At 43.2% G+C, this 57,671-nt stretch carries 51 protein-coding genes and 2 tRNA genes; 25 read left to right on the top strand and 28 right to left on the bottom strand.

The window, feature by feature from the left end:
• Positions 1 to 14: 14 nt before the first annotated feature.
• Positions 15 to 1,076, bottom strand: coding sequence for a hypothetical protein (locus tag HQR03_RS10350; protein WP_173240117.1), 1,062 nt, complete (start codon positions 1,074 to 1,076; stop codon positions 15 to 17).
• The gene (locus HQR03_RS10345) at positions 1,073 to 1,888 is read right to left on the bottom strand and encodes a restriction endonuclease subunit S (protein WP_173240116.1); all 816 of its coding nucleotides are present in this window, start codon (positions 1,886 to 1,888) and stop codon (positions 1,073 to 1,075) included. Before HQR03_RS10345 ends, HQR03_RS10350 begins: the two co-directional genes overlap by 4 nt.
• Positions 1,889 to 1,965: 77 nt before the next feature.
• On the opposite strand from HQR03_RS10345, the gene HQR03_RS10340 reads away from it, so the two are divergent.
• Positions 1,966 to 3,180: an IS256 family transposase gene (locus tag HQR03_RS10340; RefSeq protein ID WP_173240115.1), complete on the top strand. Its 1,215-nt coding sequence runs from the start codon at positions 1,966 to 1,968 to the stop codon at positions 3,178 to 3,180.
• On the opposite strand, the gene HQR03_RS10335 is transcribed toward HQR03_RS10340, so the two are convergent.
• Together HQR03_RS10335 and HQR03_RS10330 are read right to left on the bottom strand one after the other, a co-directional pair.
• Complete coding sequence (locus HQR03_RS10335; protein WP_173240114.1) at positions 3,172 to 3,621, bottom strand: restriction endonuclease subunit S domain-containing protein; 450 nt, start codon at positions 3,619 to 3,621, stop codon at positions 3,172 to 3,174. The two genes, HQR03_RS10340 and HQR03_RS10335, sit on opposite strands and share 9 nt — an antisense overlap.
• Positions 3,611 to 5,146, bottom strand: a complete 1,536-nt coding sequence (locus tag HQR03_RS10330; protein ID WP_173240113.1) for a type I restriction-modification system subunit M — start codon at positions 5,144 to 5,146, stop codon at positions 3,611 to 3,613. The genes HQR03_RS10335 and HQR03_RS10330 overlap by 11 nt, the downstream gene beginning before the upstream one ends.
• A gap of 126 nt (positions 5,147 to 5,272) precedes the next feature.
• Between HQR03_RS10330 and HQR03_RS10325 the strand changes: the two genes are divergently transcribed.
• The 6 genes from HQR03_RS10325 (at position 5,273) to HQR03_RS10300 (ending at position 11,064) form a co-directional block, all read left to right on the top strand.
• Positions 5,273 to 6,403, top strand: a complete 1,131-nt coding sequence (locus HQR03_RS10325; RefSeq protein WP_173240112.1) for a tetratricopeptide repeat protein — start codon at positions 5,273 to 5,275, stop codon at positions 6,401 to 6,403.
• 14 nt (positions 6,404 to 6,417) lie between these two features.
• Positions 6,418 to 7,119, top strand: a complete 702-nt coding sequence (locus tag HQR03_RS10320) for a hypothetical protein (protein ID WP_173240111.1) — start codon at positions 6,418 to 6,420, stop codon at positions 7,117 to 7,119.
• Positions 7,120 to 7,227: 108 nt separating this feature from the next.
• Positions 7,228 to 7,926, top strand: coding sequence for a hypothetical protein (locus HQR03_RS10315; RefSeq protein ID WP_173240110.1), 699 nt, complete (start codon positions 7,228 to 7,230; stop codon positions 7,924 to 7,926).
• A 23-nt stretch (positions 7,927 to 7,949) separates the two neighbouring features.
• Positions 7,950 to 8,618: a hypothetical protein gene (locus HQR03_RS10310; RefSeq protein ID WP_101211352.1), complete on the top strand. Its 669-nt coding sequence runs from the start codon at positions 7,950 to 7,952 to the stop codon at positions 8,616 to 8,618.
• 24 nt (positions 8,619 to 8,642) lie between these two features.
• Positions 8,643 to 9,617 (top strand): WG repeat-containing protein, encoded by a 975-nt coding sequence (locus HQR03_RS10305; protein WP_101211353.1) that lies wholly within the window; start codon positions 8,643 to 8,645, stop codon positions 9,615 to 9,617.
• A gap of 658 nt (positions 9,618 to 10,275) precedes the next feature.
• On the top strand, positions 10,276 to 11,064 hold the full coding sequence (locus tag HQR03_RS10300) for a YdcF family protein (protein ID WP_173240109.1): 789 nt from the start codon (positions 10,276 to 10,278) through the stop codon (positions 11,062 to 11,064).
• A 56-nt stretch (positions 11,065 to 11,120) separates the two neighbouring features.
• Here HQR03_RS10300 and HQR03_RS10295 read toward each other — a convergent pair whose 3' ends face one another.
• The 3 genes from HQR03_RS10295 to HQR03_RS10285 all read right to left on the bottom strand — a co-directional run bounded on the left by HQR03_RS10295 (position 11,121) and on the right by HQR03_RS10285 (position 14,362).
• The gene (locus HQR03_RS10295; RefSeq protein WP_173240108.1) at positions 11,121 to 11,663 is read right to left on the bottom strand and encodes a DUF3124 domain-containing protein; all 543 of its coding nucleotides are present in this window, start codon (positions 11,661 to 11,663) and stop codon (positions 11,121 to 11,123) included.
• A gap of 97 nt (positions 11,664 to 11,760) precedes the next feature.
• The gene (locus HQR03_RS10290; protein WP_025653236.1) at positions 11,761 to 12,462 is read right to left on the bottom strand and encodes a potassium channel family protein; all 702 of its coding nucleotides are present in this window, start codon (positions 12,460 to 12,462) and stop codon (positions 11,761 to 11,763) included.
• Between the two features lie 139 nt (positions 12,463 to 12,601).
• Positions 12,602 to 14,362, bottom strand: a complete 1,761-nt coding sequence (locus HQR03_RS10285; RefSeq protein ID WP_101211355.1) for a TrkH family potassium uptake protein — start codon at positions 14,360 to 14,362, stop codon at positions 12,602 to 12,604.
• 247 nt (positions 14,363 to 14,609) lie between these two features.
• Here HQR03_RS10285 and cls point away from each other — a divergent pair, with 247 nt between their 5' ends.
• A complete protein-coding gene (gene cls, locus HQR03_RS10280) occupies positions 14,610 to 16,061 on the top strand; it encodes a cardiolipin synthase (RefSeq protein WP_173240107.1) in 1,452 nt (483 codons plus the stop codon).
• A gap of 43 nt (positions 16,062 to 16,104) precedes the next feature.
• On the opposite strand, the gene HQR03_RS10275 is transcribed toward cls, so the two are convergent.
• From HQR03_RS10275 to rsmH, 7 genes are all read right to left on the bottom strand, one after another.
• Positions 16,105 to 17,091 carry a putative RNA methyltransferase gene (locus HQR03_RS10275; RefSeq protein ID WP_173240106.1) on the bottom strand — a complete coding sequence of 329 codons (987 nt, stop codon included), beginning with the start codon at positions 17,089 to 17,091 and terminating at the stop codon, positions 16,105 to 16,107.
• A gap of 174 nt (positions 17,092 to 17,265) precedes the next feature.
• Entirely contained in the window at positions 17,266 to 18,384 is a 1,119-nt protein-coding gene (gene mraY, locus HQR03_RS10270) for a phospho-N-acetylmuramoyl-pentapeptide-transferase (RefSeq protein WP_025653232.1), read from the bottom strand.
• A gap of 3 nt (positions 18,385 to 18,387) precedes the next feature.
• Positions 18,388 to 19,839 carry a UDP-N-acetylmuramoyl-tripeptide--D-alanyl-D-alanine ligase gene (locus HQR03_RS10265; RefSeq protein ID WP_173240105.1) on the bottom strand — a complete coding sequence of 484 codons (1,452 nt, stop codon included), beginning with the start codon at positions 19,837 to 19,839 and terminating at the stop codon, positions 18,388 to 18,390.
• Positions 19,840 to 19,945: 106 nt separating this feature from the next.
• The gene (locus HQR03_RS10260) at positions 19,946 to 21,655 is read right to left on the bottom strand and encodes a UDP-N-acetylmuramoyl-L-alanyl-D-glutamate--2,6-diaminopimelate ligase (protein WP_173240104.1); all 1,710 of its coding nucleotides are present in this window, start codon (positions 21,653 to 21,655) and stop codon (positions 19,946 to 19,948) included.
• 70 nt (positions 21,656 to 21,725) lie between these two features.
• Positions 21,726 to 23,816, bottom strand: a complete 2,091-nt coding sequence (locus tag HQR03_RS10255) for a peptidoglycan D,D-transpeptidase FtsI family protein (protein WP_173240103.1) — start codon at positions 23,814 to 23,816, stop codon at positions 21,726 to 21,728.
• The gene (ftsL, locus tag HQR03_RS10250; RefSeq protein ID WP_101211361.1) at positions 23,813 to 24,295 is read right to left on the bottom strand and encodes a cell division protein FtsL; all 483 of its coding nucleotides are present in this window, start codon (positions 24,293 to 24,295) and stop codon (positions 23,813 to 23,815) included. Before ftsL ends, HQR03_RS10255 begins: the two co-directional genes overlap by 4 nt.
• Positions 24,296 to 24,821: 526 nt before the next feature.
• On the bottom strand, positions 24,822 to 25,832 hold the full coding sequence (gene rsmH, locus HQR03_RS10245) for a 16S rRNA (cytosine(1402)-N(4))-methyltransferase RsmH (protein WP_173240123.1): 1,011 nt from the start codon (positions 25,830 to 25,832) through the stop codon (positions 24,822 to 24,824).
• A 416-nt stretch (positions 25,833 to 26,248) separates the two neighbouring features.
• Between rsmH and gltX the strand changes: the two genes are divergently transcribed.
• The 5 genes from gltX (at position 26,249) to HQR03_RS10220 (ending at position 30,170) form a co-directional block, all read left to right on the top strand.
• The gene (gene gltX, locus HQR03_RS10240; RefSeq protein WP_173240102.1) at positions 26,249 to 27,778 is read left to right on the top strand and encodes a glutamate--tRNA ligase; all 1,530 of its coding nucleotides are present in this window, start codon (positions 26,249 to 26,251) and stop codon (positions 27,776 to 27,778) included.
• A 127-nt stretch (positions 27,779 to 27,905) separates the two neighbouring features.
• Positions 27,906 to 28,265 (top strand): hypothetical protein, encoded by a 360-nt coding sequence (locus HQR03_RS10235; protein ID WP_173240101.1) that lies wholly within the window; start codon positions 27,906 to 27,908, stop codon positions 28,263 to 28,265.
• Between the two features lie 122 nt (positions 28,266 to 28,387).
• A tRNA-Ala gene (locus HQR03_RS10230) sits at positions 28,388 to 28,463 on the top strand.
• Positions 28,464 to 28,618: 155 nt separating this feature from the next.
• Positions 28,619 to 28,694 (top strand) — tRNA-Glu (locus tag HQR03_RS10225).
• Positions 28,695 to 29,129: 435 nt separating this feature from the next.
• On the top strand, positions 29,130 to 30,170 hold the full coding sequence (locus HQR03_RS10220; protein WP_173240100.1) for a YrzE family protein: 1,041 nt from the start codon (positions 29,130 to 29,132) through the stop codon (positions 30,168 to 30,170).
• Between the two features lie 243 nt (positions 30,171 to 30,413).
• Here the strand turns inward: HQR03_RS10220 and HQR03_RS10215 are convergent, their stop codons facing one another.
• Both HQR03_RS10215 and HQR03_RS10210 read right to left on the bottom strand, forming a co-directional pair.
• A complete protein-coding gene (locus HQR03_RS10215; RefSeq protein ID WP_173240099.1) occupies positions 30,414 to 31,322 on the bottom strand; it encodes a DMT family transporter in 909 nt (302 codons plus the stop codon).
• A gap of 459 nt (positions 31,323 to 31,781) precedes the next feature.
• Entirely contained in the window at positions 31,782 to 32,081 is a 300-nt protein-coding gene (locus HQR03_RS10210) for a peptide-binding protein (RefSeq protein WP_101210707.1), read from the bottom strand.
• Positions 32,082 to 32,366: 285 nt separating this feature from the next.
• Here HQR03_RS10210 and HQR03_RS10205 point away from each other — a divergent pair, with 285 nt between their 5' ends.
• A complete protein-coding gene (locus tag HQR03_RS10205; protein WP_173240098.1) occupies positions 32,367 to 33,020 on the top strand; it encodes a LysE family transporter in 654 nt (217 codons plus the stop codon).
• A 179-nt stretch (positions 33,021 to 33,199) separates the two neighbouring features.
• Here HQR03_RS10205 and acnA read toward each other — a convergent pair whose 3' ends face one another.
• Both acnA and HQR03_RS10195 read right to left on the bottom strand, forming a co-directional pair.
• Entirely contained in the window at positions 33,200 to 36,049 is a 2,850-nt protein-coding gene (gene acnA, locus HQR03_RS10200; protein WP_173240097.1) for an aconitate hydratase AcnA, read from the bottom strand.
• A 292-nt stretch (positions 36,050 to 36,341) separates the two neighbouring features.
• On the bottom strand, positions 36,342 to 37,394 hold the full coding sequence (locus tag HQR03_RS10195; RefSeq protein ID WP_173240096.1) for a DUF3025 domain-containing protein: 1,053 nt from the start codon (positions 37,392 to 37,394) through the stop codon (positions 36,342 to 36,344).
• Between the two features lie 113 nt (positions 37,395 to 37,507).
• Between HQR03_RS10195 and HQR03_RS10190 the strand changes: the two genes are divergently transcribed.
• Both HQR03_RS10190 and HQR03_RS10185 read left to right on the top strand, forming a co-directional pair.
• Positions 37,508 to 38,224, top strand: coding sequence for a metal-dependent hydrolase (locus HQR03_RS10190; RefSeq protein ID WP_173240095.1), 717 nt, complete (start codon positions 37,508 to 37,510; stop codon positions 38,222 to 38,224).
• A 44-nt stretch (positions 38,225 to 38,268) separates the two neighbouring features.
• Entirely contained in the window at positions 38,269 to 38,823 is a 555-nt protein-coding gene (locus tag HQR03_RS10185; protein WP_173240094.1) for a YchJ family protein, read from the top strand.
• 3 nt (positions 38,824 to 38,826) lie between these two features.
• On the opposite strand, the gene HQR03_RS10180 is transcribed toward HQR03_RS10185, so the two are convergent.
• The 5 genes from HQR03_RS10180 to HQR03_RS10160 form a co-directional block, all read right to left on the bottom strand.
• Positions 38,827 to 39,294: a type II toxin-antitoxin system VapC family toxin gene (locus tag HQR03_RS10180; RefSeq protein WP_025653214.1), complete on the bottom strand. Its 468-nt coding sequence runs from the start codon at positions 39,292 to 39,294 to the stop codon at positions 38,827 to 38,829.
• Positions 39,291 to 40,430, bottom strand: a complete 1,140-nt coding sequence (locus HQR03_RS10175) for an AAA family ATPase (protein ID WP_173240093.1) — start codon at positions 40,428 to 40,430, stop codon at positions 39,291 to 39,293. The genes HQR03_RS10180 and HQR03_RS10175 overlap by 4 nt, the downstream gene beginning before the upstream one ends.
• 75 nt (positions 40,431 to 40,505) lie before the next feature.
• Positions 40,506 to 41,402 (bottom strand): class II glutamine amidotransferase, encoded by an 897-nt coding sequence (locus HQR03_RS10170; RefSeq protein WP_173240092.1) that lies wholly within the window; start codon positions 41,400 to 41,402, stop codon positions 40,506 to 40,508.
• On the bottom strand, positions 41,403 to 41,735 hold the full coding sequence (locus HQR03_RS14215) for a hypothetical protein (RefSeq protein WP_227523180.1): 333 nt from the start codon (positions 41,733 to 41,735) through the stop codon (positions 41,403 to 41,405).
• 47 nt (positions 41,736 to 41,782) lie between these two features.
• On the bottom strand, positions 41,783 to 43,048 hold the full coding sequence (locus tag HQR03_RS10160; protein WP_173240091.1) for a homoserine kinase: 1,266 nt from the start codon (positions 43,046 to 43,048) through the stop codon (positions 41,783 to 41,785).
• Between the two features lie 188 nt (positions 43,049 to 43,236).
• On the opposite strand from HQR03_RS10160, the gene hisF reads away from it, so the two are divergent.
• From hisF to HQR03_RS10115, 9 genes are all read left to right on the top strand, one after another.
• Positions 43,237 to 44,019 carry an imidazole glycerol phosphate synthase subunit HisF gene (gene hisF / locus HQR03_RS10155; protein WP_173240090.1) on the top strand — a complete coding sequence of 261 codons (783 nt, stop codon included), beginning with the start codon at positions 43,237 to 43,239 and terminating at the stop codon, positions 44,017 to 44,019.
• A 200-nt stretch (positions 44,020 to 44,219) separates the two neighbouring features.
• Positions 44,220 to 44,738, top strand: a complete 519-nt coding sequence (gene ribH, locus HQR03_RS10150; protein WP_173240089.1) for a 6,7-dimethyl-8-ribityllumazine synthase — start codon at positions 44,220 to 44,222, stop codon at positions 44,736 to 44,738.
• Between the two features lie 216 nt (positions 44,739 to 44,954).
• Positions 44,955 to 46,052: a transcription antitermination factor NusB gene (gene nusB, locus HQR03_RS10145; RefSeq protein WP_173240088.1), complete on the top strand. Its 1,098-nt coding sequence runs from the start codon at positions 44,955 to 44,957 to the stop codon at positions 46,050 to 46,052.
• Positions 46,053 to 46,054: 2 nt separating this feature from the next.
• Positions 46,055 to 47,098, top strand: coding sequence for a thiamine-phosphate kinase (gene thiL / locus HQR03_RS10140; RefSeq protein ID WP_173240087.1), 1,044 nt, complete (start codon positions 46,055 to 46,057; stop codon positions 47,096 to 47,098).
• Positions 47,099 to 47,101: 3 nt separating this feature from the next.
• A complete protein-coding gene (locus HQR03_RS10135; protein ID WP_173240086.1) occupies positions 47,102 to 47,683 on the top strand; it encodes a phosphatidylglycerophosphatase A family protein in 582 nt (193 codons plus the stop codon).
• A gap of 163 nt (positions 47,684 to 47,846) precedes the next feature.
• Positions 47,847 to 49,223: a bifunctional UDP-N-acetylglucosamine diphosphorylase/glucosamine-1-phosphate N-acetyltransferase GlmU gene (glmU, locus tag HQR03_RS10130; protein WP_173240085.1), complete on the top strand. Its 1,377-nt coding sequence runs from the start codon at positions 47,847 to 47,849 to the stop codon at positions 49,221 to 49,223.
• A gap of 112 nt (positions 49,224 to 49,335) precedes the next feature.
• A complete protein-coding gene (locus tag HQR03_RS10125; protein WP_173240084.1) occupies positions 49,336 to 49,707 on the top strand; it encodes a hypothetical protein in 372 nt (123 codons plus the stop codon).
• Between the two features lie 190 nt (positions 49,708 to 49,897).
• The gene (gene glmS / locus HQR03_RS10120; protein ID WP_173240083.1) at positions 49,898 to 51,742 is read left to right on the top strand and encodes a glutamine--fructose-6-phosphate transaminase (isomerizing); all 1,845 of its coding nucleotides are present in this window, start codon (positions 49,898 to 49,900) and stop codon (positions 51,740 to 51,742) included.
• A 396-nt stretch (positions 51,743 to 52,138) separates the two neighbouring features.
• Positions 52,139 to 52,948, top strand: a complete 810-nt coding sequence (locus HQR03_RS10115) for a hypothetical protein (RefSeq protein ID WP_173240082.1) — start codon at positions 52,139 to 52,141, stop codon at positions 52,946 to 52,948.
• A gap of 160 nt (positions 52,949 to 53,108) precedes the next feature.
• Here the strand turns inward: HQR03_RS10115 and HQR03_RS10110 are convergent, their stop codons facing one another.
• The 5 genes from HQR03_RS10110 to HQR03_RS14395 form a co-directional block, all read right to left on the bottom strand.
• A complete protein-coding gene (locus tag HQR03_RS10110; protein WP_101210849.1) occupies positions 53,109 to 53,924 on the bottom strand; it encodes a sulfite exporter TauE/SafE family protein in 816 nt (271 codons plus the stop codon).
• A 66-nt stretch (positions 53,925 to 53,990) separates the two neighbouring features.
• Positions 53,991 to 54,494 carry a flavin reductase gene (locus HQR03_RS10105; RefSeq protein WP_173240081.1) on the bottom strand — a complete coding sequence of 168 codons (504 nt, stop codon included), beginning with the start codon at positions 54,492 to 54,494 and terminating at the stop codon, positions 53,991 to 53,993.
• A gap of 205 nt (positions 54,495 to 54,699) precedes the next feature.
• Positions 54,700 to 55,728, bottom strand: a complete 1,029-nt coding sequence (locus HQR03_RS10100; RefSeq protein ID WP_173240080.1) for a methionine synthase — start codon at positions 55,726 to 55,728, stop codon at positions 54,700 to 54,702.
• Positions 55,729 to 55,791: 63 nt separating this feature from the next.
• Positions 55,792 to 56,814 carry a DUF1852 domain-containing protein gene (locus HQR03_RS10095; RefSeq protein ID WP_025653195.1) on the bottom strand — a complete coding sequence of 341 codons (1,023 nt, stop codon included), beginning with the start codon at positions 56,812 to 56,814 and terminating at the stop codon, positions 55,792 to 55,794.
• Between the two features lie 651 nt (positions 56,815 to 57,465).
• Complete coding sequence (locus tag HQR03_RS14395; protein WP_418889572.1) at positions 57,466 to 57,603, bottom strand: pentapeptide repeat-containing protein; 138 nt, start codon at positions 57,601 to 57,603, stop codon at positions 57,466 to 57,468.
• Between the last annotated feature and the right edge of the window lie 68 nt (positions 57,604 to 57,671).

Here is a 57,671-nt window from a genome sequence, read left to right as displayed (position 1 = left end):
TTGAGAAACGTCACCTACGGCTGCATACTTTGTGATAGTACTTGTAAAGTTTTGAGTTGTCTTTCTTGGAAGATTCGAAGTAGGTCTGGTAAAATATAATTAAATTTTCTTTCATTAGAATAAAAGAATTTCCTATTGATATAACTTTCTAGTTGCCCATTTTTATCTACATCAGGCAGCAAAAGATAACGTTCGGCCAGTTGGTTGTTCTCGTATCTTTCATATATCCGTGGTTCGTCATCTAATAAACTATTATGGATTAGTTCATTCCGGTAAGATTCTATTTCGACTATAAAAGCATCTTTTTGAAATAATGTTCCTTTACTCCCATTGATATTAAGCTTTTTCCTATCACTATAAAGCTTGTTTTTAGAAGATAATCTAGGATACTTTTCGAAATTGGTTTGAGTTTTTTCAATCTCATAGGCTAGTTTCGTGTGATAATCTAGTAAACTGTGGAGTCTAATGTATATCAATGCCATTAATGCGACAAGCTTATTAGCAGCTGGACTTTTGGAAGTTCTAATCCCCACCTTATTTTGGTCAGGTAATCCTGTAAAATCTGAACTACAATTTAAGATATAGTAAAAGTCTCCAGTTAAATAAAAAATCTCTTTGGTTACTTCTACTACATTTGAAATCAAAGTATAGAAATCTATAGTATATAGAAACTTATAAATTACACCCTTACTCCGATGATTTCTGATGGTATCTATAGATCTAGAAAAATCAAGTTTACTAAACGATATTTCGGGGTTTCTACCGGAATCGAAAAGTATGCGCCAAGTATCTAAATCTAGACATTTCTTAAAATCATTATACTCTTTCATGTTTCCCCAAAGCTTATTTATGAATTTTGAGTATAATGAGTCATAACAACTAAATAAATTTTCTAAACAGAAGCTATTTGAAAAGGACCAATGACCAGTTGGATTATAAAATAGGTAGTCGATATCAGTACTTGGTAAAATAGTTGTTGGTATACCATCGAGTCCTAGAAAAATAGCTTTTTTCTCACTCTGTTCCGTATTCAAAGATGGATCAGCTTTGGTTTTTAAAATTCTATCTTCCATCATGCAACCTCCTCAACAATTACCCGCTTCTTACCCGTCAACAACACCTGCATCAGCGCCTTTTTCTCTTGCTGTAAATCAGCCAATTGCTGCTCAAGCAATTCAATGTCTTTATCGGCATTGGTTAACACGGTGGCGATTTTTTCTTGTTCTTTAATATTAGGAATACTAAATTTCACCAGTGAAAAGGTTGACTGTGTAAAAAAGCCTCTAGCACTACCCTGTTGTGTCAGCATATATCTAGCAATGATATAGCTAGATATATGTTTTAAAAATTCTTGATATAGAATCTGACTATTTGAAGTGCGAAGAGACCACATATTTTGATTCAATAGAGCAGGTAATATTGAGTCATCTACAAAACCTAGTTTCCCCACTGTAGCACCTACCATGACTAGCAAAATATCTTCATCTTTTAATTCATATTTTGAAAATTCTTTTGCTGTATTTTCAGGTATGGAAACACAGTCGGTTAAATCAATATTTCCAGACGAATCAATATTAGTAACCCTTACTATTTTATAGCCATATTCTGAATACTGTTCACTTTTAAACGCATGTCCTCTTCCTATAGAGACTACTTCGTCTAACCTAACCTCTTCCCACTCACTCTCAAACCGCTTACCCTCATCATCAAGCAAACGCTTTTTACCCGTCAGCAATTGCTGCATCAAGGCTTTTTTCTGCTGGGTACTATTTTCAATCAAACGCTCAGTAGTGCTAATCGCTTTATCCCAAGTGGATAGGATTTTGGCGATTTTTTGTTGTTCTTGAAAGGGTGGAACTGGTACTTTAAATTTAGCAATATCAGCCAAATTTAAAGAAGGTTGTACGCCGGGAGTTTCCTAAAAAGTGTGTAACTGCTTATAATCCAATAACAGGAGAATAAGCAATGACTACTCAATCTGACATTAAAAAACTGGCTGAGCAAATGGCTGGTAGCATGAAAAGCTTTGATGATATCAAAGACTTCCAGAAGCAGCTCATGCAATCTTTTATCGACACTGCCCTTGAAGCTGAGATGGAAGACCATCTCGGCTACCCCAAGCATGAAAAGGCAGACAAGCCAAATAAACGCAATGGGCACACTAAAAAGACAGTTCGCAGTGACACAGGCGAACTTGAAATCTCCACCCCAAGAGACCGTAATGGTGACTTTGAACCTGCGTTAGTGCGTAAGCATCAAAGTCGTATCTCAGGCCTTGATGACAAGATCATATTCCTTTACGCCAAAGGTCAAACCACCACCGAGATTGTAGAGAGCATCAAAGAGCTCTACGATGTAGATATCTCAAGTACATTGGTTTCAAGAGTCACCGATAATATCTTAGACGACATCACCGCTTGGCAGAACCGACCACTGAGCAGCGTCTATCCTATCGTCTATTTGGACTGCATCGTCGTCAAGGTGCGCCAAGACAAACAAATCATCAACAAGGCTATCTACCTGGCACTAGGTGTTGCTCTTAACGGTAAGAAAGAGCTGCTTGGTATGTGGCTATCAGAGAATGAGGGCGCTAAGTTCTGGCTGGGTGTACTCACTGAACTACAAAATCGCGGGGTTCAAGATATTCTTATTGCCTGTGTAGACGGCCTAAAAGGCTTCCCTGATGCCATTAATACGGTCTACCCTAACGCTCAGGTTCAGCTGTGTATCGTGCATATGGTGCGCTATTCGATGAAGTTCGTACCTTGGACGGATAAAAAGGCCGTAGCGGCTGATTTAAAGGCCATCTATGGCGCTGATACCCTCGAGATGGCAGAGGCTAATCTTGAGCACTTTGATGAGGTGTGGGGCGATAAGTACCCACATGTCATCAAGTCTTGGCGTAATAACTGGGAGGGCTTAACGGTGTTCTTTGAGTATCCGAAAGACATCAGAAAAGCCATCTATACCACCAATGCTATTGAGTCTTTAAACAGCGTGATTCGGACAGCGGTGAATAAACGTAAGGTGTTCCCATCTGATCAAGCTGCATTTAAAGTGGTGTACTTAGCCACCCAGCAAGCATCCAAAAAATGGTCGATGCCAATCCGTAACTGGACGTCTGCTCTTAATCGCTTTATGATTATGTTTGATGATCGTATCAGTAAGCATTTAATCTAAATGGCAGTTACACAGAATTCGGGATGGTCTCTGTACGCCAGATTTCGCATAGCGATAAATTTCTTTTTTACCAATTCCTGAACTCATTACCGAGTAGAAAAAATTAGCATCGTGTTCATCAAAAGAGAGTCTAGCTGTCTGTTGCGTTATATTCGCACCTTCTAAATCTTCAGGCACTATAGCTGTATTTCCAATACTACCAACTATAGTTAGTAGTACATCTCCTTTTCGAACTTTAGATCTTTTATAAGACTGATGCATTTGGTCAGAAACACGATAAATGCTCTCTATAGGTTGCCATCCAAAAGAATAATCTTTCGCCCGAATCATCAAATTTCCATTAGGTTCATAAGGACCTGGCACAACTATTCCGTATGTTATTTTTCTAGTCTTAGAGACTACATCTTCTAACTTTTTAACCTCCCATCCCTTAGGCACCATAACCTAACTCCTTTAAAAACCCTGCCATCTCAGTCTCTAACTTATCCAATTCAGTCTTTAATTCAAGACGCTCAGCACGTACCGCGTCCAAATCAATCTCCGCCTCTTCCTCAAACGTATCGACATAGCGTGGAATGTTTAGGTTAAAGTCGTTTTCTTTAATCTCATCAAAGCTCGCTAGATACGCGTATTTATCGACACTTTCTCGTGACTTATACGTCTCAATAATTTTAGCAATATTATCCTCAGTGAGTTGGTTTTGATTTTTACCTGACTTGAACTCATTGCTGGCATCGATGAACAGTACATTGTCATCAGTTTTGTTCTTTTTAAACAGCAAAATCGCCGCTGGAATACCCGTGCCAAAGAACAGCTTTTCTGGTAAGCCAATCACCGTATCGAGCAGGTTCTCTTCGATGAGTTGCTGACGGATTTTGCCTTCACTGGATGCACGGAACAGCACGCCATGCGGTACGACCACGCCCATACGCCCAGTCGCAGGTTTGAGCGTTTCGATCATATGACTGATAAAGGCATAGTCGCCCTTGGTCTTGGGCGGTACACCGCGATGAAAGCGACCATAGGGATCGCTGCTGGCATCTTCATGACCCCATTTATCCAATGAAAACGGCGGGTTGGCGGTCACCACATCGAACTGTAATAAGTGACCGTCTTTATCGAGTAGCAGCGGATTACGAATGGTATCGCCCCACTCGATACGGTGGTTGTCCTCACCGTGTAGGAACATATTCATCTTTGCCAATGCCCATGTCGAGCCAATGGCTTCTTGACCGTATAGCGCATACTTCTTAGAATTTGAGTTTTTGCGTACCATCGCCCCGCACTTGATGAGTAGCGACCCTGAACCACACGCCGGATCACAGATTTCATCACCTTCGACAGGCTCAAGGATAGTCGCTAGCAAATTGGATACTTCGGGCGGCGTATAGAACTCACCCGCCGTCGCCCCACTACTGGCGGCAAAATGCTTGATTAAAAACTCGTAGGCATTACCAATCACGTCTAAACTGCCAACGCGCTCAACGCTTAGGTTAAGAATATCTTTGCCAAAGTCTTCTAATAAATGCCGCAGTAATTCGTTCTTTTGCTTTTCTTGACCGAGTTTATCAGTGTTAAAGCTAATGTCTTGGAAGACGTTTTTGAGCTTAGTACCGTTAGCCTCCTCAATCGCATGAAGCGCTTCATCGATACGTTGACCGTTGCCTGGCTGATGACGCTGCTCGTATAGATCCCAAAAGCTTGCGCCCTCAGGTAAGACAAAACGCTGCTTGGACATCATGGCATGGATCAGTTCTGGATTGTCACCAAACTGCTCAACCAGCTTGTTGTACTCATCACGATAGACGTCGGATAGATACTTGAGAAACAGCATGGTCAAAATAAAGTCTTTATAGGTATCAGCGCTGATGACGCCACGGAAGGTGTCACAGGCGTTCCATACGGCTTTGTTGATATCGTCTTGATTGATTTGGCTGGTATTATTATGAGTGGTACTGGTCGACATTTATGATTCCTAAATACTTGGGAATGTTATGGATTTTTATAGTGAGGTAATAATAGCAGGGTCTGATATGGATATCTTAAACTGATGGGTATTTAACTATGAGATTATTTCAAATTCGTGTAACATTTGTTTATTTTCACTTTGAGGCAAAGCATGGTTTTAATACGACATTTTATCCAAAAAATGGCAATAGCAATACTAGCACTGAGTATCAGCTGGTCAGTATTAGCGGCAAATTTTGAGTCTATTAAAGCATTAGCTGAATCAGGCGATGTTCAGTCTCAGCTTGAGCTTGCTAAGCACTATCAGACGCTCGTAAAACCAGACTATCGTATTTTTAATAATGAACCTATCGACTTCTATTATGAAGGTAAAGACGTAGATAAAAATGCTAAAAAAGCTTTAAGTTGGTATTTAAAAGCAGCTAACCAAGGTAATACTGTTGCCCAAGCGAAGGTTGGCGGTATTTATCATGATGGTATATATGTCAAGCTAGATTACTCCGAAGCCTTTAAGTGGTATCAAAAATCGATTAAAGAGGATGTGGCCGAAGCACAGTTTGGCTTAGGGCTAATATACGCTTACGGTAATGAAGTGCCTAAAGATCTAAAAAAATCAAAATATTGGCTTACAAAAGCAGCAGCACAAGGTTATGCCCCTGCTTTGTTCCATCTGGCGTATGACTATCAAAATCATTATGGCGATGACGAAAGCCAGAAAAAAGCGCTTGAACTGTTTAAACAACTGGCGAATACAGAGAGTCAAAATAGTGAATATGCTGTTCGCTCTTACTATGCACTAGGCTTTATGTACTATGATGGCTATGGTACTGAAAGGAATTATCACCAGTCGGTATACTGGTATCAAAAAGCTGCTGAACAAGGTCATGATACTGCTCAACTGGAACTGGGAAGAATGTACTCTAGAGGTGAAGGCGTACAAAAAAATCATGAAGAAGCCCTAAAATGGTATACAAAAGCAGCAAATCAAAGAAATATCTTGGCACAAACAGGTCTAGCATGGATGTACTACCATGGTAACGATGTCGAACAGGATTATACGCAAGCTTTTAAGTGGTTGAACAAGATAGTAGAGAGCGGTAAGGACGACCACTCAATTCAAGCAATGCTTGCGTCGTTATACCTCAATGGTGATGGTGTCGCTCAAAGTGATGATGAAGCAATCAAATGGTACGGTAAAGCCTGTCAAAATGGCAATCGCTACAGCTGTAAGCAATATCTAGAATTAACCCAATAATAGAAATAAACCATATGAAAACAATTGCATTCTGTCTACTAGCTAGCCTAGCTCTAAGCGCTTGTACAACGGGTATAAAAAGTAGCTCGACCATCAATAATCCCGACTCAGATGTAACTCAGTTCCCCGTTGAGACGGCTGTGATAAATATTTTTACCAAAGAATATAGCGACTCGCTATACAGCCTGCTTCCTGATAAAAAATCTTTAGAATTTGACTATAAAATAATACCCAAAGCAGCGTCTAATTTTGAAAATCAACAGGTTCAAAGCGTACAATCAATCTCTAGTACTAGCATAGATAACGAAGTGATAACTAGAAATGTCAGAATGAGTTACTTTACTCTCAATCCTTTCCTATTTAAAGGCTATACGAGTAGCTCAGGAGAATATAGCGTAGCTACACAAAGCGCTATCCTCCCTAGAGTAGCGAGTGTAGGTAGCTCTGGTAAGTCTGTAGCTGCAATAGTGTATTCAGATAGTAGCAAAAGCAACCAAATAAGATCTTATACAGAAAAGTGGTCATTATCAAAAGCCAGTCAGAATACAGCATGGTTTTGTATAGAAGAACTGGCACACGGTAATTTAGCTTTTAAGAAAAAGAAAATTCAATGTTTTGAAATTGACGAACATGGCGATATTTTAGATAGTAAAATAATAGAAACTTATAAAACAGAAGTTGGTGTTAAAACTATAGAAGTAATAAGTAGATTATGAAGATAAAAGGTTCTACTACTAACCAAGCTACAATGTATTTGCATTAAAAAAATACGTCATAGCTAAATAAATATTATAAAAACCTATAACTTATTAGCGAGTTAATTTATGAAAGTATTAGCATTAATAGCAGTGGTAGCTCTAGGCCTAAGTGCTTGTACTACTATGAATAACGATGTGATAACCCCAAATAAATCAAACCAAATAGTCACGCAATATCCTGTAGAGACCGCCCTACTCAATATCTATACCAAAGCGCGTACTGATACCCTGATACAAGCCAATGACAATCAAAACACAGTGCTTGAGATAAAAGTCGTTCCCAAAGGGAAAATGACATTCAACAACCAGCAGGCACAAGGTGCCGAAACTGCTTATACCATAAAATCAGATGGCATCATCGATCAGCAGCTAATATCAATCAATTACTATACCCTAAACCCTGCAAAGTTCTATGGCTTTACCAACAATCTAGGGGAGTACTCGGTAGCTAATCAAACCTCTGATATGCCCAAAATGGCAACTATAGGCGACTCAAGCGAGTTTATCACTGAGAGTGTCTATAGCGACAGCAGTCAAGATAAGTTAATCAGCAAATATACTCAGAGTTGGTCGCTGAAACGCGCTACTAATGATACCGCTTGGTTTTGTATAAACGCTTCAGAAAATCTGCTATTGAATGACGCCAATGGCACTATGTCTGAATGCTATAACATCAACGCTAAAGGTGATTTATTAAGTACTAAAGTAGTAGATTCAAGCCCATTAGAAGACGGTGTTAAGAGAATAATTTATAACAGTCTGTGATAGGTATAAATAAGGATGAATATATGAGAATCTTAAGACTATGCTGTGCGGTTGTTTTGCTTGCTGGCACGACTATACAAGGTCATACAAAACCACTCAATGATAGCGTGCAATATCCTATCTCTGCGCCATTATCTCAGTTAATTACTGGCAATTTCGTTAAAATAATAGCACTGTCTAATGAAGGTATGATCTCAAAAATAACGACCACCCAAACTCGAAAAGGCCAAGTTAAGGTCGATAATAAGACAGCGTTCACTGTGGTGAACGATAACGTAATGACCCTCAACAGCAAGCCTCTAACTTCTGCAACACTCACACGCTACTACAGCTTAGATCCGCTGACCAGTCATGGCTCACCTGATCAAGAAGCGCTAGACATTGACATAACGTTCAGTGCCTTACCTACAACAGCCGCTATCGGTGACTCGGGTGAATTTGCGAAAAGTGTGATGCCAACAGAATATGATAATGACCTAACACAGACAGCCATTCAAACCTGGTCGCTTAAGCAAGCCACTGACAATACTGCTTGGTTGTGCCTGCACACCACTCTTACGGAGCCCTCATCACCAGAGGACGTTGCTGCGGATGAGTGCTATCAGGTTACGCGCAGTGGTGCTATCGTGGATATGAAAATTACGGTCCCACCGCCGATACAAGTGCAGTTGGCGACTATCAACTTTTCATAAGAAGACCTATTGAAAAGGACTCATATGAAAGCTCTAGGATTATGTACATTACTAGCTTTCTTAATCGGCTGTACAGCAGCCGACGTAGCGACGGATTCATGGGGAACAAGCGTTATGCCCTCATCTTCGAGTGATAGCACGCGTGGTGTCAGTCCCGACTTGCCCGTTGAATATCATAGCTCAATAGAAGGTCATGACGACACTTGTGGATTTAAGAACAGCGCTGGGAATGTTATTACCCCTGCTATCTATGATCATTGCGGTGAGTTCCATGACGGCATGGCTTACGTGACGCACGGTTATGACACGATTGGTTATGTCGATATTCAAGGTAAGGTTGCCATACCTGTTATTTATCCTATCTTTTTTGACTTCGTACCTGAGATGCATAATTTTAGTGAAGGTCGAGTTGCGGTTTATAAAGATGACAAATGGGGCTTTATGGACAAGCAAGGCAAGCTCGTCATTCCTTATGTCTATCGCTATGTTGGAGATTTCTCAAATGGACTGGTAACGGTGTTAAGAAATGAAAAATTTGGTGCCATTGACAGTAATGGCGATACCGTCATTGATTTTCGATACCAACAGCTTGGCAACTTTAAGGAAGGTCTAGCAAATTTTAGTCTGACAGATGACCAAAAAGTAGGATATATAAACACTAAAGGTCAGCCAGTTATTGCCTCTACATGGGATGCCGCATTGGATTTTTCTGAAGGTCTGGCGGCGGTAGGTGTCGGAGATAACGATAAGTTGAAATGGGGATTTATTGACCACGCAGGTCGAGTAGTCATTGAGCCAAAATATAATGCAGCCTCTCCCGATGTGGGCGACTTATCTTTATACACAGATGTCAGCGACGGTTATTTTATCAATGGTCTGGCCACTATGTACTTAGAAGGTGACCAAATCACGCAGGTCATTATTGATAAGCAAGGTAATGAAATTAAGCGTCAAACTTATGACAGTTACGACGATATATTTGGCGAAATTTCTTTTTAAAAGATCTTTAGTGAATGGGAAGGAAACCTTAATAACCAAAAAACGCTTTTTAGTGATAGTATATGTTTGAAACTAAATAATGCTTTAGAAATATTTAGTTACGATTAATCATGAGATAAATCCCATTATTTACCTTACATCCAATACTACAAACCTGTTGGTCTATTTGATGGTCTAATACTTAGCTACAGTATATTAAATACATTTATATCAATCACTTGAAAATATAGTTAGACTTCCTCCTTCACCGCCAATCTTATTCTGCTTTATCAAAGCCTCTAGTTTTCCACTCTATCCAAATTTCTTTAAAACATCTCCTAAGTGTTAAGCAATAACGCTTAACTTTATCTTGCCTGATTTTTCTAGTCATTCCTATTTAAACTTATTTACTAAACCCCGCCCGCGCCTTTACTGGACGCCTCGCTGTTTTTTCTCAGTATCCCAGCTGCTATTTTTTGAGTATCAGCCACTACTGTCATCGACATGAATGCCCTATCTCCATGAGCGCTGATGGGTCTTAAACAGCTCATCCGTCAATATCTTATAATCAAAATATTATATTTTACTAAAAATCTAAGTTAACGGTAGCTAGCTCAAGGATTATATCGTTGGTATTATAATTATCTTGCAGTTCATTAAACACAAGCAGTTTTCAGCTATGTCCAAAACCTTACTCATCCGTATACTCCTACTCATTGTCGGTATCATCATCACCATAGACTGCGCTGTATTGATGATTATTGGCAAGATTAACTTTGGCTCAGTAGTGCCATTTATTATTGGCGTAATTTTTGTCATTCATGGCATTTACTGGGAACGAATTCGCCGTTTCATCAGGCATCACCCTCTATTTAAGCGAGTATGGTATGGCTTATGGGGCTTATTTATCCTATGGCTTATCAGCTTTATGGTGTTTGTTTGGTCACTGCAGCAGCAGATTAAGCAGAGCAAACAACCTGCGCCTGCAGTGGCAGCGATTATTATACTAGGCTCTGGCACCGTGGCTGGTAAGCCCACACCCACGCTTGCCAAGCGTTTGGATACCGCCGTACCCATTATCAATGCTCAACCAAACGCGCTGGTGGTGACCAGTGGCGGCATTGGTTTTCAACGGTCACGTAGTGAGGCCAACATCATGGCGACTTATCTAAATGACGCGCATGACATCTCATTCGAGCGTATCTTACAAGAGGGCAAAAGCACCAGTACCGAGGAGAACTTACGCAATAGCCAAACCCTATTAGCAGCACATGATATCTCTAGCAGCGCCCCTATCGCTATCGTGACCAGTGATTTTCATACCATTCGGGCAGCAGCCATTGCAAGGCATCAAGGCTATCAACAGCCAATTACGGTGGCTAGCCCGACCCCTTTATCCATTCGTTATAATGCATGGTTTCGAGAATATTTTGCCTTTGCCAGTGGTTGGCTGTTGGGGGAGTATTAAAAAGCTCACAGCACTTCACAGCCCTTATAAGTAAGTTTTTAGTAATATAACATTTATCAATGTATAACTGGCGTGCCTTGCGTGGTAAAGGCAAAGGCTTTATTGCTAAAGTTGCCTATCATCACCGCCTCAATGACTGGGGCGACGGTCTCATCAATACCTTCGACTTCAATGATGAAGTTAGCTCCAGAGCCGCCTTTGTCTTCTTCTTTTTCGACAATATAATTGAGCGTGCCCATTGCTGGTAGCTCGATAGGTTTATTCAGATATGATTTTACGAAAGCCCCACGGGTATCGTAGTAATCGATTTTATTGATATAAAGTGATTTTTTTAAGGTGGTATTACGCACACTCAAAGTCGCAGACAGCAAGACCTTACGATTGTCTCTATCGGTATAAATGTCAGAGTAAATCGGCACATAAAAGGTTTGCTGATAGCCAAGTTTACTATGATCAATTTTTGAGGTGATCTCCAGCTGTTTGATTGGGTCTTTTTGCCCTTCTGACAGCATGACATTCGGGTCTTGCGACGATTGATCACAGCCTGATAATAGTGCCGTCATGGCAAGCAGTAGGATGGATATGTGACGCTTATTCATAACTTTCCCTTTTATAATGTCATAGCGCGGCTATTTAAATAACGCTTATGTCGTCATTAATAGGTAGACAATATACCCTTTATTTAGATTTAGCCCGCTACTGCACTTTTACCCCAACGCTACGCAAAAACTGGTTAATATGCTTGTTTGCGCCATAGATTATCAAGACATCTTTATCTTGTAGCACCTGCTCAGGCTCGGCCAATCCTTCGATACTTGGCTTACGTTGCGTACGTCCAAAGCTATCTTCATAATACTCATAGCGCATGGTACTAAGCAATCGAATATTGAATTTTTGCTCAAGCTGTAAGTCGTCGACGGTCTTTCCAATCAAGGCGTTTGGAATACTAAGCTCAACGATACTAAAATGATCGGTAAGCTCAAACGAATCTACAAAGTAGCGCAGTGACAAGCGTTTTGCCCAGCGGTCAGCGGCTTCTTTTTCGGGCAAAATAAGATCGTCCACACCGATGGCTTGCAGCACTTTTTGGTGCAATGGATTGATACTGCGGCTGATCAAGCGCCGTGCTTTTAAGGTCTTAAATAGCGCCGTTGCCATGACATTTGCGCCTTGGTCTTCGCCGATTGCGACCACGACGATATCGGTATCGATAATGGGTAAACCGGTGACGGTATACTCGTCGGTGGCATCCATACAGACGGTATGCGAGATGACTTCTTTATAAGCCTCGACTTTTTGCATACTGCTATCGATAGCAATTACTTCGTGACCTTGACTGGTCAACGCTATACCCAGCGATGAGCCAAAATTCCCCAATCCTACGATGATATATTTCATATTGTCCTTTTTGTGCCTTAATAATAGTGCCACACTTGAGGTAATAGAACTTTAATTAACAAAATCTTAGTTAACAGGTTCAATTAGCAAGAAATCATTTAATAACAAATCATTTAATAACAAATCATTTAATAACAACTTAGTTAATAGTAATCTCTTCCGTGGGATAGCGATAGTTACGCTCGCGCATGTTTTTGAGTAAGGCGATAAACAGGGTCAACATGCCCACCCGTCCAACGAACATAATCACCGAAATCACCATTTTGCTAAAATCCGACAACTCGGTGGTCAAATTCAAACTCAAACCGACGGTGCTATAAGCAGAAAAGCACTCAAAAACCACTTTAATCAAATCCAGCTCAGGTTGATCATAACTGATGAGCGTCACCCCAGTCCCAATGACCAATAACGACAGCCACATGATAGAAAAGGCGCGACGAATCGAAATCTCAGCGATTTCCCGTTTGAAGACTTCTACTCTCGTCTGCCCACGCGCCAAACTCAAGGTATTTAATAGCGCAATGGCAAAGGTGCTGGTTTTGATACCACCGCCCGTCGAGTTCGGTGACGCGCCAATCCACATCAAAAAAATCGTCAACATAATCGTCGGAAAGGCTAGGTCACCCATATCAATGCTATTAAACCCAGCGGTTCGCGGGGTGGCAGCGGTAAATATCCCTGTCACTAACTTGCCATAAAAACTGCCATGGTCAGCCAACACGCCATTATATTCAAACAACATGACCCCAATGAGTCCGACTAGCAACAGTGCACCCGTGGTAATCAGAGTGATTCGGCTATTGATATTGAGCAGCCACGGGCGATAAGCGTAGCGCTGATTGCGACAATATATCAGGCGCTGGGCACGATAGCGTAAATACCGCAGCACATTGACCACAATCACAAAGCCCATACCGCCAAAGATAAAGGTAATGCCAATAATCAGCTGCAGAGGATAATTAAAGCGCAGCGCGTCATCATATAAGCCCGCACTAAAAGTAGAAAATCCGGCATTACAAAAAGCCGAAACCGCATGGAAAATGGAAAAAAATAAGCGCTCGGATACGTCCATGCCGGGTAAATCGTAAATACTGGCGTAAATGAATGCCGCCGCCAACGCCTCAACAGCAAAGGTGACATATAAGATAGATTTGAGGGTTGCCACCACATTACCCGTACCGCGCATATAGGACATCTCACTGATGCTCAGCTGAGTCTCGTAGCTGACACCGCCCTTAAAGAAATAGCTAAAATATGTGACAAAGGTCAAAATCCCTAGACCGCCTATTTGGATCAGACCCATAATAATGACTTGGCCAAAGGTCGTGTAATAGGTCGCGGTGTCTACCACGATAAGCCCAGTAACACACACCGCACTGGTCGCAGTAAATAATGCATCGATAAATGATAAAGGCTGGGTCGTCGCGTTGGGCATCATTAATAGCAAGGCGCCAACCAGTACCACCGACAAAAAACTTAGAATAAAGAATTGGGCTGGGTTCAAAAAAGTACGGTCGAGATTGAAGTCGTGATCAGAGATTTCACGGATAAAGGTCACTAGTACCGCAACCTTAATCGCAACAAAGCCATCAACGGAAACCGCCAAGCCTGAGCGTATTAAATCGGTGAAATGCGCCACGAGTAAAATGACGATAGCGATACTGGTCAACAAGTCAAAGACGGCCACTTTGTTAATCGTTAGCGGTTTTTTGCTATAGAGGTAACGCCCTGCCGTGACGATAAAACCTAAAAAGATAATGAGCAAATAAAAGAGATGAAAAACATGCTGTAGCCAGTTCGGTAGCGTAAAACCACTATCGAGAAGCGCCACTGCGACCCCAATGATGCTAATAAAAATCGTAAAATTATTAAGTAATCGATAGCGTATGGCGGCGTGCATAGCCTGAGTCCATGAGAGGAATAACCACGATATTTATACTCCTTTTTTTGACTATTAACTAAGACTGATTTTAGAAAATCGTAACCAGTTATGAACGAATTATCGAAAGTGATTAAATGGACTGACCGTATTGATGACAATCTGATGACAAGTTGGCTACGGTCGAAATGAGATGCCACGATAAAGTACGGATTATTAAATAAAGGCTGCAGCACCCTGCATAACAATAATCACAAAGGACGGCGCCATGGTACTGGACATCTTATTAACCATTCATTTTATATTACTCGTGCTGATATCCTTACGGATACTCTCGCGTCATGATTTGACCTCATCGGCTAGGCTAGCATGGATGGTGGTGCTGTTTATATTGCCTTATGTCGGCGTCGTGGTTTACTGGATGTTTGGTGAGATACATTTAGGGCGTAACTTTAACCGCCAGCATGAGCAAATTATTAATAAACTGCATACCCACAATCCTGAAGTGCTCGGTAGCGACGCGGCTTTAACGCAAGCGATAAAACCTGAGTATCAAGCAGCGTTTGCTTACTCTGCGAACGTCACAGGCTTTCATACTACCGTGGGCAATCATGCGGAACTAATGGCGGATGCGGCAGAAACCCACAAACGAATGCTAGCGGATTTTGAGGCGGCAACCGATCATATTCATGTGCTGTATTATATTTGGCTGATTGATGGCACAGGTATCGATATCGCCCAAGCGCTAATGCGCGCAGCACGGCGCGGTGTGACTTGTCGAGCGACGGTCGATGGCATGGGCTCACGCAAAATGGTGGGCTCAAAGATATGGCAAGAAATGAAAAATGCTGGCGTGCAAGTCAGCGTGGCTCTACCGATTAGCAATCTTATAAAGGTATTATTATTTAGCCGAATTGATCTGCGCAATCACCGAAAGATCACCGTGATCGATGGCAACATTGGCTACTCTGGTAGTCGCAACTGCGCAGATCCTGAGTTTCGCGTAAAGCCCAATTTTGCCCCGTGGGTCGACATTATGCTGCGCGTTGAAGGACCAGTAGTGGCACAGAACCAGATGCTTTTCGCCAGTGATTGGCTGATTGAAAACCCCGATACAGCGGTCGAGAGCTTTTGTTATCCTACCGCACAACCAGACTCATCAGCCTCTACAGGCTTCGCCGCACAAGTCTTTGCCGATGGTCCTACCCAACGCTCGGGCGCAACGCCACAATTTTTAGGCGCGCTTATTAGCCAAGCCCAGCAAACCCTGACCATCTCAACCCCTTACTTTGTCCCAGATTATTCCCTAATCAATGTCTTGTGCGCCACCGCCTATCGCGGCGTAAAGGTCACAATGATCTTCCCCAAACACAACGACTCCTTAGTAGTCGCTGCGACCAGCCGCAGTTATTATTGGCAATTACTAGAAGCAGGAGTAAAAATTTATGAGTACAAGCCGGGATTGCTACATGCGAAGACCTTGACCGTCGATGGCCAGCTAAGCTTAATTGGCTCGACCAACTTAGATTTGCGCAGCTTTGATTTAAATTATGAAAACAATATTGTCTTTAGCGATAGCGCCTTAACCACTGACATCATGGAACGCCAGTCTCAATATATCGCTGACTCTGATGAAGTGACACGCGAGGAGGTCGAAAACTGGCCGCTACCCTATAGAATTTGGCACAATATTGTTGCTACCATGGGGCCCATCTTATAAATAACGGTTGGATGCTAGAGCGTGTCCTCATTATTTATCAGCGCTATTTATCAGCGCTTTTTTGCAAAACATAGACCACAAATTTTGCTTCGGTACTAAATGCTTGTTGTTCAACCGCTGCCAGTAACGCTTGTCTTTTTTCGCTACGGGCACGGTAGGCATAAGGGGTCATGGTCAGCAAATCAGCCAAGTCAGACGCTGATAATGTCATCTCGGTACTGACGCGATGCGTCTCTATTAGCGTAAAGTATGGTGCTAGCTCCTGCAAAAACTTATCAGAATCATGCTCGCGCACGCTATCAAATAGTGCATCGCGCATCGTTGCTAAATGTCCGACATCGGGCTTGGCAATGATTAGAAACCCCTTATCAGCCAATACCTTGGCAAAAGCCTCAGGCAAAATAGGACTAAAAATACTGCTGATACCCGTGACACTATGAGCACGAAGTGGTAGATGCGCCGCACTAGTGACTAACGGGTAAATCACCGTTGTCTTTTCCGCTTCGTCTTTATGTTGTTGATACCACAGCTGACTGGCTGCTTTGCTCACTTTAGCCAATTCAACCAACGCGGGCTTGCTGATATCAGCCGCTATCAAAGTAGTGATACTATCTGAGCCCATCTGCGCCATCGCCTGCGTGTAATAGCCTTCCCCGCAGCCGATATCCAACCAGTTGACAGGGTTTTTATCCTGAGCGTTTGCTGATGAAGTGATTGATGCAGTAATTGGCTCAGAGATGACCTCGTTTTGCGCTAATAATTGTTCCATTTGCTGACAGATCACTGTCTGTAGCGGCTCATAATGTCCAGCTGCTAAAAACCGCTTGCGCGCTTCAATAGATTGCTGACTGTCGCCCGGTGCTTTGGATTTTTTTTGTTGCACAGGCAGTAGATTGACATACCCTTGACGCGCCACATCAAACGGATGGGTGGTTTGCTTAGGGTTTAAACTACCATCACAGCGCCACGTATCGGCGGCAGGCTGCAGAGGTGACTGACAAAGGGGACAAATAAATAAGGACACAAGCATCTCAAGATCATCGCAATATGGCTACCATTTTAACAAAAATTGCGCAGGTTAATGGATAAAAGAAGCAGTTAAAAAAAGGTCTAAGAAAAACAAAAAGCCACCTCAGTGATTGCTGAGATGACTTTTTTAATCACATAAATACTTATTTACTACAGCACCTAGGTTAATACTATTTTAGCGCAACTTCAATGTCATCAAACCAAGTATGACCAATAAAATGGCGATAATCCAAAATCTAGCGACCACTTGTGTTTCTTTCCAGCCAATTTCTTCAAAATGATGATGCAATGGCGCCATCCGAAAGACACGTTTTTTGCGCAGTTTATAGGAGCCAACTTGCAGCATAACCGATAGTGCCTCGGCGACAAATAGACCACCCATAATGGCAAAAGCAATCTCTTGGCGGGTCATGACGGCAATCGTACCGAGCATCGCACCGAGGGCAAGTGCACCCACATCCCCCATAAAGACTTGCGCGGGATGCGCATTAAACCATAAGAAGCCAAGACCAGCACCAATCATCGAACCACAGACAATAATCACTTCAGAGTTATAGGCAATATAAGGGACATGCAAATAATCGGCAAAGCGTACGTCACCCGAGACATAAGCCATCGCGCCTAAACCAGCTGCAACTAATACAACAGGCAAAATCGCCAAACCATCTAAGCCATCGGTCAAGTTGACAGCATTGGAAGCGCCATTAATCACAAAATAGGTAAAGATAATAAAGCCAATACCAAAAGGTACGGCTGAAAACGGAATCATCCAATCCTTAAAAATGGGTATTAATAAATCCTGCATCTCGCGGGTGGTGGCGATGTCCGGTTGCAAGGTGGCGATATAATATAAAGACACACCGACGAACAATGCTCCCATCGACAACCAAAAGTATTTTTTGCGAGCAATCAAACCTTTGGGGTTTTTATATTTGATTTTGAGCCAATCATCAGCCCAGCCAACCGCGCCAAAGATAATCATCACGATCAGCAAAATCCACACATAAGGATTGTTAAGGCGTGCCCACAGTAAGGTCGATACCCCGATGGCGCTCAAAATCAATACCCCGCCCATGGTCGGTGTACCAGTCTTTGCCAAATGCGACTGCGGACCATCATTACGAATGGCCTGACCATACTTTAGTGCCCGTAGACGTCTGATGACCGGTCCGCCTAAAAACATACTAAATGCCAGTGCTGTGACGACCGCAAGTAACGCTCGTAGCGTCAACGAAGAAACCGCAGAAAACGGTGTATAATACTGGCCAAGCCAGCCAAACAACCAAACTAACACCGCCTACTCCTCTACTAGCGCATGAATAAGTGTTTCCATTTGCATGGAACGAGAGCCTTTGAACAATACCGTACAAGGCTCGGCTTGTTGCGCTTGCAAGTAAGACTGTAAATACTGCAGCAGACTCTCTTTATCAGCGAACGCATGAGCACTAATCTCAGAAATCTCTTGCGCCCCAGCCACAGTATAAGGCGCGTACTCACCAACACATAGCAGCACATTGATGCCTGTGGTTGCGATAGTACGACCCAAGCTTTGATGCTCGCTCACCGCCGCCTCACCCAATTCAGCAATATCTCCTAGCACCATCACCTGCGTACCAGTTTGCGCCGCCAATACCTTAGCAGCTGCGCGCACTGAATGTGGATTGGCATTATAAGTATCATCAATCAGGCGATGCATACCGAGCAGCTGACTGTTCAAGCGCCCTTTAGCGGGACGCGCATTCTCAAGCCCGATCACAATATCATTCACGTCGATATTCAAAGCATGGGCACAAGCCGCAGCCGCCAAAGCATTATTGACGTTATGCTCCCCTGCTAGTGGCAAGCTAATATCATGGACTTGGTTGCCAATGTGTAGCTTAAACTCACTGCGCTCAGGCTCGACATCTAAGTGACTGGCGCTGACATCGGTATTACCAAAGCCAATGACATGTGAGGTATGCTTTTCAGCAATACGGCGTAATTGATTGGTAAAGTCATCTTTATCTGGAACGATCGCAAATTGTGCATCATTCAAGGTATGATAAATCTCTGCCTTGGTCTGGCAAATCCCTTCGCGGCTACCAAACTCACCCAGATGCGCCGTGCCGATGTTCAGAATACAAGCCACATCCGGACGGACAATCTCAGTGGTATAGGCAATCTCACCAATATGATTGGCGCCCAACTCTAAGATGGCATAGCGATGGTGATCGGATAATTCGAGCAGCATCATCGGTACACCCAAGTCATTATTGAGATTGCCACGAGTGATGAGCGTCGGTGCTAATCTGCCGAAGATACTACCCAGCATCTCTTTACAGGTGGTCTTACCACTAGAGCCAGTAATAGCAATGACGGTTAAATTTTGATGCTGTTGACGACGATACGCAGCCAATTGCCCTAGCGCTAAACGGGTATCGCTCACGACTAGCTGCGGGATATTGGTAGAGATTGGCCGTGAGACGATAGCAGCAACCGCACCTTGTTTCATAGCAGTAGCGATATAATCGTGACCGTCAAAATTGTCACCCGTTAAGGCCAAAAAGATATCACCGGATTTTATCGTGCGGGTATCAGTGGCAATGCGCGTGCTCGTAACATCATTGCTCGATCCTGCTTGTTCTTCACTTAGCTGTCCTGCATCTAGCTGCCAGTGACTATCAAGCGCCGCTGTTGCTGTAAGCAGATTACCTGCCTGCCAGACATACAGCCCTTGCGACTGTATGGTGTTATCGTTGTCGGCTGTCATAGTAGTGATTACCTTATATGATGATTACTTATTTTTTATAACTGCATGTTAAAACTTATAAATATTATTAAAAATTAGTGTTGCTAAACACTCAGACAGCACTTTTTTATACGCGGCCAGCATGCTCTAGGGCGTTTTGTAAAATAATACTGTCGTCAAAATCATAACGGACATTATTGATTTCTTGATAAGTCTCATGACCCTTGCCAGCGATGACCACAATATCATCGGCAGCCGCTTGATTGACGGCATATTCAATCGCTTTTTGCCGTGCTGGTTCGATATAGGTACGCTGATATTGCTCCGCACTCATACCTGCTTGCATATCTTGCAAAATCGCCTGTGGATCTTCAGTGCGAGGATTGTCTGCCGTTAGAATCACTTGATCCGCGCCTGCCAGCCCTGCTTGCGCCATCAATGGGCGCTTGCCAGCATCACGGTCGCCACCGCAGCCAAATACCGCCCATAATTGACCCTTACAATGGGTTTTAAGACTGGCTAATACCTGACTTAAGGCGTCGGGCGTATGCGCATAATCAACGATAAAACAACCATCATTAGATGGCACACGTTGCATACGACCTACGGCACCTTGTAGCTGTGGCACGACTGGCGCAATACGCTCCAAACTAATCTCTAAAGCTACGGCAGCTGCCATAGCCGCAAGCAAATTCGCCACGTTAAAACGTCCAAGTAATGGACTGACGATATCTAAATTATTAACGTTACCATCGCCAAAATCTGTACGCAGGCTAATCTCGACACCTTGTAAGCTGGGCTTAATTTTAGCAGCGACAAAGGTAGCCGTTTTTGTAGCATCCAAACTATAGGTCCAAACCGTCAATTCACTAGCATGGGCGGTATCCAGCATAATCTGCGCATGCTCATCGTCGATGTTGACAATGGCGTGAGTCAAATCTGGGAAGTGGGCTTTATCAAACAGTTTGGCTTTGGCTGCCGCGTACTCTGCCATATCGGCATGATAGTCTAAGTGGTCACGGCTAAGATTGGTATAAATTGCCACCGACACCGGCATGCCTTGCAAACGCTGCTGATCCAAACCATGTGAGCTGGCCTCTAACGCCAGTAGCTGTGCCCCTTCGCGACCCATTTGATATAGAAATTGCTGAACCGCTAAGGCATCGCCCGTGGTATGACTGGCTTGTACCAAAGTGCCAAGCCTACCATTACCTGCCGTACCCATGACGGCGCTGCTCATGCCAGTCAGCTGGGTTAATTGCGCCACCAGTTGACTGATGGTGGTTTTGCCATTGGTGCCCGTCACCGCCACCACTGCTGGTAATGTTACGGGCTGCTGATGCTGCAAACGCGCTTGAATTAAGTCACCCAAAAAGTCACGGATGTTGGGCGCGTATACGACGGGGCAAGGCAAGGAATCTAATTGCTGCTGCGCCGTAGCTTGAGCATTATCAATCAATTCAATATTAGCATGTGGCGGCACATTAGCCGTGGCAAGCAAGGCGATAGGATCGATTTCTGATAGGATAAAAGCCGCATTTTTAGCGGCTTGATAAAGGTAATCACGGCTTTTTTGGCAGTTTGGTGTATGGCTCTTTAGTAGTACAAACACGTCATTTGACGCTACCTGACGGCTGTCTAAACGAAACTGCTGAAACGGTAAATTGACAAGCGTAAGTCGTTGATTGGAGGCTGATTGGTTCGTTAATGTTTTATCTGCTGCTATTCTCATTGCTGATAATGCCTGCGCTAGATGATGACTATTACAATTGCTAGCATTTATAAGCTGTTGCAGGGTAACAGTGGCACTGGTCAGCGATGAGTTGAGCATGGTCATGAGCAAATCCTAATCGGTTAAAACAAATCAAATCATTAATAGCTGAATACGTAAATATCCATATCCATGCCTACTGGGCTTCAGTTTTTAAGGGTTTATCTAATGGCACATTATAGAGACGTAGCGCTTCTTTCATGACGTTATGGAATACTGGCGCCGCTGTCAGACCAGCATAATGCAGCCCTCGAGGGTCTTCCACTAAGATAACACCGACCAGTCTTGGGTTTGATGCTGGTGCCATGCCCGCAAAGACGTTGCGATACTGATCGGTATAATAACCACCTTTTGGGTTGATACGACGCGACGTCCCTGTTTTACCCGCCACTCGATAGCCATCAATCGCCGCTGCTTTGGCGGTACCACCCTCTTCGGTGACGCTCTCTAACATCTGGACAATCGACATGGCTTGTTCGTGCGCCATGATGCGTTTGCTTGGTTCTACTTTGTCGCTCTTAACCAAGGTTAGAGGATGCATGACTCCGCCTGCCGCTAATGCCGAATAAGCCTGCGCCACCTGCGCTACAGTCGCCTCCATACCATAACCATAACTGATCGTTGCACGACGTGAGGTCTCTTTTTCTTCCGGTGTAACCACAAGCCCACTGCCTTCCGCTGGGAACTGTAGCGGTGTCTTTGCACCGAATCCAAATTGCTTTTGCATATTGGTAATGGCATCAGCGGGCAAAGATAAGGCTATCTTGGTCGAGGCCACGTTACTTGATTTTTGTAAGAGTGTGGCAAGATTGATGGTGCCCAAATTATTATGATCACGAATGGTATAGCCACGCACACGAATTGAACCCGGATTGGTATCAATTAAAGTAGTCGGTGTGTATTTGCCCGAATTGAGAGCCGCAGCCACGGTAAATGGCTTCATGACTGAACCCGGCTCAAATACATCGAGGAGCGCACGGTTACGCTGGTTTTCACCAGTCATCTCATTCAGGTTATTGGAGTTAAATGATGGCCATGTCGATAGTGCCAACACTTCGCCAGTTTGTACATCGACGACCATACCAGTTGACCAGCGCGCTTTTTGCACACGTCCTACTTTCTCTAGTTCTTTATAGAGCAGATACTGTAGACGCGAATCAATGGTCAACGCCACATCTTTGCCAGGTATTTCTGGCTCAATCTGTTTAATCTCTTTTAGGCTGTTTTGTTTGGCGTCTTTGAGTACCAGTACTTTACCATCATCACCCGCCAGCTCTTTTTCGAATTGACGCTCTATGCCTGCCCGTCCTTCGTAACCACCTTCAGGATCGTTGGCATTTTGCCCCATAAAACCCAACAGCTGCGAGTTTGGTTGTGGCTGCGGATAATAACGCTGAAAGAAGTTTTTCTCATACACGCCGGGGAAGTCAAGCGAGCTGACACTTTCGGCTATTTCAGGCGTGACTTTGTTGAGTAGTGGCAAATAATGCGAGCCTGCGCCCGATGGCAGGGCGGCTTTTACCGCTTCTTCATCAGTCACATCAATACTGTCATCGACAGCAGTGACTTTCTTTAGCTCACTGACCGGAATGTTGGCGGCCGCTGCCAGCCGAGTCAGATCCATATTATCCAGACGTTTTTGCATACGCGCTTGTAACTGTGGACTATTCGGATTGGTAATTTTGATACGTTTAAGCTCATAGTATTCGCGCGAATAATCATGCGGACTAAAGGAGACAGTCGCAAGCGGCGCACTAACAGCTAAGGGTAAATTATTGCGATCGGTAATCATACCGCGATAGGATTTTTGCGTCCGTACGCTGGTGATAAGCTCGTCACCTTTATCTTGATAAAACTGTGCGTTAGCCACTTGGATATAGTAGGCACGCCCTATCAGTAGCGCCAACACCACAAGCGCCACACCCCAAACGGTACGGAATCGGTTTTTGTCATACTCAAAGCCGCCACGAGAGGAGGCACCAGTAGCCTTATTAAATACAATTTTTTTACGGTTTTTAACACTGGTATACGCGCCTTGATCTTCATTCTTTTTGAGGCGACCAAAGAGCTTGGCTTTGCGATTGTCTGAAGATTTGCTGTCAGTTTGCCCAGATTTGGCAGCACTGGCTCGGCGTAATGGTTTGGTTACTTTACCACTGGCGGGTTTTTTGCTGGGGTTTTTTGCTGATGTTTTACCACCATTGGCGTTTGGCTTTTTATCACTCATTGTCCTGCCTCCGCAAGATTGGCGTCGCTCACAGGAGCATCGGTTTCGACAACGTCTGAATCATTGGCTCTAATCAGCTCTGCGCTAGTTGGCTGGGCTGGTGCCAATGCGACGGCCGCACCCGGCTGAATGATCAGCTTATCCTTGAGAGTGGGTGAAAACATACCAAGCTCGGCAACGGCGCGACTGGCAATTTGCGGTGTGGCACTAAAGGTTTGCTGTTCAATTAATAGGCGCTGGTGCTCAATTTGCAGTTTGCGTTCTTGTTTTTTCATGTCTTGCAAGGTTCTATAGTCCTGATGATATTGCTGCACTTCCTCAGCCGTTTTGATACCGCTCCAGACGATGGCTGCTGCCAATAGCAACAACACCGCCACATAAATGCTGACCACATTAAAGCGGCGCACGAATAGCTCGCCAACATCAGTGGTATTAGCCATTGCGGCGCGACGGTTTGCAGGTTTGTCAGATATTGCCATGACGATCTCAAAAAAGTAAACTTCAAATATAAAAGAGCGGCGACTGTATAAGGGTTATGAAAATCTCATCCCTGATCAGTACCCTCAATAAAAATAAAATCAAACGCGCTGTGCAATGATAGCCGTAAAAACCTGCTATGATTGACCTTTACTCTACAAGCTATAATCAAAATATCCTAAAAACGCGATGCTATTGCTGATATCAATTTTTTGTCGCCTCTGTCTGCGCAGGCACAGCAAGCTAGAAAAATAGATATCAGCAGTGCGTGATGGTTCGATATTACTTTTTACTGACTATAATTGTCTTCTACTCTAAGCTGACAAAGAAAATAATAGCTAATGGTCATCGCTAAATTAGCGCAGACATAAACAAAAAACTAGCTGCTGAGCCTAGCAGATAATATTTACAGCTTTTTAACAGTTGCGTAAACATTAAGACATTTAGTCACATCCACTAAACAGCATACTAGGGTGTGTCCTGAATTCAACTGATAGCGATCTAATTGGGCTAAAAACGCTTTTACTGCTATAGCGTCTGTTGATACTCAGTATCGGTACGAGTCGCCATGCGTAACCATGCGCTACGTGAGCGTGGATTTTGACTCACCTCATCTTTGCTAGGGCCCACGCGTTTTGGCTTGCTAAAATAACGCGGACGCTTAGGCGGCATCGGCAAATTCTCGTCTTCTGGATACTGCCCTTTACTATGACGCTGCAAAAACTGCTTAATGCGGCGATCCTCTAATGAATGAAAGCTAATGACCGCCAGCTGCCCGCCTGACTTTAAAATCGGGATGCTTTGTGCTAAAAAATCATCGACATCGCCAAGCTCATTATTGATGAAGATACGCATCGCCTGAAAGCTCTGCGTTGCTGGATGCTTACCGCGTTGCCAATTCGGGTGTGCCACTTTTATCACCTCTGCCAGCTCAAGCGTGGACTCAAAACTGTCCATCTGCTTAATCGCACGTGCAATACGGCGGCTGTGACGCTCTTCACCAAACTCATAAAGCACATTGGCCAAGGTTTCATCATCGACTTTGGCAAGCCATTCAGCGACGGATTGACCACGACTGGTATCCATGCGCATATCGACCGCACCATCGCGCATAAAGCTAAAACCGCGACTACCATCATCAATCTGTGGCGAGGAAATGCCCAAATCTGCCATCAGACCGTCGACCTCAGTGATACCCATAGCGGCTAAGCTGTCCGTCAAGGTCGCAAAGCTGTCATGCACCACTTTTACGCGACTATCGGTAGTTGCCAATTCACGAGCAACGCTAATGGCTGTTGGGTCTTTATCAAACACAATCAAGGTGGCATCATCAGCCAGCTGGCTTAATAGCAAGCGACTATGGCCACCACGCCCGAAGGTTGCATCGACGTAGATACCGCTCATTCGTAAGCTGCTTTGGTTGTCACTGTTTTGTCCTGCGTCATCGGTTTGCTTGGGCAATGATTTGACACCCAATACCGCCGCGACCGCTTCTTGCAACAGTACAGCATCGTGGACAAAACTTAGTTCATCTGACACTTTATGGCCTTGACTAGAATCTTGCGCAGAAACGTCTTCCAGAGAAGATGGGCTAACCACTGACTCAGCGCTATCGGTAGCAGCAGGACTGGCGTTAACATTTGGCTTTGGTTTAGATTTTGATAATGACACAAACAACTCAGTAGATGACGACCATCATGGCCAGTAATAGTAAAAAATCAGATGAAAATAAACAAGTTATGACTTACCTAGCATTATTATCGCAAGGATACGCTGGTAGTCAAGCGCTAGAGGGGCTTTTCATTAAAAATATCCCATCTCTCTGTTATACTAGCGCTATATTTTACGCTATTTTTCTACCTTGACGGCTACTGTTTCATCCGTATTTTTTGTTCAAAGCTTTGATTAGCATTTTTCACTACCCTATTCATTAACCACCCTATTCTGAGATTTTTATGATGCAACCATCGACTTCTACTAGCAGAACGCGCCCTGTCCGTACTCGTATCGCGCCCTCACCGACTGGCTTTCCTCATGTCGGCACTGCTTATATCGCGCTATTTAATTTAGCCTTTGCTAAAGCACATGGTGGCGAATTTATTTTACGTATCGAAGACACCGACCAAACACGCTCAACGGAGCAATCTGAAAAAATGATTTTAGATGCGCTGCGTTGGGTCGGCCTTGACTGGGCGGAAGGTCCAGACATCGGCGGTCCGCACGCGCCTTATCGTCAGAGCGAGCGTAGCGATATTTACAAAAAACACGCTGAGCAGCTGATAGAAAACGATCATGCGTTCCGCTGCTTTTGTACCAGCGAAGAGCTAGATACCATGCGCGCTGAGCAAATGGCCAATGGCGAGACACCACGCTATGACGGTCGCTGTGCTCATTTAGCACCAGAGAAAACTGCGCAATTGGTCAGCGAGGGTAAGCCAAACGTTATCCGTATGCGCGTGCCAAGCGAAGGCGTCTGTCAGGTACAAGACATGCTACGCGGCACCGTTGAGATTCCTTGGACGCAGGTCGATATGCAAGTGCTTCTCAAAACTGACGGCATGCCAACGTATCATTTAGCCAACGTTGTCGATGACCACTTGATGGATATCAGCCATGTACTACGTGGTGAGGAATGGCTGAACTCTGCACCGAAGCATCAGCTACTTTATGAGTATTTTGGTTGGGAGATGCCAGTCCTTTGCCATATGCCACTGTTACGTAACCCAGATAAATCAAAATTGTCTAAGCGTAAAAACCCAACCTCTATCACCTATTATCGTGATGCTGGCGTACTACCTGAAGCTTTGCTGAATTACCTTGGACGTATGGGCTACTCCATGCCTGACGAAGCAGAAAAATTCACCTTGGACGAGATGATTGCCAGCTTTGATATTCAGCGTGTATCGCTTGGTGGCCCTATTTTCGACATTGAGAAACTTAATTGGGTCAATAGCGAATGGCTACGTGCACTTACTCCTGAAGAGCTAAAAAATAAAATACTCGACTGGGCAAGTAATAGCGATAAATTAACGGCTATCGCAGCAGCCATTCAGCCACGTATCGAACTACTGTCTGATGCAGTCAATTGGGGCGGCTTTTATTTCCAAAATCTCCCAGATATTAATGCCGAAAGCTTCACCCATAAGTCATTGACACCTGAGCAAATTATCGAGATGCTTCAGCTGTCATTATGGCAGCTAGAAGTCTTGCCAACGTGGTCAGAAGAAAATATCTACGCCACTTTAAAAGGGCTTGCGGCTCATCTCGATATTAAGATGCGTGACTTTATGGCACCGTTCTTTATCGCTATCGCTGGTAGCACCTCATCGACACCCGTCATGAACTCTATGGCGATTATCGGTGCTGATATGACGTTGACGCGCTTGCGTCATGCGGTTGATGTACTAGGCGGCTTGGGTAAAAAGAAGCTTAAAAAACTAGAGAAACAAGCGGCTGAGTTGCCAGACTTTTTGGCGGCTGAATAGCTTCTCTGCCGAATAATAAATTAGCTGAAATTTTGAATTTGAAAGGGTCAGGCCAGTTCTGACCCTTTTTCATTTTTAGTCAGTATTACTACTCTCATAATATTAAACATACGAATTGGAAACAAATATGGCCGCCAAGACCGTCACGATAGAAAGTAAAGATTATGTCTTCAACACCCTAAAAGAAGCGCAGAAATACTATGATGCCATCGTAAAAGAGCTTTATGATGCCAAACTCACCCTGACAAAGGGTCAAGATTTTGAAGATCTAAAGTGGATATATACGACTTACTCTGATTATAATAAATCAGCGCGATTAAATGAGTCTGAGATTATAGGCTTTAAAGGTATCAGCACAGTACAACAAAAAGGCGGGCAATATATCCCCACAGAATGTGCTGCTATTGTTTTTTCAGATGGCACCGAAGAAGAATTCTTTACCGATAAAGCCATTAAAGAGATTGCTAGTCAGCAAAATCCACGCTAATTTAGGCTTATTAAGTAGCTAAATCCGCTTTAAACGCTTTTTTTCGCATATTTATCGATTATTTTGAAAATAGCGGTTGACAAGACTGCTGCTGTTACCTAAAATACGCACACTCTTAGCGAGGGGCTATAGCTCAGTTGGTAGAGCACTTGCATGGCATGCAAGGGGTCAACGGTTCGACTCCGTTTAGCTCCACCATACTATTTACGACAAAGCTCAGTTTACTGAAACTTTAGAATGAATACTCGCTAGTAGGACGATATCAGCACCTAGGCAAGGCTTGCTCTATTAATAGATAAGCTCTCTGATATTGTGAAGTACCGTTGTAGCCATTTGGTTATGACACTCTATGCGTCCCCATCGTCTAGAGGCCTAGGACACCGCCCTTTCACGGCGGTAACGGGGGTTCGAATCCCCCTGGGGACGCCACTATACGGCGTCACTTATTAGCTCTTTTGTGAAGCTGCATTAGATCAGACTAATAAGCGAACAATAAAAAAGCCCAGTCATCATACGGTGACTGGGCTTTTTTATGTCTGATTTTTACCACATCGTTCTACTTAAGGGTTAATTCTTCTTTGATGTTTTTACCTAACTTATTGAAAATAAATATATTATATACAGGATTGCTAGATTAAATCGGACTTATTATTACATAAGTTTACTTCCACCCGTATCAGTGACATAGTTTAACGCGCTTACACATAATCCTATTGTTTATATACTCAAGAGCAATATCAATGCATTGCTTAATTTCTTATGATTAGATTGTATTTGAGAGTCTTATTTATAATGTACTCTTCTATAAAAATATTAATATATAAACTAAGATAAAACGACTCTACAATCTTATAAGGAATGATTATGTTATCTACCTATACGCCTCAACGTCGCCCATCATGGCGCGGTGTGCTCGCCGGTCTCGTTATGGGACTGATAGTGGTTATGGCAATGATTGCTATTGCCTTGGTTCTCAGCTCATTTTTACCTTTTGATTTAAAAGGTACTAGTATTACTGCTGGTATCTATGCCGCAATTACCGCCATAGTCAGTGCTTTTGTAGCAGGCTATTTTGCGATCAAATTTTCAGCACCGGAAGCGTTATTTGGTGACGGTACAGATATTGATCCAAAAGACGCCAGCTTAACTGGTATGCTCACTGCTGCTTTAATCGTATTGTTGACTACATTTTTTGCGATGAGTAGTGCTACTAGTATTTTAGCAACAGCAGGCAACGCGGTAGGCTCTACGGTTAGTACCGTCGCTAAAACTGCCGGAGCAACGGTAGGTGCAGGTGCAACTGCCGCTGGTACAGCCTCACAAGATGCTGGTGTGCAACAGAAAGCACAGGAAATTTATCAGCGTGTGTCAGGTGACATCAGCGAAGAAGATATACAAGCAATGGTTGCCAAAAATACACAGAATTTGAATGAAGAACAAGTTGCTGCAACCAGTAGTGTGGTTAAGGATTTGGTAAACAGCACCAAAACTCAAGTCGCTAATATGGACTTCACCGATATCAACACATGGCGCAACATTGATGACTATGCGAAGCAACGTATGGCATCTATTGAAAAAACGTTAGAAGGTCCTGAACTTATCAATCGCTTGCAACAGGAAGGTCTAACAGAAGCGCAAGCTATGGAAGTTCGCACCGAGGTTCAACAGTCATTTAACGAATATAAAATGAAAACTGAGCAAAATATTGCAGAAGCAAAACAAATGGCTGAGCAAAAGCTACAGCAAGCTGAAGATGTTGCTCGTAAAGCAGCGTTATATACCGGTCTATTTTGGTTAATCAGCGCATTGCTAACCTTTATCGCTAGTATGTTTGGTGCTAAAAGTGCCGCAGCGAATTATCGTTTAGATAAGCCTATCGTAACTTTAGGCGATAACGTTAGATAAGTTTGAACCACGCTTACCTAAGTTAATTATTAAACAAGTTATAAATTAGAAAGTTATCAATATTAAACTAAAAGCCTAATCATAAAGATTGGGCTTTTTTTATACCTGTTCTCTAACAGCAGAAACTTATTATTTGACTGAAAAGGCTGATTTAGTTGGGCGTGATATAACAATTTTATAAAATACTCTACAGCTTGAAATCTTATCGGACAAACGACTGGCTTATCCGATAAGGTATTCTACCTACGATTTAACCAAGCCTTTTAACGATAAGTTTAATGATAGATAAGTTCCGAACAGGATCACCACTGAGCCAATAATAGCCCCGATATCCAGTGCTTCATCAAGCAAGATATAACCAAAAAATATCGCAAAAATGGGAATAACCAGCGTAATACTGGTCGCGCGCATCGGGCCAATATTTTTGATCAACTGGTTCATAAAGATGAGGGCAATGGCGGTCGAAAATACCCCGATACAGATCACCGATACCCAAGCTTGCAGGCTGATACTTGTGCCATAAGGGAATTTGTAGACGGCAATCGGCGTCATCACCACACTAGCGATAATGAGGGAGCCTGCCGTAATCGCAATCGGGGAGATATCCTGTAAATAATTTCTGGTGATATTTGCCCCTATCGCATAACCAACACTGGCAAATAGCGCATAACCCATCGGTAGCAACGCTGAGCCTAAATCCGTCCCCAAGCCCTGCCCTTGCTCACCAAATAAGTTCCCACTCATGAGGATAATCACCCCAACCAGACCAATGATCAATCCTAGCGTTTGCCGCTTGGTCAGTCTTTCTTTAAAGAACATACTGGCGATAAAGCCGCTCATCATTGGTACAGAGGCATTAAGCACCGCCAATACACCAGCGTTCACCGTCTGCGCTGAAAAGGAAAATAACACGAATGGAATGGCAGCCGAGAACAGCCCAACGATGGTTAGCACTTTGTAGCTTTCTTTGATACCTTTGCGGTTTTTCGCACTCATTAATATAAAAATAAGCATGGTCAGTCCAGCAAATACCACGCGCAGGCTGGCAAATGCCAACGAGCCAAACTCAGGGACACCCACCCGATAAAATATAAATGAGAGCGACCACATAAAGGAAAGCGCAAAGAAGGTAATAAGGTCGCGTCTGGTCATGGTTCACTCAATTTGGCAGGCTATTTATCCAGCAGTGTTTGCTGGGTTGGTTAAGTCATAAAATATCGTGATGATACCGTTTTAATGGCTTTAGAGATGCTGTTTTTATGTATTTTTGCGGGATTTATACAAACGGATAGGTACGATTTATGGCGTTTTAGTGAGCGCATAGGATGAATGTCGTCTGGATGAGCATTGCTCGATCTCATTGGGCTTGAGCGAGGGTGATTTTGCGGATATCGTGTATGATTAAAGCGTGATGAGCGAGCGGTGTTTTTGCTCATTAAACTTACGAAAGCTGAAAAAAGCCAGCCTAAAAAATATCTCGTATTTTTTAGGCTGGTTTCTTATAAATCAACACTGTACCAAAATTCTAATAGCCACTAATTTATTGCCTAAGACACTTAGGCTTAGCAAATTTGGCTATCTATTCTCATCCAAAACTGACAAATCACCCTACTAACGATCGTAGCAAGAAACGAATTCTCTAATCGCCCAGCCCCAGTGTCTGTATTCTCCCTTATAATATCCTTCCAAATATACCCACGGACGGCTTCTATTATCGTAAGTCGTTTCGGTGATATAAACTTCGCGCTCATTACGTAGTTTATTAATGACCTTACCATTAGGTTGGTCGCGAATATTTAACGGAGTACCAGTCGGGTCCGTTACTTTACAGACTCTCTCGGCGTGCGCCGCATTCATTCCAATAATCACCGCAAAAATAGATAAAGCAAGAGTACCAGTTAGTCGGGTCATTTCAAATTCCTATAGCAAACAAATGTCTTATTTAGTTTAGACATATTATCAGAATTTATATTACTGTATGGGCGATTTACATAAGAAATTTATGTTTTATCAATTTTTATGAAGGCTGAGAGCACAACCTGCCTTATGATTTTTAATATGGGTACTCATTGGGTGATTTACTCTATTGCCAACTCTTACAATGCTCACTACTATCTACCCTATAAAAAATTTATAAAATATATAAACACTCTATAACATAGGGATATCTAGAGCCATCAAAGGGAGGTGCTTGTTGTGTTTGGTATTGAGAACTATCTGGGATTTACCATGGCGGCCATTTTGTTAAATATTACACCTGGTTCGGATACCATGTACATCATTACTCGTAGTGTCTCACAAGGGCAAAAAGCTGGGTTTTATTCGGTATTAGGCGTGACTTCCGGTGCGTTGATTCATACTTTATTAGCGGCGCTAGGTCTATCAGTATTATTGGCCAATTCCCCAATAGCATTTATGATCGTCAAATATATTGGTGCCAGCTACTTGTGTTATTTAGGCTTTAAGATGCTAACAAGTAAACAAGCACCTTTGATAACGAATAACGTGCAAGACCACAAAAACATTGCAACTATGAAGCCTTTCAATTATTGGCAGATATACAAACAAGGGGTGCTCACCAATACCTTTAACCCCAAAGTGGCTTTGTTTTTTGTCGCTTTCTTTCCTCAGTTTATCGACCCCAGTTATGCTCATAGCATGTTGTCATTTTTGGTATTGGGGCTGACCTTTGCCACCACGGGTTTGATATGGTGCTCGTGTTTGACATTATTGGCGTCAAAGTTCAGCAAAAACCTAAGAAAAAACCCTGCCATTGAGTCTGTCTTGAACAAAATCAGCGGTGTCGTATTTATGGGACTGGGCGTTAAATTGTTGACTGACAAAGGTTAAGCAAGTTGGAATAAAGAGTAGAGGACATAAAGTATTTAAAGAGAATTGGAATGAGAACTTCAGATAATTCAATGAAATAAACTTCCCAATACTTACTTATTCCTTCTCACCCAATAAAAAAGCCCAGTCCCCTATATTAAGGGGACTGGGCTTTATATGATTCTAACTTTAATTAACCATTAAGCAGCGTCTTTACTCTCTGCTGCTAATTGGCGTAGTACATAGTGCAACACGCCGCCATGACGCACGTATTCGCGCTCTTTTGGCGTTTGTAGACCGACATTGACCTCAAAGGTTTCTGTTGATCCATCAGCGCGAGTAGCGGTAACTTTGGCGGTTTTGCTTTCACCATTATCGAGACCACTAATGCTGATGACTTCTGAACCATCAAGCTTGTAAGTCTCAGCGTTTTCACCTTCTTTAAAGGTCAATGGCAACACGCCCATGCCCACTAGGTTTGAGCGGTGAATACGCTCAAATGAGCTGGTCAATACCGCTTTGACACCGAGCAAAATAGTACCTTTGGCTGCCCAGTCACGGCTAGAGCCAGAACCATACTCCGCGCCGCCAAGAACAACGAGCGGACGCTTGTCTTCTTTATACTTCATCGCGGCATCATAGATGGCCATTTCTTCACCATCTTGTAGCGTAGCGCTGTCGCCCTTGAAGTAATAAGTATAGCCGCCTTCCTTACCACCCATCATGGTATTTTTGATACGGATGTTGGCAAAAGTACCACGGGTCATAACTGCATCGTTACCACGGCGTGAGCCATAGCTGTTGAAGTCCGCCTCCATCACACCACGCTCTTGCAAGTACTTACCTGCTGGTGAGTCTGGATCGATATTACCTGCTGGTGAGATATGATCGGTGGTGATTGAGTCACCAAACAGACCTAGGATACGCGCGCCTTCGATATCAGGGATACCTTCTGGCTCCATGGTCATACCATCAAAGAAAGGTGGGTTTTTAATATAGGTCGATCCTTCATCCCATGGATACAATTGGCTATCCGCTGAACTAATTGCGTTCCACGCTGCACTGCCGTCAAACACTTCGCCGTAGTTTTTGCGGAACATATCAGCATCGATATTGTTGGCAATCAGCTCGTTAATTTCTTCCGAAGTCGGCCAGATGTCTTTTAGGAATACATCATTGCCATCTTGATCCTGTCCGAGCGGATGAGTCGTCAAGTCAATATCAACAGTACCTGCCAATGCATAGGCAACGACTAACGGTGGTGAGGCTAAGTAACTGGCTTTGACATGCGAGTGAATACGACCTTCAAAGTTACGGTTACCAGACAGTACCGCTGCTGCGACTAAGTCGTTTTCTTCAATGCCTTTTTCGATCTCTTCTGATAATGGCCCTGAGTTACCGATACACGTGGTACACCCATAACCTACTAAATAGAAGCCCGTTTTTTCTAGCTCATCCATCAGATGAGTTTTCTCAAGATAGTCGGTGACCACTTTAGAACCCGGTGCAAGCGATGTCTTAACCCAAGGCTTGGCTTTAAGACCTTTGGCAGCAGCTTTTTTGGCCACTAGACCTGCACCAATCATTACTGCTGGATTGGAAGTATTGGTACAAGAAGTAATAGCAGCAATAACTACCGACCCGTCTCGTAACTTGTGTTGTTTGTCATTGATGCTGACATTTGAGAAGACATTGTTTGCTGGCGCATAACCTGCATTATCATCACTAGTATCAACTTCGATATTCGGCTCAGCCGCCAAGTGTTCAGCTTGCTCTTGCTCGCCGCCTTCTTGATCAAAGCGTACTTTGCCTTCTACTTCTGACTTGCGGTCTTTGGTCATTTTTTCTAGCGTTTCACCAAACTTCTCATGCATATCAGACAAATTGATACGCTGCTGTGGCAAGTTCGGACCAGCAAGTGCTGGCTGTACTGACGATAGATCTAGTTCTAGCTTGCTCGAATAAGTCGCCGCAGGTGTATCGGCATCGTGCCATAAGCCTTGCGCCTTAGCATATTTTTCGACCAGCTCAATTTGCGCTTCGTCGCGGCCTGATAGACGCAGATAATCAATCGCCATTTGGTCAATTGGGAAAATACCACAAGTTGCGCCATATTCTGGTGACATATTGGCAATCGTCGCACGATCGGCAAGCGGCATGCTGTGCAGGCCTTCACCGTAGAATTCGACAAACTTACCAACCACACCATGGGCACGTAGCATTTCAACCACACGCAATACCAAATCCGTGGCGGTGACGCCTTCGGTCAATTTACCCGTCATCTCAAAACCAACGACTTGTGGAATCAACATCGATGATGGCTGTCCAAGCATGGCAGCCTCTGCTTCAATACCGCCCACGCCCCAACCAAGCACGCCAATACCATTAATCATGGTGGTATGACTGTCAGTACCAAACACCGTATCAGGATAGGCAGTAAGCTCGCTCTCACCATCAACCATGACATCAGCGGCCATCACCACACGCGCTAAATACTCAAGGTTAACCTGATGAACGATACCGGTCGCAGGTGGTACGACGACAAAGTTTTCAAAGGCGTTACGACCCCAATGCAAGAACTCATAGCGCTCATTATTACGCTTAAATTCGATCTTTTCGTTCAAATCTAGCGCATCTTCGCGGCCATAAGCATCGACTTGTACCGAGTGATCGACGACCAGTTCACTGGGAATAAACGGGTTGATTTGCTCGGCTTTACCACCCAGCTCAACCACAGCATCACGCATGGCGGCCAAATCGACCACCGATGGCACGCCAGTGAAATCCTGCAAGACGACGCGAGCAGGCATAAAGGCAATTTCTTTTGACGCTTCAGCACCTGCGTCCCAATTGGCGACGGCTTCGATGTGGTTTTTACCCACAGACTGACCATCATCTTCGTTACGCAGTAGGTTTTCTAATACGACTTTCATGCAATATGGCAGCTTACTGATATTGCTATAGGTTTTGGTTAGCTCAGGCAGGCTGTAGTAGGCATGTTCCTTGCCATCGACCGACAAGGTGTCTTTTACATTAAAGATATCACTCATGGTAGCTTCCTTATCTACTGGGTAGATTGTTATGAATTTATTGTTATAACTGGTGGCTAGATAGATTAACGGTGAATTTATCAGCTTAAAGAAAAAAGGATTATAAAATTTGCATCCATTGACCACTGGAATGAAAGAAAAAGATAGATAGCATTTCCGTCGTTTATAACGAGTCCCTTTCACCATAACAAATTTCGAGCCCTTTGTTAACGCCTAGACGGTGTCAAATCGTGGCACAATCGTAAACGTAACAGCCGCTTAGCGGTTCATTAATAAGGTGTTCAATGATTTTTCACTTTTTCTTTTGACGGCGACCATGACGAAACACATAGTTATCTTCATAAAAGTTCATATCAGCATTTTCTGCCCAAAAATGTGGCACGCCCAAAATAGGCAAGGGAGCCAGCTGGCGCGGTGTGACATTATCTTGTGACAGCAATTTATCCATATATTGAGCAATTTTGCCATCCAGATAGACCATGCGTGCAGATAGCGGCAAGGCAAAGAAATCTTGCGGCACAAGGATGACGATACTGTGCGCACATAAAGGTTTGCGCGGTTTTATCAATTGCTCAAGCAGTGCATGACCAAAAACATAAACCGCAGCCCGAGACTGACTATTCAGTTGTTGTGGATTGTCCCACTGCGCGCGCGGCTCTATCAAACTTGCCTGCCAATCGAAATTAATCAAAGCCTCGCCAATACGCGGCTCAGACGTCACTAGTACCGCCCCATTTTCATCGAATACGGTGATGGTATCGCGGACACGACCTCGGCTAGCGCCAATCCCCTGCTGGGCAATCTCTACCATATGATAATAATTAAGCAGCGCTTTAGTCTTTGGAAAAGTCAGCCAAATACTGCCGTTAAATAAATCATGCAAGTTATCACGTGTCGGAATCTTGCCACTAGTGCCAATAAAGCTTTCGTATGCTTCGCCTTCTGACAACGCCTCTTGTGAAACAAAGTTTAGCGCATGTGCTTGATTGTTTTGCGTGGACTTAGTGGTAGGTAATTGGCTTTGCAAATGCTCACTTTGCTGGTTTAACGCTTTGTTTAAAACCTTAGCGATCACGTCAGGCCGACTCTTTGGTTTAGCTTCATTAGAGCCCTCAGCTTCATGAGAGCCTTCAGCATTGTTAAAGCCTTCAGCGTTTGCCCCACCGAGCTGAGCGATGGCGTTACTGATATAGTCCAACTGCTGCAAATGAGCCAGCCATGGCGCTTGCCAATCAATCTTAGCAAAGCTTTTGTCAAGACTGCCGCCGCGTGTAGACAGGCTTGTAATAGGCGCTTCAGAAGAAGCTGTTGAATAAGGTTTGGCAGGTAAATCAGTGGCGGTCATGTTCACTATCTCTATTAGACGTAGGGCTTGTCTATGGTATCATAGAGCGCTTTTTTGCTGCTAGATAGGCGGCTCTAAACACCCTCCTTAGCGATATTTTATGGCAAATCTTTATGGCAAATTTTAATACCCACTTAAATGTCGCATTCATGGCCAGTGGTACGCTCAGCTTGACGGTTTATAAAGCGGGATTGATCGATGATTCAGGGTTTTTGATGTGCGTGGCGCTCGGTACCATCGGTGGGCTATTGCCTGATTTGGATTCTGATAATTCGACACCGATTAAGCTGGGTTTTAATATTATTTCGTTTATATTTGCCTTTGGTCTGGTGATGCATTGGCGCAGTGAGCTGAGTTTACTGGCGCTCATTGCGCTATGGTTAGCTGGCTACGGCTTTATGCGTTATGTGGTTTTTACCGTTTTTACGAATATGACCGTACATCGCGGTGTCATTCATTCCGTTCCTTACATGGCGATACTGGGGCTGGGACTGAGCTGCTTAAGCTATTATGGCTTGCACCTTCCCCTGACTGCCAGCTGGTTTTACGGTTTGTTTTTATTCGGCGGTGCCATGGTACATTTGGCATTAGATGAGCTATATAGCGTCAATTTATCAAATATGAAAATGAAGCGCTCATCGGGTACGGCGATGAAGTTTTATCAGCATAAAGATAAGTGGTGGTATCTGCTGCTGTATGTCATCCTTGCATTATTAATATACTTTGCACCGCCTTTCGATGAATTTTGGCAGCAATTACGTGACCCAGCACCTTGGGCAAAGCTAAAACTCGGTCTATGGCCAGAATTGATAAAAAACATGCTAAATTGAAATTTATAGAACTGTTAAAAAATGAATAACAACTCGAGTAAATAATGTCGACTTCCCTACAAACCTGCCCTTGCCAAATTAACCCACCCTCAAACGTTATAAGCTCACCGCTACTTTATCAAGACTGCTGTCAGCCGTATCATGACAGTTTATTGAGCGAAGAAGCTGATAAGACAGATGGCGTAAAAACGGACTCTGCTGAGCGTCTCATGTGGTCGCGTTATAGCGCCTTTGTATTGGTCAAGCCAGAATACATCGTCAAGACCACGCTACCTGCGCAGCAAAAATTGCTAGATATTCAGGCGATTGAGTCTTGGGCAAAAGAAACAGATTGGGCAGGATTAGAAATCGTAGCGCATACACCAAAGCTCGGTAAATGCCATGCGCAGGTTGAGTTTAAGGCTTATTTCAAGACAAATGAGGATTTGCAAGCACATCATGAGTTGTCTGCCTTTGTGAAGGTGACAGACAAAATCAATAATGATGAGCGTTGGTACTTCTTAGATCCAACCGTTTCAATGTCTGTCAGCCAAAAGCAGCCGTGTATCTGTGGTTCAGGTGAGAAGTTCAAAAGGTGTTGTGGGGTGTACTTGAGTTAGAAACTAAATTAGTTTTCCTTCGTAAAGAGTATATAGCTTCTCAAGCTGCGGCAAGTGCTTGTCATTAGATAGCAATTCGATATCATTAACCTTAGCCGTAGCAAAATGAAATATATCAAACTGACGTTTATCAATATTTTTATTGACATTATTTTCGTTGGCAATAAATTTATCTAGTCGGTATAAGTCAGCAGCTAAATCTGCGACATCTTGACTTATATCTAAAGTGGTGAGCATGTTCATCACGTTAACATATCTTTTAACCTCGTCATCTCCTTTCTTCCATAAAAAGTATCTTAGAAACTCATAACGGATGAGTGGTGTGATGACTACTTCGACGTTATTTGAAGCTATTTCAGCACGTAAAGTCTTTAATTTTTGCAAAAGATTAGCGTCATTTTCGTCAACCTTACCCTCTAGTAAATAAATTAAATAATTGGCATCAAGCAATAGTTCTCTTTCACTCATCATTGCCCTGCCTCTAGTTGTTTGATTTTTTCATCTAATAAACTGATAAGCATCTGCTTTGCTTCTGCTTGCTGTGGCGCATTATCTCGCGCTAACTTAAGCTGATTAATATCAATATCAAAAGCATCTTTTAACAAGTCTATAAATGCGGCATTATTAGGATGATTTATCAGTTCCGTTTTTACTACGCCATCTGCTTTATCACGGTATAACTCATAAGCTTCACCATGTTGTAATTGGCTCAAAACAATTGCGGAGTGAGTAGTGATATAAAAGGTAGTATTAGGGAATAGACGTTTCAAGGTAGGAATAATAGTCGCTTGCCATTTGGTATGAAGATGGCTTTCTATTTCATCAATGAAGACCACCCCTTTGACATGAGCGATATTGGTTTCATTAGTGAAATAACTGTAACCCGCAATGATAGATTGCATAATTTTAAGTATCGAAGCAAAACCGCTAGAAAGTTCTGATAGTTCTGTTTTATTGTCGGCAACTTTGATAAACACACGGTTATCACCTAGTATTTCTAAAAACTTAGCATCTATTCTTTCATCAACCTGATTGAGCAATTTTAGTAATGTAGTAATTTCAACTTCGCGGTTGTCCTCAGCAGCTTGATAAGGATTAGCCGATTGAGCACGTTGTACGACCCACTCTTTTATATCGTCACTAAACATTTCTCCACGCTTGTTATCTGTATAAAACCACTCTCCCACTTTAAAAAAATAATCATTCTTTCTTTTATTTAAGTTCCCGATACTATTATCGATACCTCTTCCCTCTTCTATTGATCCTCTATTATTAATAGAGCTTATAACAAAAGGTATCTTAAAATCAGAGGCTTTTCTGAAATCTTTAAAAGTAAGGACATAATCACCTGTCATAAATTCGACTACTAAATTTTCAGTAGTAAACGATTTAAACTGTCTAATCTCTTCGTGAATATCTAAGTCACTTACTATTTTATTTATTCTTTTATTAGAAGCAGCGTAAGCAGTAAACAAAGCTTCTAAGCACTTCGTCTTGCCAATACCATTTTCACCGATTAGGCAATATACCCTCTGCTCAGGCTGAAAGCTAAGATGAACATCACCGACACCTACGAGCTGTTTGATTTGAATGTCATTACCTAACATAGCTTCACCTAATTTTTAGTTCACTACTAACTTTATGATGGAACAACCAATTTCAAAACACAAGTCGATCAACCCCTAAACACTCGCCCCAACCGCCCGTGCCACCGCAATTCCTTCGTCAACCGTCAAAAACTTACGCTGGCTTGGGCTGTCTTTAAAGAGGATCTCGCCGTCTTGGAAGATGAGACATTCATTGACCGCCAGTTGTTGCCATTTTTCATTTTCAGTCAATGGCACGGTGACTAAGATAGTGACTTTATCCTGATCTGTGGTCACATCACCAAAGTTAATCGCCAAATCATCATCAGCCAGTTTGGCTTCCCCAAAAGGCGCTTTACGAGTGAGATAAAACAATAAGCTACCGGCATAAGCCAATTGCCATTTGCCATTAGATATCAAGCAATTAAACAAACCATTAGCAGACAGATAGCGACATTGGACGGTCAAAAAATTAAACAGCGTTTTGTCGTCAGGTCGGGTTTTAAAGCTGCTTTTTAGGCGATTGACCAGATAACAAAACGCCATTTCAGAATCAGTTGTGCCGACTGGTTGGCAATGTGACGCGTTACCATTGTCTTGCAAGCGTTGACAGCGTTTAATAAACTCGCTATTCATCTGCCCATTGTGCGCAAATACCCACTGCTCGCCCCAGACTTCACGGACAAAAGGATGAGTATTCGCCAAACAATTTTGCCCTTGGGTGGCTTTACGAATATGGGCGATAACATTCATGGCTTTAATCGGATAATTATTAACCAAATCAGCAACGGGTGACAAATGGCTTGGTTTATTATCATGGAAAAGACGCAAACCAGTTGAAGCATGCTCTGAGTCGCACTCACTACGCTCAAAAAACGCAATGCCAAAGCCATCTTCATGACTGTCTGTCATACCGCCGCGCTTGCGGAAACCTGCGAAGCTAAAGCCAATATCGGTTGGCGTATTACAGTTCATTCCTAAGAGTTGACACATTTACGCGTTACCACCTTTATTATATTGATTGTCTGCTGCGTCATGATTAACCGGATTACCTGACACAATACCAAGTTCTATATCACTCATACTAGCCAACAAATCCGCCCCAGTATTGTCATCGCTTTCAACACCATCTAGGATACGCTGGGCTTGTGCCAAATCCGTGTTTTCTACCCACAGCACGACACCAGAATTCATCCCGGGAATCGCACTGAGCGGTTGCAAGGACACGGTAATGCCATTGTTGCGCAGCAGATTGGCATGCAGCTCGCCTTGCATATTGGTATCGTAGCGCGCCAGTTTGTGCCAGTTATCAACTTGATCAGTCATGGTAAATTCCTTTTAAACAGTTAAATGTCTTGTTAATACAGATGAATTTAATAGAAGTCAAAACCTGATGACCAGTTAATTTGATTTAGCGGATAAGCATCAATATGAAAACCGTTTGGATACTCTTTAAAACCAGGTTGTGATTTTAATTGGTTGATAGCTGCTTGCGCTTGTTGCTCAGTAGCAAATACGCCGATTAATTTAAAATCTTCGACATCGTTGTTTTTATCATCGTCTTTATAAAGCGCGTGTTCTAAAACAAACACCGTATTTTGCGCTTTTTCAACATGTGACCAATGATAAGCAGCAAGGCGTTTCATCAGGTCAGGGTTTTTGACCATGATATTATCGCCAGTACGCCCTTCGGTACGGTTGTAATGGATAACGTTTAAACGCAATAGCCAAAAAATAACCGCCGCTTTGGCCAGCATAACAGGCAACGCTCGTTTTTCATCTTCGCCAAGCTGACGTTTTGACTCATAGCCTTGCAAAAAAGCCACCATTTTACTGCGATCAAAATTCACCGACTCGCCTTGCTCAGCATCGCCCCACGTGGTACAAAAATCATTAATCGTAATGGCAATATCCATCACATAATGCTCGACGCTGACTTCGGTAAAGTCTAACAAGCCTGTGAGGCGCTCTTCACCTTTTTGGATATTATTTAACGATAAGTTCCACAGCGTATTATCAGCAAACATATCTAGATGACACAAGCCTTTTGGCAAGGTCGCAAGCGGTAATTCGCTATATGACTGCCAAATATCGCTCATGAGCTTGGCTTCGTCACAGGGCATAAACTGCATTTCACGGTCACGTACTTCTGACCATGGATATAAAGGTACGCCATATTCTTCCGCAGGCTGTAATACTTGCAGCGTCTCATGCAGCATGGCTAAAGCGGCACCGATTTCATGACACATCGCTTGCGTGGTTTGCTGTGGATGCGAGCCAGCCAAACAAGGTACTAAGGTAATGGCTTTATTGTCGTAATGGATAACATAGCGTTTATCACCACTATTTTTATCCCTGTCTAATCCTTCACCATCGATCAACGCTAATGGCGCAGCGACCGGCAATTTACCATCCAATTGATTAAGGATAACTGCCATTTTTTCGATATCTTCTGGTGGCCGCTCTTCAAATAAGGTAAATACATAAGAGTGCGCACCATCTACATCATCAGTCGTCTGAATAAACCAGTTAGAGTTCTTAATGCCTTGGGTAATCGGAATGGCGCGCGCAAACGAGACGCCAAAGCGTTGGCAAAAGGCGGCAAACTGATCATTGGTTAACTGGGTATAGACGGACATGACATCTCACTTTTGGCAATTAAATAAAAAGTTAAATAGGACAGATTTAAACAGCAATGGCGACAATTGTAGCGCGCTTGGGCAAACGATAGCGAAAAGCGTAATAATCTTGCGAAAATCTGCCTGATATGGCGGTGATTTTGCTAGACTAGCGCATTGAGAGAATTGATTATAAGGTGAAAGACCCTATGTTAGCAAAGCGTATCATTCCTTGTTTGGACGTTGATAATGGACGCGTGGTCAAAGGCGTGCAGTTTGTTGATATTAAAGACGCTGGCGACCCTGTTGAAGTCGCCAAGCGCTATAACGAACAAGGCGCTGACGAGATTACTTTTTTGGACATCACGGCCACCAATGACGAGCGCGACACCACCTATCATACCGTTGAACGTATGGCAGAAACCGTGTTTGTGCCACTAACGGTCGGCGGTGGTGTGCGTAAAATCGCTGATATTCGTAACTTGCTCAATGCAGGCGCGGATAAAGTAGCAATTAATTCAGCAGCAGTATTTACCCCAGAGTTCGTCGGGGAAGCGGCACAAAAATTTGGCAATCAATGTATCGTCGTGGCTATCGATGCCAAACGCGTCGCGGATATTGATGTTGATGGCATCATCATGCCGCGTTGGGAGATTTTTACCCATGGCGGTCGCAAGCCAACGGGCATTGATGCCGTCGCTTGGGCAAGTAAAATGGCTGAACTCGGCGCTGGCGAATTATTAGTGACGTCGATGGACGGTGACGGTACTAAAAAAGGCTATGACTTGGCCTTAATGAAGCAAATTACCAGCCGCGTCAATGTGCCTGTCATTGCCTCAGGCGGCGTCGGTAATTTACAGCATTTAGCCGAAGGGGTATTAGAAGGTGGAGTGGATGCAGTGCTTGCTGCCAGCATTTTTCACTTTGGCGAGTATACCGTGCAAGAAGCCAAACAATATATGGCAGCGCAAGGCATACAGATGCGCTTATAACGTCTTTGTAAAATACAAATACAGCGGTAAAAAATGTTATCATAGCGCTAACTACTTCTTATCATTTGATTTTCGTTCATTTAATGGCTTATTTAATGGATAATTAACCGTTTAAATACACTATTTGAACTTAGCATTATATTTAGCTCATCACTTATTCCTACATTTTAATTAAAAGCCCACTAAGTAAAGGATTTTTTATGTCGAATTTACAACAGCAGCGCAATGATGTGACCCATATCGATGGTAATCTACATCAAAATGAAGACGCCCGTATTGGCATCGTCGTTGGTCGTTTTAATGGTTTTGTCGTTGAATCATTGGTAGATGGCGCAATTGACGCCCTACTGCGCCATGGTGTATTGGGTAGCAATATTACCGTCATCCGTGTACCTGGTGCATTTGAGTTGCCATTGGTGGCCCAACGTGCTGCTGAATCAGATCGTTTTGACGCGATTGTGGCACTGGGTGCAATCATCCGTGGCAGCACGCCGCATTTTGATATTGTAGCTAGCGAGTCGGCCAAAGGTTTGAGCGCTGTGGCAATGGATTATAATATCCCTGTTGCTAACGGTATCATCACTACTGATAGCATCGAGCAAGCCATTGAGCGCTCTGGTACTAAAGCGGGCAACAAAGGCTCTGAAGCTGCGATGGTTGTACTAGAAATGATCGCTGTTTTGTCACAGCTAGATATTGATGATATCGATGAAGCGTAAGCTTTAAAGCTCAAATTTATTAGTTTAACTGGTGCTGCTATTTAGTAATAACAGCACCTCATAGCACTAGCCAGCTATCAAAACAATTGGCTACTTTTTGAATTTTCGCCGTATTTCTATACCCTTTAAAAATTTAAATAAGCATAGCTAAAAAGCTACTTTGTTAATTTATATTTTGACTGGGTATCATCTCAAAAATTTAGGTACAGACCCCCTATGACTGACCAACTCAAGCGCGCTATCAGCGCTGCGAAAACCGCCCAAACCAATGATAGTCAAGCTGAAGCCACGCGTATTGCGAGCAGCAGTGCGGGTGATCAAACCTTCGATATGAGTGAGTCTTCTTACAAGACCAGTCACACCGCTATCCGTAAAGCGCGCCGCTTTGCGATGCAAGGTCTATACGAATGGCTCGTCACTGACCGCCGCTTCGATATTGATGGTAAGCTTGGCTGGAAGGCCAATGCGCCGCATGATATCGCTGCTCGTACGCGTGCGACCAATGCCATGCATACGGTACATATCGGCTATTACCATGAAATGATGCGCGATATTCCTGAGCAGATTGAGGCGTTAGATGCGCTTATTAGTCAGCATCTTGATCGTGAAATCGATAAATTGGATACCGTTGAACACGCTATTCTTTTGATTGGTGCTTATGAGCTGCAAAATCGTTTAGAAATCCCTTATAAAGTCGTGCTTGATGAAGCGATGAAGCTGAATAATCACTTTGGTGCCACTGACGCCCATAAACTGATTAACGCCGTCCTTGATAAAATGGCGGTTGAGCTACGTGCTGTCGAAGTAGAAGCAGATAGTAAAGCCAATCTACGCACCTCACAAAAAGCGGCTGCTAAACCTGCAGTAAAAACTGATAGCAATATAGAAAATAGTGCTGATACACAAAGTATTGAAGAAAAGTCAACTGCTTCAAACAAGCCACGTATCAGTGCCAATAATGCCACCGTCAAACGCAACAGCGCTAGTAAAGCCAGTGCGAATATTAGTGACTTTAAGGCAACTAAGAAAAATGCTGCTGAAAACACGGTTGAAAATGATACTGTTAAAACAGCGACTGCGGCAGAACCAATTGTTGAAGAAGGCATTGTTAAAAAAGATGTCGTCGTTGATGAACAGCCTGCAGAAGAAAAGGTAGCTGCTGACGCTGTCAATAACGACAGCAACGAAGAAAATACGGCCGTTGATATTGGTCTAATTGACTCTAATCTTGTTAGTTCTGATGAAACTGTTAGTCCTGACGAAACTGTTAGTTCTGATGAGATTGTTAGCCCTGATGCAAAAAGCCAAGACTAACCATGAACGAATTTGAGCTGATCGAGCGCATATTTTCCCAAATGCCACAGTCATTGTCCAGCATTGTCGAAAAAGGCAGTGTCGAAAAAGGCATTGGTGATGATGCCGCGGTGATGAGCTTGCCTGCAGGCGCGCGCTTGGTCAGTTGCATCGATACACTCGTCCAAGGTCGTCACTTTAGCGCTGATTGGGAACAAGTCAATGAACTGGCATTTGCCATCGGTTATAAAGCGGTTGCGGTTAACGTCTCAGACATTGCTGCGATGGGTGCAACCCCGCATAGCATTCTGCTAGCGTTGGCCTTACCTGAGCGTTTGGCAAATGAGCAATGGTTAAGTGAATTTGCTAAAGGCTTGTTTCATGCCTGCCAATTATTCGGGGTTGCCCTTATTGGTGGTGATACCACGCGTAGTGATAGCTTAATATTAAGTGTCAGCGCACAAGGATTGCTTGATGCCAACACGGCAGCTGTTTACCGTTCAGGGGCGAAAGTGGGCGATAAAATATATGTATCAGGGTCGCTCGGCGATGCCAGCTATGCCTTGCAGCATCCTGACAACGCCGAAGGCGTAGAGCTTGCACATCGATTGCACATGCCGACTCCGCGTATTGCCTTAGGGGCAGCCTTAGCAAAAATTGGTGCTACAGCGATGATAGATATCTCTGACGGTCTTTATCAAGACCTTGGACATATCTGCCAACAAAGCAGCGTTAGTATGCGCCTTAATCTGGAGCAGCTACCTACTAGCAAGCCATTAGCAAGCGTTGATTTATCTGAGCGCTTATTATGCCAACTGACGGGTGGGGATGATTACGAATTGGCTTTTACTTTGCCTGCTGATATCGAACCTCGTGTTAATAACAACAGCAACACGCCAGTCACCTGTATCGGTGAGGTGACTGCGATGACAAATCATAAATACACAGACACATCTACCGCTTTACGTCCTGAGTTATTTTATCAAGGACAACTAGTCACCCCAACTCATTCCGCGCCATTTTCAACATGGCCCGACCTTACTGGTTACCAACATTTTGCAGGTTAATCCATGACCGATCAAGACCTCTCCAAGCCTGATATCCGTAAAGCCAATGACTGCCCACCGCTACCAGCAAATGCTAGCCTGCTTGATCGTGCAGTTTATTGGCTTGGTATTGGTTTAGGTAGTGGCTTGCCTCGCCGTGCGCCCGGTACTTGGGGGTCGGTGGGTGGTTTAATCGTCGCCATACCTCTAATGAGCTTAGGTTTTGTGCCATTTTTGATTATTACTATCCTATCCTGCCTCATTGGTATTTGGATATGTGGTCGTACCTCCGAGCTGATGCAAGGTCATGATGATCCGCATATCGTCTGGGACGAATGGGCTGGTATCTGGATTACTTTACTGCCATTTTCTTATATGAGTGTCTCTACTGCCAGTTATTGGCAAGACATCTCACAGAGCTTATCGGTCATTGCGCTTATCATCGCTTTCGTTTTGTTTCGCTTTTTTGACATTATTAAGCCACCACCAATTGATTGGGCAGATAAGAAGGTCGCTGGTGGTCTCGGTATTATGCTTGATGATATTATTGCTGGCGTAATGGCGGCAGCGGTATGGATAATTGTGATGCTCGGTATGCTGTTATAGCCAATACTCTATAAGCAGATGCGCAGTTAAGCTTTCTTATATTAATTGTTATGTAACCTTTTATATAACTTTAAGTTACAAAGCTTGCACGGCATTGCGTTTTTTCGTCTCAACATTTGCGTTATAATAATAGATTATATTTTGTTACATTTAACGAGCTACTATGACCTCTCCTCTTTCTGTCATTATCCTTGCTGCCGGTAAAGGCACGCGTATGCAGTCGGCTAAGCCAAAAGTGCTACAGACACTGGCTGGCAAATCATTGTTAGGCCACGTATTAGATACCTGTCATCAGCTGACGGTGGATGAGACTATCATCGTCCATGGTTTTGGTGGCGAGCAAGTAAAATCAGAAATTACCAGCCAATATGCGCAGTCCTCAATTACTTGGGTCGCCCAGACTGAGCAATTAGGCACAGGGCATGCGGTCAAAGTAACCTTAGCTGACTTACCAGCAGAGGGACAGAGTCTCATTCTGTATGGTGATGTGCCATTGGTCAGCTGCCAGACGCTAGCGGCATTGAAGGCAGCTAACACTAGTGGCATGTCGATGCTGACGTTAACGGTTGATAATCCATTTGGCCTCGGTCGTATCAAACGTGATACAAACGGCAATATCGAAGCCATCGTCGAGCAAAAAGATGCCAGCGCTGATGAGCAGAATATCCAAGAGATTAATAGCGGTATCTATTGCGTTGACAATGCCCTACTGCATAAATATCTGCCCAAGCTCTCTAATGACAATGCGCAGCAAGAATATTATCTCACTGATATTGTCAAAATGGCCGTTGCTGATGGCATTACGATTGCCGCGATAGAGCCTGAACATACGTTTGAGATTGAAGGTGTCAATAACCGTCAACAGCTGGCCAGCTTGGAGCGCACATGGCAGGGTAAACTGGTTGCAGACTTACAAGAAGCGGGCGTCCAGTTTGCTGATCCGACGCGCGTTGATATTCGCGGTAGCTTGAGCGCAGGTCAAGATGTATTCGTCGATGTTGGCGTGGTGTTTGAGGGCGATTGTGTCTTGGGTGACAACGTTTATATCGAAGCGGGTTGTGTCATCAAAAACGCGAAAATTGGTAATGCCTGTCATATCAAACCTTATTGTGTGATTGATCATGCTGAGATTGGTGCAGGTGTCGATGTTGGTCCTTTTGCCCATTTGCGTCCTGAGACCGTCTTGGCTGACAACAGTAAAGTTGGAAATTTTGTCGAAATTAAAAAATCAACCGTTGGTCATGGCAGCAAAGTAAATCATCTGAGTTATATTGGTGACGCCATCATCGGTACGAACGTCAATATTGGTGCGGGTACGATTACTTGTAATTATGATGGTGTCAATAAATCGCAAACTATTATTAATGACAATGCTTTTATCGGTTCAAATACTAGTCTGGTTGCTCCCGTAACGATTGGTGAGACCGCAACGGTTGCCGCAGGTTCTGTGATCACCAAAGACGTTGATGAAAAAGCTTTGGCATTTGGTCGCGCTCGTCAAACACAAAAAGATGATTTTCAACGTCCGACCAAAAAATAACAGATGAGCTGGTACTTAAATTAAGGATAGGAATTTTTAAGTAAGCTTAAGCAGTACGACAACCCTTGTAACTCTGCTCTTCCTAATCTAGCTTGAATTAGGGGTAAATATTATGAAAAATATATTATCTGTTACTTTAGTATTAATTATGATGCCATTTTCAATAGCGTCAGCGAGTACGACGCTAGAATATGATGCAGAGTGCAAATACTTTGATGCTAAGACAGTACTAAAATACTCAGGTAAGTGCCATTTCAACTGGGGCGTTGGCATGGAATCTCCGGATGATCAAGGTCATGTTAAGACCTATCAGCGTTATATCATGACCTACCCTAATAGCAATGAAGTTTGGATATATATCAATGATGATAGCTCTGCTACTGTAAATGATATTCCAGCCAGGTCATTAAAATCAAAAAAAGGTTTTGAAAAAGTCATCACGAATCAAGGCGAAGTTTTTGAATTTACTAAAGGATCAGAATAAGTCTGAAACTATATACGCCTAACAATGTTAAAAAGTAAGCAAAATTAAGCAGTACGGCAATGATTTGTGGTGCTGCTTATTTATATTTATAGATTAAACAAACATCATTACATATCGAAACATCATCAAAATCTAAACTATTGAAATATCGAAACATCAAAACATGAAACATCGAATTTAAGGAATCACTATGTGCGGAATAGTCGGGGCAGTTGCTGAGCGTAATATCGCTAATATCTTACTTGAAGGTCTTAAACGTTTAGAGTATCGCGGCTACGATTCCGCCGGTTTGACCGTCATTCGTGATGGCGAATTACACCGTGAGCGTCAAGTAGGCAAAGTACAAGCCTTGGTCGATGCCGTCGCAGTCAATCCAGAGTTTTTTGATGGTCATATTGGTATTGCGCATACACGTTGGGCCACGCATGGCGAGCCCGCCCAACGTAACGCCCATCCGCACGTATCCGGTAAAATTGCTGTTGTCCACAATGGTATCGTTGAGAACTACGCCGAGCTAAAAGAAGAGCTGATTGCTAAAGGCTATGAGTTCACCTCGCAAACCGATACCGAAGTCGTCGCTCATTTAATCAATGATATCTACAAAAGCACGCCTGATTTATTAGAAGCAGTTCGTGCGGTTATTCCTTTATTACATGGTGCTTTTGCCCTTGGTATTGTGCATATTGATTGCCCAAACGAGCTGATTACCGTCCGTTTGGGCTCGCCACTGGTCATCGGTGTGGGCATTGGTGAGAACTTTATCGCCTCCGACCAATTAGCGCTTTTACCCGTGACCAATCGCTTTATGTATTTAGAAGAAGGCGATATCGCCAAATTGACGCGTAGCAGCATTAAAGTTTATGCCGATGGTGTCGAGGTGAAACGTCAGATACATGAGATCGACGCCGCCCAGCATAATGCTGATAAAGGCGAGTTTAAGCATTATATGCTCAAAGAAATCTATGAGCAGCCAGATGCGGTTGCTCGTACGGTTGAGATGGCGTTAGATAGCGATGAGCCGTCTAAACTGCGCGATGACTTTTTGCAGCGTCATGAAGCACAATTAAAAGGCATTAAACATGTCCAAGTCATCGCTTGTGGCACCAGTTATCACTCAGGTTTGGTGGCAAAATATTGGTTTGAGAGCCTAATTCGTGTGCCTTGTTCCGTTGAAGTCGCTAGTGAGTTCCGCTACCGTAATCCGGTCGTCGTTGATAACACTTTGGTGATTTGCATCTCGCAATCTGGTGAAACCGCAGACACTTTGTCAGCACTACGTGATATACAAAAGCACACGCCAGCAGGCTTAGTCAGCTTGGCCTTGTGTAATGTACCGACCTCATCTTTGGTACGTGAAACGGATATCTTTTTACCAACGCTTGCCGGCCCTGAGATTGGCGTTGCTTCTACCAAAGCATTCACGACTCAGCTAGCCGCTTTGATGCTACTGGTCTTAAAAGTAGGTGTCGTGCAGGAGCGTATGACTGGCGAAAAATTAACCACGCTGCTAGGTCAATTACAAGAACTACGTGGTCAACTGCATGCCAGCTTAAACCTCGATGCGCCTATTAAAGTCATGAGTGAGCACTTTGAATATAAGAAAAGCTGCTTGTTCTTAGGTCGTGGTCTGCAGTTCCCAATCGCCTTAGAAGGCGCGCTGAAGTTAAAAGAGATTTCTTATATCCATGCAGAAGGCTATGCAGCAGGCGAGCTCAAACATGGTCCATTGGCGTTGGTTGATAAAGACATGCCTATCGTGGTGCTAGCACCCAAAGATAGTATGTTTGATAAGCTCAAAGCCAATATGCAAGAGGTGCACGCGCGCCACGGTGAGCTGTTTGTATTCGCCAGTGAAGCCAGTCAAATGGTCGCAGAAGATAGAATGCACGTGGTTTATGTACCTGATGTTTGCGAGACGCTAGCCCCTATCGTCTACAGTGTACCCGTCCAGCTATTGTCCTATCATGTGGCAGTCATGCGTGGTACTGACGTCGATCAGCCACGTAACCTCGCAAAATCGGTGACGGTTGAGTAGATTAAGACATTGATTTTAATACATATTTAACTATAATAGTATTATGTACTGCTGAATCCTGCGCTATCTTTATAACGAGATGACGCAGGATTTTTTTATGGATAACAACAATAGATAGAGCCAATTTAGTTAGAAAATGACTTAATATAAGATTACTATTAAGACGATAAACATGTCGAAAACAATTAAAATACTCGTTTTTCAACCTATTTACCATAATCACCGTTATGGAAGCAATAGGGGTTTTTGGGTTCTCTACTGCCCATTTTAGATAGTGAAAGGTAGTGATCTAAGGTAGTAAACTTTGCCTAGGTATTAAAAGTAAAGTACTGGATAATATTTGAGATAACGAATTCAAAAATAGAGATGGTGTAAAATATTTATTTGGAGTAACGCATGCTATTCAATCCAGTGAGACGAAGAGAAACTGCAATGATCGATTTCTTGATAAATACTGAATATGATGCAGAAAGACCGATGGGTAACGTTGCTTTGAGCGGTATAAATATGCTTATTGGTGATTGGATAGTCGGCTTAAAACCAGAAAATGAGGTCATTCTACCCAGTCGCATTGAGTGGCTACAAATGGCTATTGACACTAATGAGGTTTTTGATGGCCCTTATGAAAGTGCAACTTTCCATAAATATAACCTATATAAACACTTAGCACTTGCTAAATGGTTATATACAGGCGTAGATAGCCAAAAAGACTGGCAACATGCTAGGGTTCTTTTCGTTGATAACTATACCTCTGGGAAATGGTACGAAACAAGGAAACTAAGAACAGATGCTTTGGACAATTATTTAGCCTTATGTATCCAAGCAGAAAGTTATCAAGCTGGAATTGATGAATTTGAAAAATATCATGGGCAGAAAAAAATTTCGTTAAAAACAAAAACGATAACACCTAGATACTATGGTTATTTAGTTTGTCAAAATAAGTTAAACCTCGTTCATGATGATGCAACTATGATTGAGTTAGGTAGAAAATTATTGGTAGCTAATTTGGAAGATCACCCATGGCTAGGCTATGGTCAGTACTCTACAGCGGCTATGTGGTTAAAAATAGTATATTGGCATAACGATAAAAATTTAACGCCAGAACAGACGCTTCTTAAGTGTTATGACAATATGCCCAACGTACAAAAACCAAATTTTGAAGGAGGCCTCAAAAAACGGTCATTTCTTAGATTCTTCAGGGTCTAATATATGTGGCTTCTTTAAGCTATACCCCAAGGAAACCAGCTATTTCACCCTTCAAACCTATTAACAGACCACTTATAACAGACTACTAAGCTAAATATGATTTTCGGCACTAAGTAATATAATTCCGTTCATCAACTTTGCATCTTAAATACGTCAATATTTAAACCAGCCCTTTATAAAGGAAATAAAACCCTACCACCGTTAATAATATCGCAAAACATTTTTTTAGTAATGCTGGTGATAGTATATGCGCGACTTTCGCACCTACTTTTGCGGTAAAAAAGCTCATAATACTAATGCCTAAAAAGGCATAAATATGGACGAAGCCAATGGTATTGGGCACATCGACTTGCTGCTGCATGCCAAAAATCATAAAGCCCAACGCACCAGCAATGGCAATCGGCAATCCACAGGCTGCTGATGTGCCAACGGCTTTTTGCATGACCACGCCATAACGCGTGAGATAAGGAACGGTTAAGCTGCCACCACCGATACCAAAAATGGCAGAAGCGACACCGATAACCCCGCCTGCTGCTAATTGCTTAGGCTTAGACGGCAGTTCTGGATTAACATCATGAGAATGACTAGCGACCTGCTTTTTACCCCCAAAAAACATTTTATAAGCGACCCAAAGTAAGAATACGCCAACGATAAGCTGGAGATATAGCCCAGATATTTGCCCTGCTATTCCTGCGCCCAAAAAGCAACCAAGCGCTAGACCTGGTGCGAGATTTTTAAAGACAGGCCACATGACCGCGCCCTTTTTATTATGCGCCATGAGCGAGCTAATAGAGGTGACAATGATGGTTGCTAGTGATGTCCCTAACGCCAAATGCATGATATTGTCAGGGCTGTAGCCCATTTGAGTAAAGACAATAAATAATAATGGTACGATGATGGTGCCACCGCCCACGCCAAATAGCCCTGCAGCAAAACCTGCCAGCGCCCCAATTATTAAAAAAATGAGTATTTCCACGGGATAGTTACTTCTCGGTTAAATGATAGTTTTATAGTCGATGCTAAATAAAATAGATACGTTATCTTAAACGATTTCTATCTGACCTACTTGATGGTAAGCACGATTAAAATACACCAAACTTTCATCAGTGCCACCTTGTGATACGGCGTGCTTGATGGCGACTACACGACACATAAAGACGCTATGCGTGCCTACTTCTTGAATATGCTCAATCTCACAATCAAAACTGACCAGCGCATCCTCTAAAACAGGCGCACCTGTCGCTAATTGCGTCCAAGCGCCCTGTTTAAATCGTTCTTCCGAACTTAATTTTGAGGCAAAGGCATTAGATATTGGCTCATGCTGTGCGCCTAGTACATTGACACTCAAGGTTTTATTTTCAAGAAAGTGGACATGTGAGCGAGAGGTCTGATTCATACAGACCAGCAAGGTAGGCGGTGTGTCTGTGACGCTACATACCGCAGATGCCGTAAACCCATGAATACCAGAGTTACCTTTTGTGGTAACCACATTAACGGCAGTCGTCAATAGCGACATGGCATCTCTAAAGTCGGTGGCTTCAATCATAATTTCAGTCCTAAATTTATCACAGATTATTTTTAAAACGCGCTCAGCTGTAGGCTGGGTTTTTGACCCAGCATTGTATTTTTAAAAATATAGAAGCTGAGTTAAAAACCCAGCCTACAATAATTAAATTTTATAGCTATAAGTTTGTTTAGTAATAACTGAGGCCATTCATGGGCTTAAACAAGCTAGGGCTTGTTAAGAAATGCTAAACGCTTAGCTCTTTGCGAATGATTGCCGCGCCCTCGCTCAACGCTTTCAACTTGCCGCGTGCTACCTCGCGAGGCAAAGGTGCCATGCCGCAATTGGTCGAGGGATAAAGCTTATCGGCATCGACGAATTGTAGAACTTTGCGTAGGGTATCTGCCACTTCTTCAGGGGTTTCAATAGTATTGGTTGCCACATCGATAGCGCCGACCATTACTTTTTTACCGCGAATCAGTTCAATCAAATCCATCGGTACATGTGAGTTTTGACACTCTAATGAGACAATATCGATATTAGATTGCTGCAATTTTGGAAAGGCTTGCTCATATTGACGCCATTCTGAACCCAGTGTTTTTTTCCAATCATTATTGGCTTTGATACCATAACCATAACAAATATGCACCGCTGTTTCGCACTTTAGACCTTCGATAGCGCGCTCTAAAGTGGCGATACCCCAGTCGTTGACGTCATCAAAGAACACATTAAACGCAGGCTCATCGAATTGGATAATATCCACCCCAGCTGCCTCCAACTCTTTGGCTTCCTGATTGAGGATTTTAGCAAATTCCCAAGCCAGCTTTTCACGACTTTTATAATGGCCATCATACAGCGTATCAATCATCGTCATCGGACCGGGCAATGCCCATTTGATTGGTTGATCGGTTTGCTGACGTAAGAATTTGGCATCGTCCACAAATACGGGTCTTTGACGGCTCACCGCACCCACGACTGACGGCACACTCGCCTCATAGCGATCACGAATTTTGACAGTTTTACGATTCTCAAAATCTACGCCATCTAAATGTTCAATGAAGGTGGTCACAAAATGCTGGCGGGTCTGCTCGCCATCACTAACGATATCTATCCCTGCATGTCTCTGTTCTTGCAATGTCAAACGTAGTGCATCTTGTTTGGCTTCACTTAACTGCTCCCCTTCTAATGCCCAAGGTGACCAGATTTTCTCAGGTTCTGCCAACCAAGAAGGTTTCGGTAAGCTGCCAGCGGTTGAGGTTGGTAATAATAATTCCATATTGGTTACTCTTTTATATTTTAGTCTTTTAGTTTTTTTTATATGTCTGTTGATAAAGGTCTATTAAGCCGCGCGTTTTTTAACCGCTTCTTTTTGCACAGTCTCACTTGTCACTACATAGTTTGCCGCCCACTCATCAAGAATAGCCTGATAGGGTTTAATGAATTCATCTTCGGTAAATTTGCCTTGCGTCACCGCCATCTGGCTGCGCTCCTCGCGGTCATAGACAATTTGAGTCAGTGAATAATCTTGGTATTTCAAACTTGGCTGATATACGTGACCAGCGGTTGAGTTGGCATTATAGATTTCAGGGCGGTAAATCTTTTGAAAAGTCTCCATGGTACTGATGGCACTGATTAGCTCAAGGTCGGTGTAATCACTCAGCAAATCGCCCGCGAAATAAAATGCTAAAGGCGCCACACTACCGGCAGGCATAAAGTAGCGCACTGTTAAGCCCATTTTATGGAAATAGTCATCGGTTAAGGAATACTCATCTTGCTTGTATTCAAGCCCTAGTACAGGATGCTGATTGCCAGTACGCTGATAGACTTTACTACTTGACACACTCAGACAAATCACAGGTTGTTTATCAAAGTTGGTTTGATAGGCCTCTGAGTTCAATAAGTGTTGAAACAGTTTGCCGTGCAAATCACCAAAATCGGCTGCTGGTGGCGATTTTGGGTTTTTCTCAAAATGTTCCGGCAGTACAATGCTAAAGTCATAATCGCGCACATAAGAGGAGAAGCTATTGCCAATCATACCGTCAATACGCTTGTTTTCTTTATGATCCACAATCGTTGTTTTTAAGGTCTCAATGACTGGGAATGTATGACCATTGCCTTCGATATCCAAGTCAGCAGAGATGATATCAACTTCAACGGAATAACGGTCGGCTGTTGGGTTATCCCAATGCGCGAGATCATTAAAACGGTTATTTATCATAGTCAGCGTTTTGCGTAAGTTCTCTTGACGTCTCTCGCCACGCGCCAAATTGGCAAAGTTAGTCGTCAGACGTGTGCTGTCTGCTGGCTGATAGTTTTCATCAAAACGAATGCTCGAGATGGAATATGTAAATTGTTTACTCATGATAATCTCCTACCCTAATCTCATTGACTGAGATAACACCAAATTTTTGTATGTGGTAATCATACCTAAACCAATACATGAATAAAAACGATACTATCTTATTGTAAGATGAATATAATTCATGTTATTAAGATTGCGACACAATAGAAGATTGGAAGTCGGAGGTTTCACTGGCTTAGTTAATGAAAAGTTAAGCTATTAAAAAAGTGAGCAATGCTGAAGAAAGTGTAGAGACAAAAATATATTTTTTGCTGTGTATCAAATAAAAATAAGATTTTATCTTAAAGATGATTTTCTGCAGAAATGAAAAAATTGGTGAATTTGGTCACATGAAGCCCTATAAAGTTACAAAAAATAAATAACTGAGAATTATTGTATTCATATATAAAACAATAGTTTATTATATATCCCAGACTAAACATTATTTTAGATAACTAAAAGTTTTTGTACTTCTAGAAATTTACAACAATTCTTTTATATAAGCTGAACCTATCAAATAGAGTTCAGCTTTAAATCAAATGGAGCAAACCAGTGTCCTTAATTCATTTCTCAAAAGTAAGCGCTCTTACTATTCTAGCGGTAGCTATTGTCGCATGTAGCAGCAATGGTAATAATAGTTTCTCAAACCCATCTACAATTTTACCCCCATCATCAGAGCAAGCCGCTGCTGAGAAAGCTGCCGCTGAGAAAGCTGCTGCCGATAAAGCTGCTGCCGATAAAGCTGCTGCCGATAAAGCTGCTGCCGATAAAGCTGCTGCCGATAAAGCTGCTGCCGATAAAGCAGCTCACGATAAAGCTGCTGGCGATAAAGCTGCTGCGGAGAAAGCTGCTGCCGATAAAGCTGCTGCCGATAAAGC

Origin of the sequence: Psychrobacter okhotskensis (assembly GCF_013248965.1) — a bacterium.
Taxonomy (GTDB): Bacteria; Pseudomonadota; Gammaproteobacteria; order Pseudomonadales; family Moraxellaceae; genus Psychrobacter; species Psychrobacter okhotskensis.
This window is presented reverse-complemented; position numbering and strand designations above follow the sequence as displayed.

What these genes read in the sequence shown, in the direction of transcription:
- HQR03_RS10295 (WP_173240108.1), bottom strand. Translation starts at nt 11,663, where the DNA reads ATGAATAAGCGTCACATATCCATCCTACTGCTTGCCATGACGGCACTA.
- nusB (WP_173240088.1), top strand. Translation starts at nt 44,955, where the DNA reads ATGACTGACCAACTCAAGCGCGCTATCAGCGCTGCGAAAACCGCCCAA.
- HQR03_RS10335 (WP_173240114.1), bottom strand. Translation starts at nt 3,621, where the DNA reads ATGGTGCCTAAGGGATGGGAGGTTAAAAAGTTAGAAGATGTAGTCTCT.
- HQR03_RS10195 (WP_173240096.1), bottom strand. Translation starts at nt 37,394, where the DNA reads ATGACCGCCACTGATTTACCTGCCAAACCTTATTCAACAGCTTCTTCT.
- HQR03_RS10100 (WP_173240080.1), bottom strand. Translation starts at nt 55,728, where the DNA reads ATGGAATTATTATTACCAACCTCAACCGCTGGCAGCTTACCGAAACCT.
- HQR03_RS10170 (WP_173240092.1), bottom strand. Translation starts at nt 41,402, where the DNA reads ATGTGTCAACTCTTAGGAATGAACTGTAATACGCCAACCGATATTGGC.
- HQR03_RS10175 (WP_173240093.1), bottom strand. Translation starts at nt 40,430, where the DNA reads ATGTTAGGTAATGACATTCAAATCAAACAGCTCGTAGGTGTCGGTGAT.
- HQR03_RS10185 (WP_173240094.1), top strand. Translation starts at nt 38,269, where the DNA reads ATGTCGACTTCCCTACAAACCTGCCCTTGCCAAATTAACCCACCCTCA.
- HQR03_RS10115 (WP_173240082.1), top strand. Translation starts at nt 52,139, where the DNA reads ATGCTATTCAATCCAGTGAGACGAAGAGAAACTGCAATGATCGATTTC.
- cls (WP_173240107.1), top strand. Translation starts at nt 14,610, where the DNA reads ATGGTACTGGACATCTTATTAACCATTCATTTTATATTACTCGTGCTG.
- HQR03_RS10260 (WP_173240104.1), bottom strand. Translation starts at nt 21,655, where the DNA reads ATGACCATGCTCAACTCATCGCTGACCAGTGCCACTGTTACCCTGCAA.
- ribH (WP_173240089.1), top strand. Translation starts at nt 44,220, where the DNA reads ATGTCGAATTTACAACAGCAGCGCAATGATGTGACCCATATCGATGGT.
- ftsL (WP_101211361.1), bottom strand. Translation starts at nt 24,295, where the DNA reads ATGGCAATATCTGACAAACCTGCAAACCGTCGCGCCGCAATGGCTAAT.
- thiL (WP_173240087.1), top strand. Translation starts at nt 46,055, where the DNA reads ATGAACGAATTTGAGCTGATCGAGCGCATATTTTCCCAAATGCCACAG.
- HQR03_RS10275 (WP_173240106.1), bottom strand. Translation starts at nt 17,091, where the DNA reads ATGCTTGTGTCCTTATTTATTTGTCCCCTTTGTCAGTCACCTCTGCAG.
- HQR03_RS10350 (WP_173240117.1), bottom strand. Translation starts at nt 1,076, where the DNA reads ATGATGGAAGATAGAATTTTAAAAACCAAAGCTGATCCATCTTTGAAT.
- acnA (WP_173240097.1), bottom strand. Translation starts at nt 36,049, where the DNA reads ATGAGTGATATCTTTAATGTAAAAGACACCTTGTCGGTCGATGGCAAG.
- HQR03_RS14215 (WP_227523180.1), bottom strand. Translation starts at nt 41,735, where the DNA reads ATGACTGATCAAGTTGATAACTGGCACAAACTGGCGCGCTACGATACC.
- HQR03_RS10255 (WP_173240103.1), bottom strand. Translation starts at nt 23,816, where the DNA reads ATGAGTGATAAAAAGCCAAACGCCAATGGTGGTAAAACATCAGCAAAA.
- HQR03_RS10180 (WP_025653214.1), bottom strand. Translation starts at nt 39,294, where the DNA reads ATGATGAGTGAAAGAGAACTATTGCTTGATGCCAATTATTTAATTTAT.
- HQR03_RS10125 (WP_173240084.1), top strand. Translation starts at nt 49,336, where the DNA reads ATGAAAAATATATTATCTGTTACTTTAGTATTAATTATGATGCCATTT.
- HQR03_RS10135 (WP_173240086.1), top strand. Translation starts at nt 47,102, where the DNA reads ATGACCGATCAAGACCTCTCCAAGCCTGATATCCGTAAAGCCAATGAC.
- HQR03_RS10210 (WP_101210707.1), bottom strand. Translation starts at nt 32,081, where the DNA reads ATGACCCGACTAACTGGTACTCTTGCTTTATCTATTTTTGCGGTGATT.
- HQR03_RS10220 (WP_173240100.1), top strand. Translation starts at nt 29,130, where the DNA reads ATGTTATCTACCTATACGCCTCAACGTCGCCCATCATGGCGCGGTGTG.
- glmU (WP_173240085.1), top strand. Translation starts at nt 47,847, where the DNA reads ATGACCTCTCCTCTTTCTGTCATTATCCTTGCTGCCGGTAAAGGCACG.
- HQR03_RS10290 (WP_025653236.1), bottom strand. Translation starts at nt 12,462, where the DNA reads ATGAAATATATCATCGTAGGATTGGGGAATTTTGGCTCATCGCTGGGT.
- gltX (WP_173240102.1), top strand. Translation starts at nt 26,249, where the DNA reads ATGATGCAACCATCGACTTCTACTAGCAGAACGCGCCCTGTCCGTACT.
- HQR03_RS10285 (WP_101211355.1), bottom strand. Translation starts at nt 14,362, where the DNA reads ATGCACGCCGCCATACGCTATCGATTACTTAATAATTTTACGATTTTT.
- HQR03_RS10215 (WP_173240099.1), bottom strand. Translation starts at nt 31,322, where the DNA reads ATGACCAGACGCGACCTTATTACCTTCTTTGCGCTTTCCTTTATGTGG.
- HQR03_RS10095 (WP_025653195.1), bottom strand. Translation starts at nt 56,814, where the DNA reads ATGAGTAAACAATTTACATATTCCATCTCGAGCATTCGTTTTGATGAA.
- HQR03_RS10265 (WP_173240105.1), bottom strand. Translation starts at nt 19,839, where the DNA reads ATGACAGCCGACAACGATAACACCATACAGTCGCAAGGGCTGTATGTC.
- HQR03_RS10315 (WP_173240110.1), top strand. Translation starts at nt 7,228, where the DNA reads ATGAAAGTATTAGCATTAATAGCAGTGGTAGCTCTAGGCCTAAGTGCT.
- glmS (WP_173240083.1), top strand. Translation starts at nt 49,898, where the DNA reads ATGTGCGGAATAGTCGGGGCAGTTGCTGAGCGTAATATCGCTAATATC.
- HQR03_RS10330 (WP_173240113.1), bottom strand. Translation starts at nt 5,146, where the DNA reads ATGTCGACCAGTACCACTCATAATAATACCAGCCAAATCAATCAAGAC.
- HQR03_RS10320 (WP_173240111.1), top strand. Translation starts at nt 6,418, where the DNA reads ATGAAAACAATTGCATTCTGTCTACTAGCTAGCCTAGCTCTAAGCGCT.
- HQR03_RS10300 (WP_173240109.1), top strand. Translation starts at nt 10,276, where the DNA reads ATGTCCAAAACCTTACTCATCCGTATACTCCTACTCATTGTCGGTATC.
- HQR03_RS10190 (WP_173240095.1), top strand. Translation starts at nt 37,508, where the DNA reads ATGGCAAATTTTAATACCCACTTAAATGTCGCATTCATGGCCAGTGGT.
- HQR03_RS10310 (WP_101211352.1), top strand. Translation starts at nt 7,950, where the DNA reads ATGAGAATCTTAAGACTATGCTGTGCGGTTGTTTTGCTTGCTGGCACG.
- hisF (WP_173240090.1), top strand. Translation starts at nt 43,237, where the DNA reads ATGTTAGCAAAGCGTATCATTCCTTGTTTGGACGTTGATAATGGACGC.
- HQR03_RS10305 (WP_101211353.1), top strand. Translation starts at nt 8,643, where the DNA reads ATGAAAGCTCTAGGATTATGTACATTACTAGCTTTCTTAATCGGCTGT.
- HQR03_RS10105 (WP_173240081.1), bottom strand. Translation starts at nt 54,494, where the DNA reads ATGATTGAAGCCACCGACTTTAGAGATGCCATGTCGCTATTGACGACT.
- HQR03_RS10235 (WP_173240101.1), top strand. Translation starts at nt 27,906, where the DNA reads ATGGCCGCCAAGACCGTCACGATAGAAAGTAAAGATTATGTCTTCAAC.
- HQR03_RS10340 (WP_173240115.1), top strand. Translation starts at nt 1,966, where the DNA reads ATGACTACTCAATCTGACATTAAAAAACTGGCTGAGCAAATGGCTGGT.
- HQR03_RS10160 (WP_173240091.1), bottom strand. Translation starts at nt 43,048, where the DNA reads ATGTCCGTCTATACCCAGTTAACCAATGATCAGTTTGCCGCCTTTTGC.